The organism is Pseudomonas nunensis (assembly GCF_024296925.1).
Classification (GTDB): domain Bacteria; phylum Pseudomonadota; class Gammaproteobacteria; order Pseudomonadales; family Pseudomonadaceae; genus Aquipseudomonas; species Aquipseudomonas nunensis.
In genome coordinates, this window is sequence record NZ_CP101125.1 from 7,106,039 (window position 1) to 7,161,849 (window position 55,811).

At 60.5% G+C, this 55,811-nt stretch carries 52 protein-coding genes and 2 pseudogenes (2 of these 54 running past the window's edge); 30 read left to right on the plus strand and 24 right to left on the minus strand.

Annotated elements, in window-relative coordinates; translation table 11 throughout:
- The 3 genes in view from mpl to NK667_RS31460 are tightly spaced (each overlapping or abutting the next) and all read left to right on the plus strand, a layout consistent with a single transcriptional unit that may run on beyond the window.
- Window positions 1–1,189, plus strand: the 3' portion of a protein-coding gene (gene mpl / locus NK667_RS31450) for a UDP-N-acetylmuramate:L-alanyl-gamma-D-glutamyl-meso-diaminopimelate ligase (protein WP_054616731.1). Its footprint begins 161 nt before the window's first position; 1,189 of the gene's 1,350 nt are visible here — the last part of the coding sequence; its start codon lies off the left edge, out of view; its stop codon occupies window positions 1,187–1,189.
- Window positions 1,186–1,818, plus strand: coding sequence for a flavin prenyltransferase UbiX (gene ubiX, locus NK667_RS31455; protein WP_054052392.1), 633 nt, complete (start codon window positions 1,186–1,188; stop codon window positions 1,816–1,818). Before mpl ends, ubiX begins: the two co-directional genes overlap by 4 nt.
- On the plus strand, window positions 1,811–2,095 hold the full coding sequence (locus NK667_RS31460) for a YceK/YidQ family lipoprotein (protein WP_054052393.1): 285 nt from the start codon (window positions 1,811–1,813) through the stop codon (window positions 2,093–2,095). The genes ubiX and NK667_RS31460 overlap by 8 nt, the downstream gene beginning before the upstream one ends.
- Before the next feature lie 120 nt (window positions 2,096–2,215).
- Here NK667_RS31460 and NK667_RS31465 read toward each other — a convergent pair whose 3' ends face one another.
- The 3 genes from NK667_RS31465 to NK667_RS31475 form a co-directional block, all read right to left on the minus strand.
- Entirely contained in the window at window positions 2,216–2,857 is a 642-nt protein-coding gene (locus NK667_RS31465) for an oxidoreductase (protein WP_054616730.1), read from the minus strand.
- A 27-nt stretch (window positions 2,858–2,884) separates the two neighbouring features.
- Entirely contained in the window at window positions 2,885–4,603 is a 1,719-nt protein-coding gene (locus NK667_RS31470) for a C13 family peptidase (protein WP_054616729.1), read from the minus strand.
- A gap of 102 nt (window positions 4,604–4,705) precedes the next feature.
- Window positions 4,706–5,161, minus strand: a complete 456-nt coding sequence (locus NK667_RS31475) for a MaoC family dehydratase (protein ID WP_054052396.1) — start codon at window positions 5,159–5,161, stop codon at window positions 4,706–4,708.
- Between the two features lie 194 nt (window positions 5,162–5,355).
- Between NK667_RS31475 and NK667_RS31480 the strand changes: the two genes are divergently transcribed.
- From NK667_RS31480 to NK667_RS31490, 3 genes are read left to right on the plus strand one after another with little or no spacing between them, the layout of a single operon-like run.
- On the plus strand, window positions 5,356–5,718 hold the full coding sequence (locus tag NK667_RS31480; RefSeq protein ID WP_054616728.1) for a CidA/LrgA family protein: 363 nt from the start codon (window positions 5,356–5,358) through the stop codon (window positions 5,716–5,718).
- Complete coding sequence (locus tag NK667_RS31485; RefSeq protein ID WP_054052398.1) at window positions 5,715–6,431, plus strand: LrgB family protein; 717 nt, start codon at window positions 5,715–5,717, stop codon at window positions 6,429–6,431. Before NK667_RS31480 ends, NK667_RS31485 begins: the two co-directional genes overlap by 4 nt.
- A 10-nt stretch (window positions 6,432–6,441) precedes the next feature.
- Window positions 6,442–7,032, plus strand: coding sequence for an LON peptidase substrate-binding domain-containing protein (locus tag NK667_RS31490; protein WP_054616727.1), 591 nt, complete (start codon window positions 6,442–6,444; stop codon window positions 7,030–7,032).
- A 157-nt stretch (window positions 7,033–7,189) separates the two neighbouring features.
- On the opposite strand, the gene NK667_RS31495 is transcribed toward NK667_RS31490, so the two are convergent.
- A complete protein-coding gene (locus tag NK667_RS31495) occupies window positions 7,190–8,506 on the minus strand; it encodes a bifunctional DedA family/phosphatase PAP2 family protein (RefSeq protein WP_054616726.1) in 1,317 nt (438 codons plus the stop codon).
- Window positions 8,507–8,682: 176 nt separating this feature from the next.
- Entirely contained in the window at window positions 8,683–9,381 is a 699-nt protein-coding gene (locus NK667_RS31500; RefSeq protein ID WP_054052406.1) for a DNA-3-methyladenine glycosylase, read from the minus strand.
- A 176-nt stretch (window positions 9,382–9,557) separates the two neighbouring features.
- Between NK667_RS31500 and NK667_RS31505 the strand changes: the two genes are divergently transcribed.
- The 13 genes and pseudogenes from NK667_RS31505 (at window position 9,558) to NK667_RS31565 (ending at window position 22,137) form a co-directional block, all read left to right on the plus strand.
- Window positions 9,558–10,829 carry a glutamate-5-semialdehyde dehydrogenase gene (locus tag NK667_RS31505; protein WP_054616725.1) on the plus strand — a complete coding sequence of 424 codons (1,272 nt, stop codon included), beginning with the start codon at window positions 9,558–9,560 and terminating at the stop codon, window positions 10,827–10,829.
- Window position 10,830: 1 nt separating this feature from the next.
- A complete protein-coding gene (nadD, locus tag NK667_RS31510) occupies window positions 10,831–11,520 on the plus strand; it encodes a nicotinate-nucleotide adenylyltransferase (RefSeq protein WP_054052411.1) in 690 nt (229 codons plus the stop codon).
- A gap of 74 nt (window positions 11,521–11,594) precedes the next feature.
- On the plus strand, window positions 11,595–12,089 hold the full coding sequence (gene rsfS, locus NK667_RS31515) for a ribosome silencing factor (RefSeq protein ID WP_054052413.1): 495 nt from the start codon (window positions 11,595–11,597) through the stop codon (window positions 12,087–12,089).
- A 9-nt stretch (window positions 12,090–12,098) separates the two neighbouring features.
- Window positions 12,099–12,566, plus strand: coding sequence for a 23S rRNA (pseudouridine(1915)-N(3))-methyltransferase RlmH (rlmH, locus tag NK667_RS31520; protein WP_007937439.1), 468 nt, complete (start codon window positions 12,099–12,101; stop codon window positions 12,564–12,566).
- Between the two features lie 10 nt (window positions 12,567–12,576).
- Window positions 12,577–14,472 carry a penicillin-binding protein 2 gene (mrdA, locus tag NK667_RS31525; protein WP_054052415.1) on the plus strand — a complete coding sequence of 632 codons (1,896 nt, stop codon included), beginning with the start codon at window positions 12,577–12,579 and terminating at the stop codon, window positions 14,470–14,472.
- Between the two features lie 31 nt (window positions 14,473–14,503).
- Window positions 14,504–15,608, plus strand: a pseudogene (rodA, locus tag NK667_RS31530) (rod shape-determining protein RodA).
- Window positions 15,609–15,625: 17 nt separating this feature from the next.
- Complete coding sequence (gene mltB, locus NK667_RS31535; protein ID WP_054616724.1) at window positions 15,626–16,633, plus strand: lytic murein transglycosylase B; 1,008 nt, start codon at window positions 15,626–15,628, stop codon at window positions 16,631–16,633.
- Complete coding sequence (locus NK667_RS31540; RefSeq protein ID WP_054052422.1) at window positions 16,633–17,646, plus strand: septal ring lytic transglycosylase RlpA family protein; 1,014 nt, start codon at window positions 16,633–16,635, stop codon at window positions 17,644–17,646. The genes mltB and NK667_RS31540 overlap by 1 nt, the downstream gene beginning before the upstream one ends.
- A 181-nt stretch (window positions 17,647–17,827) precedes the next feature.
- Window positions 17,828–18,985, plus strand: a complete 1,158-nt coding sequence (locus tag NK667_RS31545; protein ID WP_054052424.1) for a D-alanyl-D-alanine carboxypeptidase family protein — start codon at window positions 17,828–17,830, stop codon at window positions 18,983–18,985.
- Window positions 18,986–19,065: 80 nt separating this feature from the next.
- Window positions 19,066–19,341 (plus strand): DUF493 domain-containing protein, encoded by a 276-nt coding sequence (locus tag NK667_RS31550; RefSeq protein ID WP_054052426.1) that lies wholly within the window; start codon window positions 19,066–19,068, stop codon window positions 19,339–19,341.
- Window positions 19,341–19,988: a lipoyl(octanoyl) transferase LipB gene (gene lipB / locus NK667_RS31555; protein ID WP_054052428.1), complete on the plus strand. Its 648-nt coding sequence runs from the start codon at window positions 19,341–19,343 to the stop codon at window positions 19,986–19,988. The genes NK667_RS31550 and lipB overlap by 1 nt, the downstream gene beginning before the upstream one ends.
- Window position 19,989: 1 nt before the next feature.
- The gene (gene lipA / locus NK667_RS31560; protein WP_054052430.1) at window positions 19,990–21,015 is read left to right on the plus strand and encodes a lipoyl synthase; all 1,026 of its coding nucleotides are present in this window, start codon (window positions 19,990–19,992) and stop codon (window positions 21,013–21,015) included.
- Between the two features lie 171 nt (window positions 21,016–21,186).
- A complete protein-coding gene (locus NK667_RS31565; RefSeq protein ID WP_054616723.1) occupies window positions 21,187–22,137 on the plus strand; it encodes a S66 peptidase family protein in 951 nt (316 codons plus the stop codon).
- A gap of 112 nt (window positions 22,138–22,249) precedes the next feature.
- Here NK667_RS31565 and NK667_RS31570 read toward each other — a convergent pair whose 3' ends face one another.
- From NK667_RS31570 to leuS, 5 genes are all read right to left on the minus strand, one after another.
- On the minus strand, window positions 22,250–23,572 hold the full coding sequence (locus NK667_RS31570; protein ID WP_054616722.1) for a lytic murein transglycosylase: 1,323 nt from the start codon (window positions 23,570–23,572) through the stop codon (window positions 22,250–22,252).
- Between the two features lie 61 nt (window positions 23,573–23,633).
- Window positions 23,634–23,798: an alternative ribosome rescue factor ArfA gene (arfA, locus tag NK667_RS31575; RefSeq protein WP_054052436.1), complete on the minus strand. Its 165-nt coding sequence runs from the start codon at window positions 23,796–23,798 to the stop codon at window positions 23,634–23,636.
- Between the two features lie 197 nt (window positions 23,799–23,995).
- A complete protein-coding gene (holA, locus tag NK667_RS31580; RefSeq protein ID WP_054616721.1) occupies window positions 23,996–25,033 on the minus strand; it encodes a DNA polymerase III subunit delta in 1,038 nt (345 codons plus the stop codon).
- Between the two features lie 39 nt (window positions 25,034–25,072).
- Complete coding sequence (locus NK667_RS31585; protein WP_054052441.1) at window positions 25,073–25,678, minus strand: LPS-assembly lipoprotein LptE; 606 nt, start codon at window positions 25,676–25,678, stop codon at window positions 25,073–25,075.
- Between the two features lie 87 nt (window positions 25,679–25,765).
- A complete protein-coding gene (leuS, locus tag NK667_RS31590) occupies window positions 25,766–28,372 on the minus strand; it encodes a leucine--tRNA ligase (protein WP_054616720.1) in 2,607 nt (868 codons plus the stop codon).
- 281 nt (window positions 28,373–28,653) lie between these two features.
- Between leuS and NK667_RS31595 the strand changes: the two genes are divergently transcribed.
- On the plus strand, window positions 28,654–28,974 hold the full coding sequence (locus tag NK667_RS31595; protein ID WP_054052445.1) for a hypothetical protein: 321 nt from the start codon (window positions 28,654–28,656) through the stop codon (window positions 28,972–28,974).
- 107 nt (window positions 28,975–29,081) lie between these two features.
- The gene (locus tag NK667_RS31600; protein ID WP_054052447.1) at window positions 29,082–29,843 is read left to right on the plus strand and encodes a YdcF family protein; all 762 of its coding nucleotides are present in this window, start codon (window positions 29,082–29,084) and stop codon (window positions 29,841–29,843) included.
- Window positions 29,844–29,952: 109 nt separating this feature from the next.
- On the opposite strand, the gene lnt is transcribed toward NK667_RS31600, so the two are convergent.
- The 5 genes and pseudogenes from lnt to miaB form a co-directional block, all read right to left on the minus strand.
- Window positions 29,953–31,476 carry an apolipoprotein N-acyltransferase gene (gene lnt / locus NK667_RS31605; RefSeq protein ID WP_054616719.1) on the minus strand — a complete coding sequence of 508 codons (1,524 nt, stop codon included), beginning with the start codon at window positions 31,474–31,476 and terminating at the stop codon, window positions 29,953–29,955.
- A 15-nt stretch (window positions 31,477–31,491) separates the two neighbouring features.
- A pseudogene (locus tag NK667_RS31610) lies at window positions 31,492–32,332 on the minus strand (HlyC/CorC family transporter).
- A 5-nt stretch (window positions 32,333–32,337) separates the two neighbouring features.
- Window positions 32,338–32,832, minus strand: a complete 495-nt coding sequence (ybeY, locus tag NK667_RS31615) for an rRNA maturation RNase YbeY (protein ID WP_054052451.1) — start codon at window positions 32,830–32,832, stop codon at window positions 32,338–32,340.
- Complete coding sequence (locus NK667_RS31620) at window positions 32,825–33,829, minus strand: PhoH family protein (RefSeq protein WP_054052453.1); 1,005 nt, start codon at window positions 33,827–33,829, stop codon at window positions 32,825–32,827. Before NK667_RS31620 ends, ybeY begins: the two co-directional genes overlap by 8 nt.
- 206 nt (window positions 33,830–34,035) lie before the next feature.
- Window positions 34,036–35,364 carry a tRNA (N6-isopentenyl adenosine(37)-C2)-methylthiotransferase MiaB gene (gene miaB, locus NK667_RS31625; RefSeq protein ID WP_161807683.1) on the minus strand — a complete coding sequence of 443 codons (1,329 nt, stop codon included), beginning with the start codon at window positions 35,362–35,364 and terminating at the stop codon, window positions 34,036–34,038.
- Window positions 35,365–35,498: 134 nt separating this feature from the next.
- On the opposite strand from miaB, the gene NK667_RS31630 reads away from it, so the two are divergent.
- On the plus strand, window positions 35,499–35,828 hold the full coding sequence (locus tag NK667_RS31630) for a DUF1820 family protein (RefSeq protein ID WP_045062075.1): 330 nt from the start codon (window positions 35,499–35,501) through the stop codon (window positions 35,826–35,828).
- A gap of 49 nt (window positions 35,829–35,877) precedes the next feature.
- On the opposite strand, the gene NK667_RS31635 is transcribed toward NK667_RS31630, so the two are convergent.
- The 5 genes from NK667_RS31635 to NK667_RS31655 all read right to left on the minus strand — a co-directional run bounded on the left by NK667_RS31635 (window position 35,878) and on the right by NK667_RS31655 (window position 40,788).
- Window positions 35,878–37,056 (minus strand): integrase core domain-containing protein, encoded by a 1,179-nt coding sequence (locus tag NK667_RS31635; protein WP_420852048.1) that lies wholly within the window; start codon window positions 37,054–37,056, stop codon window positions 35,878–35,880.
- Window positions 37,057–37,241: 185 nt separating this feature from the next.
- Window positions 37,242–37,796 carry a tetratricopeptide repeat protein gene (locus tag NK667_RS31640; protein ID WP_054052457.1) on the minus strand — a complete coding sequence of 185 codons (555 nt, stop codon included), beginning with the start codon at window positions 37,794–37,796 and terminating at the stop codon, window positions 37,242–37,244.
- Between the two features lie 224 nt (window positions 37,797–38,020).
- Window positions 38,021–39,304 carry a glutamate-1-semialdehyde 2,1-aminomutase gene (hemL, locus tag NK667_RS31645; RefSeq protein ID WP_054616718.1) on the minus strand — a complete coding sequence of 428 codons (1,284 nt, stop codon included), beginning with the start codon at window positions 39,302–39,304 and terminating at the stop codon, window positions 38,021–38,023.
- A 27-nt stretch (window positions 39,305–39,331) separates the two neighbouring features.
- Entirely contained in the window at window positions 39,332–39,958 is a 627-nt protein-coding gene (gene thiE / locus NK667_RS31650; RefSeq protein WP_054052461.1) for a thiamine phosphate synthase, read from the minus strand.
- 32 nt (window positions 39,959–39,990) lie between these two features.
- Window positions 39,991–40,788 carry a hydroxymethylpyrimidine/phosphomethylpyrimidine kinase gene (locus NK667_RS31655; RefSeq protein ID WP_054052463.1) on the minus strand — a complete coding sequence of 266 codons (798 nt, stop codon included), beginning with the start codon at window positions 40,786–40,788 and terminating at the stop codon, window positions 39,991–39,993.
- 459 nt (window positions 40,789–41,247) lie between these two features.
- Between NK667_RS31655 and NK667_RS31660 the strand changes: the two genes are divergently transcribed.
- From NK667_RS31660 to NK667_RS31675, 4 genes are all read left to right on the plus strand, one after another.
- Complete coding sequence (locus NK667_RS31660) at window positions 41,248–43,632, plus strand: hybrid sensor histidine kinase/response regulator (protein ID WP_054616716.1); 2,385 nt, start codon at window positions 41,248–41,250, stop codon at window positions 43,630–43,632.
- A gap of 72 nt (window positions 43,633–43,704) precedes the next feature.
- Entirely contained in the window at window positions 43,705–45,351 is a 1,647-nt protein-coding gene (locus NK667_RS31665; protein ID WP_054616715.1) for an acyl-CoA dehydrogenase family protein, read from the plus strand.
- Between the two features lie 174 nt (window positions 45,352–45,525).
- The gene (amn, locus tag NK667_RS31670) at window positions 45,526–47,025 is read left to right on the plus strand and encodes an AMP nucleosidase (RefSeq protein ID WP_163911548.1); all 1,500 of its coding nucleotides are present in this window, start codon (window positions 45,526–45,528) and stop codon (window positions 47,023–47,025) included.
- Window positions 47,026–47,094: 69 nt separating this feature from the next.
- Window positions 47,095–47,736 (plus strand): pseudouridine synthase, encoded by a 642-nt coding sequence (locus NK667_RS31675; protein WP_054052655.1) that lies wholly within the window; start codon window positions 47,095–47,097, stop codon window positions 47,734–47,736.
- Here NK667_RS31675 and NK667_RS31680 read toward each other — a convergent pair.
- Both NK667_RS31680 and NK667_RS31685 read right to left on the minus strand, forming a co-directional pair.
- The gene (locus NK667_RS31680; protein WP_054052468.1) at window positions 47,731–47,937 is read right to left on the minus strand and encodes a DUF2788 domain-containing protein; all 207 of its coding nucleotides are present in this window, start codon (window positions 47,935–47,937) and stop codon (window positions 47,731–47,733) included. The two genes, NK667_RS31675 and NK667_RS31680, sit on opposite strands and share 6 nt — an antisense overlap.
- A 214-nt stretch (window positions 47,938–48,151) precedes the next feature.
- The gene (locus NK667_RS31685; protein ID WP_054052470.1) at window positions 48,152–48,631 is read right to left on the minus strand and encodes an Lrp/AsnC family transcriptional regulator; all 480 of its coding nucleotides are present in this window, start codon (window positions 48,629–48,631) and stop codon (window positions 48,152–48,154) included.
- Window positions 48,632–49,046: 415 nt separating this feature from the next.
- Here NK667_RS31685 and NK667_RS31690 point away from each other — a divergent pair, with 415 nt between their 5' ends.
- Window positions 49,047–50,135 carry a DUF6515 family protein gene (locus tag NK667_RS31690; protein ID WP_054052472.1) on the plus strand — a complete coding sequence of 363 codons (1,089 nt, stop codon included), beginning with the start codon at window positions 49,047–49,049 and terminating at the stop codon, window positions 50,133–50,135.
- Here NK667_RS31690 and NK667_RS31695 read toward each other — a convergent pair.
- Complete coding sequence (locus tag NK667_RS31695; protein WP_054616713.1) at window positions 50,120–51,025, minus strand: cation diffusion facilitator family transporter; 906 nt, start codon at window positions 51,023–51,025, stop codon at window positions 50,120–50,122. The genes NK667_RS31690 and NK667_RS31695 overlap by 16 nt on opposite strands.
- Window positions 51,026–51,055: 30 nt before the next feature.
- Window positions 51,056–51,475, minus strand: coding sequence for a hypothetical protein (locus NK667_RS31700; protein WP_054052476.1), 420 nt, complete (start codon window positions 51,473–51,475; stop codon window positions 51,056–51,058).
- A 253-nt stretch (window positions 51,476–51,728) separates the two neighbouring features.
- Between NK667_RS31700 and NK667_RS31705 the strand changes: the two genes are divergently transcribed.
- The 3 genes from NK667_RS31705 to hrpB all read left to right on the plus strand — a co-directional run.
- The gene (locus NK667_RS31705) at window positions 51,729–52,730 is read left to right on the plus strand and encodes a hypothetical protein (RefSeq protein ID WP_152981116.1); all 1,002 of its coding nucleotides are present in this window, start codon (window positions 51,729–51,731) and stop codon (window positions 52,728–52,730) included.
- Entirely contained in the window at window positions 52,724–53,476 is a 753-nt protein-coding gene (locus NK667_RS31710; RefSeq protein ID WP_054616711.1) for a nucleotidyl transferase AbiEii/AbiGii toxin family protein, read from the plus strand. Before NK667_RS31705 ends, NK667_RS31710 begins: the two co-directional genes overlap by 7 nt.
- Window positions 53,477–53,544: 68 nt before the next feature.
- Window positions 53,545–55,811, plus strand: the 5' portion of a protein-coding gene (gene hrpB / locus NK667_RS31715) for an ATP-dependent helicase HrpB (RefSeq protein WP_054616710.1). Its footprint extends 253 nt past the window's final position; only the first 2,267 of its 2,520 coding nucleotides appear in the window; its start codon is at window positions 53,545–53,547; its stop codon lies off the right edge, out of view.

Here is a 55,811-nt window from a genome sequence, read left to right on the forward strand (position 1 = left end):
CCCGGCGCAGCTCGATCCGGCCCCGGACCTGGTGGTGATCGGCAATGCCATGTCCCGTGGCAATCCCGCCGTCGAATACGTCCTGAACAAAGGCCTGCCTTACGTTTCCGGCCCGCAATGGCTGGCGGATCACGTGTTGCGGGGTCGCTGGGTGCTGGCCGTCGCCGGCACTCACGGCAAGACCACCACCAGCAGCATGCTCGCCTGGGTGCTGGAACACGCGGGCATGAGCCCGGGTTTCCTGATCGGCGGCGTGCCGCAGAATTTCTCGGTGTCCGCTCGCCTGGGTGGCACACCGTTCTTCGTGATCGAAGCCGACGAATACGACAGCGCGTTTTTCGACAAGCGCTCCAAGTTCGTCCACTACGGCCCGCGCACGGCGATCCTGAACAATCTTGAGTTCGATCACGCCGATATCTTCCCCGATCTTCCAGCTATCGAGCGGCAATTTCACCATTTGGTGCGGACCATTCCGAGCGAAGGCCTGGTGATCCATCCGACCACCGAACCTGCTTTGCAGCGCGTGATCGGCATGGGTTGCTGGACCCCGGTGCAAACCACCGGTGCCGGCGGTCAGTGGCAGGTCAAGCTGTTGAGCGAAGACGGCTCGAAGTTTGAAGTGATGTTCGAAGGCGTCGCCCAAGGCGTGGTCGAGTGGGACATGACCGGTCAGCACAACGTTGCCAACGCCTTGGCCACCCTGGCGGCCGCGCGTCATGTCGGCGTAGTACCGTCGCTGGGTATTGCCGCGTTGAGCGCGTTCAAAAGCGTGAAGCGCCGGATGGAGAAAGTCGCGGAAGTGCGTGGCATCACCATCTACGACGACTTCGCCCACCACCCGACCGCCATCGCCACCACCCTCGATGGTTTGCGCAAAAAGATTGGCGACGCGCCGTTGATCGCGATCATCGAGCCGCGCTCCAACTCCATGAAGCTCGGCGCGCACCGTGATGGTCTGCCGGAAAGCGTGGTCGATGCCGATCAGGTGATCTGGTACGCGCCAGCCAACCTCGGCTGGGATCTGGCGGGCACGGCGGCGCTGTGCACCGTGCCGTCGATTGTCAGCGATTCCCTCGAAGGCATCATCGAGCGTGTGAAGAGCCAAGCCCAGCCCGGCACCCACGTGGTGATCATGAGCAACGGCGGCTTCGGCGGCCTGCACGGCAAACTCGCCGAGGCGCTGCAATGAACAACGGCCCGGAACGCATCACGCTGGCGATGACCGGCGCTTCGGGCGCCCAGTACGGTTTGCGCCTGCTGGATTGCCTGATTCGCGAAGACCGCGAGGTGCACTTCCTGATCTCCAAGGCCGCGCAACTGGTGATGGCCACCGAGACGGACGTGACGCTGCCGCCGAAACCGCAAACCATGCAGGCCTTTCTCACCGAATACACCGGGGCAGCCGCCGGGCAAATCAAGGTGTATGGCAAGGAAGACTGGATGTCGCCGGTTGCTTCGGGCTCCGGCGCGCCAGCGGCGATGGTGGTGGTGCCGTGTTCGACCGGGACCTTGTCGGCGATCGCGACCGGGGCCTGCAACAACCTGATCGAACGGGCCGCCGATGTGACGTTGAAGGAGCGCCGCCAGTTGATTCTGGTACCGCGTGAAGCGCCGTATTCGAGCATTCATCTGGAGCACATGCTCAAGTTGTCGAACATGGGCGTGACGATTCTGCCGGCCTCGCCGGGTTTCTATCACCAGCCACAGACCATCGACGACTTGATCGACTTCGTCGTCGCACGGATCCTCAATCTGCTGAACATTCCCCAGGACATGCTGCCGCGTTGGGGCGAGCATCATTTGAGCAGCGATGAATAAACTGCTGATGGTCCTGCTGGCGCTGCAACTGGCCGGTTGCGCCACGGCGCGCACCCTCGATGCCGCCAAACCCGGGGCGCCGGTGGTGTATTCGGGGACGCGCCTGGATTTGTATGCGATGAATGGCGGTTGCTGTGCCATGGATCGTTTTGGAGCGGAGGCCCCGAGCTATCCCGGTGTGGATCTGCCGGCTAGCGCGTTGCTCGATACGTTGTTATTGCCGTTGTCGGTGTTGACGGTGATTGGCGTGAGTTTTCAGGCGACGGGCGGGTTGTAAGAGCGATCGCGGTTCTTGTGGCGAGGGAGCTTGCTCCCGCTGGGCCGCGAAGCGGTCCCAAAAACAAGGGATTGCTGCGCAATCCAACGGGAGCAAGCTCCCTCGCCACAGGTCGGCGGGTTATTTACCTAACTTCCGCAACTCATCCGACTCAACCACCCGCACGCCATCTTGCTCTTCCAAAGCCAGTCGCCACATCGCCCGCGCCAGTTGGCAGGCTTCGATGCCGTGGTATTTGCCCGGGATCAAGCGCGACAGCGGCCCAGCAAACTGCTCGGCCATGCGCGGTTCGAGACGTTCGCCAAGCAACAACGAAGGTCGGCAAATGGTCAGTTGCGGCCAGTTCTGCGCGCGCAATGCGTATTCCATCTCGCCTTTGACCCGGTTGTAGAAAACCGAGGACCGGCGATCTGCCCCCAAGGCGCTGATCACGATCAAGTGCCGTGCGCCCATTTCCCGGGCACGTTTGGCGAACGCCACCACCATGTCCAGGTCTACAGCGCGAAACGCCTCCTCGGAGCCGGCCTGTTTGATCGTGGTGCCGAGGCAGCAGTAGGCGATGTCGACGCGACCGTTCAATTGCGGCAGGAATACGGCAGGGTCGCCGACGGGGTTTTCCAGATGGGGATGCTTGGCCAGTGGCCGGCGTGAAGGTGCCAATACCCGCGTAATCGTTGGCTCATTGAGCAGGCGATCAAGCAAATGTTCGCCGGTTAATCCGGTAGCTCCGGCAAGCAATACATGCTGAGGCGTCAAGTACATAGTGTTTCCCCCTTGATACTGTTCAGCTTAGTTGCTCTTGGCGTCCTTGCTGCTGATAGCAGCACTTTGTAATGCTTTTCGGGCTTGTTGCTTGCGCAACAGCTGCCAGTGGGAGAGCACGGTTTTCGGTGCCCAGATCTGCGGTTCAGACGCTTCGAAGTTATCCGCCAGCTCGCGCTCGGCCACGGTGGCCTTGGCCAGTTTGAAGGCCTGCTCCAAATCGTCGGTCTGGTTCAGCGCCTGGGCGAACAGCGCGTCGCCGAAGTAGGTGAAATTGGCTTCCTCCGAGCAACCGAACGACACCCGGTCCGCCCGCGAGGCGGTCATGATCAATGTGCGCTCGTCTTTCAGTGCTGGGATGAAACCACCGGAATAGCAGGAAGAGATGACAATAATCTTGTCGCGATTCTTCAGCGGAGCGAGCACCGCTGCCAATTCGTCGGCCGGCAGGTCAGCCAGTTCCATACGTGGCTGATCGAGCACCAGTTCGTGTTCGCTGGTGCCGTGGCTGGTCAGGTAGATAAACAGCAAGTCTTCCGGGCCACTGCGTTCGGCCAGGGTCTGGGCGGCGCGGCGCAGGTTTTCCCGGGTGGCCATCGGCCGGTCGGCGAGGTGGTCACGGTGGTTGACCAGGCGAATCTGCCCATAGGCGCCGAAACGGCTGGCGAGCATGTTGGCGACGTAGTCGGATTCGCGCAGGAACACGCTCTGCTTGCCGTCGCCGCCAAGGGTCAGGGTGTACAACTCGACCGCCGGGGTCGAGGCGGGGACATTGGCCAGCGCTTCGTCGAGCAAGCGGCCCTGGGCCAGCAAACCGGATTCCAGCGTGTCGGGCAGCAACTTGCCGTCGGCGTCGCGCACACGTTGGCCGTTGATCCAGGTGCCGCTCATCACGGTGCCATCGGTCAGCACCAGGGTGCCGCGACCCGAATAGCTGTCGCTGTCAAAGCCGCCGACGTAGAAACTGCCGTCGGCCAGGTTCAGGCGGCCTGGCCCGGTGAAGCGCCAGTCGCTGAACTGGCCGATGTAATGGCTGCCGTCGGCGCCGATCAATTCGCCCTTGCCGGTGAGCGCGCCTTCCTTGAACTGGCCGATCCACACATCGCCATCGGCGTTCTCGTAGCGGCCCTTGCCGTGGAGTTGGTTGTCCTTGAAGCCGCCGACGTAGATATCACCGTCGGCGCTGTTGAATGTGCCGTTGCCTTCCAGTTGCCCGTCGACGAAATGCCCGCTGAACTGATTGCCGCTGGCATCGCCGCGCTGGCCTTCGCCATTGGGTTTGCCGTGGGCGAACTGGCCTTGATAGGTGCTGCCGTCGTCGAGTTCGAGACGACCGAGCCCGGAATACTGATCGGACTTGAACTCACCACGGTAAGTCATGCCGTTTTCTTTGAGGGTGCCTTCGCCGTCGCGCCGACCGAGCTTGAAGCCACCGGTGTAACTGCTGCCGTTGGTGGTCAGCGTGCCCTGGCCGTCGAACAACCCTTGCTGGAACTGCCCGCGATAGACCTCGCCATTGCTGCCATGCCATTCCCCCTGGCCATGCCATTGGCCTTTGTCGAACTCCCCGGCGTACCAACTTCCGTTCGGGTAGTCGATGCGGCCCTGGCCCTGCAACAACCCGTTGACCAGATCCCCTCGATAGCGTCCGCCGTCCGGCAGGCGGGCGTCAGGGGACAACAGCGATTCACCATCGCCGCAAGCGGTGAGCATCAGGGTCAAAGCGAGGAGTGCAAGTGAGCGCATAGCGGGATCCGGGCAATTAGGCGACCGAGTATGCCGCAGCTATGCGTCGCATATATAGAGAAGGTCGCGAAACAGCGTGCGCTGCTTCGCATTCGGGATGGTTTACACGAAACAGAGGGACAGCGGTTCAGCGATGTACGCCGGTTTGTCCGAGCCTTCTATCTCAAGGGTGGCGGTGGCCTTGAGCAACCACTGGCCGGGTTTCTTCTCGGTGACGTCGGTCAGGTCGACCTTGAGCCGTACTTTCGAGTTGACCTTGACCGGCTGAATGAAACGCACGCTGTCGAGGCCGTAATTGACCACCATCTTCAAGCCTTCCGGCAGGATCAGGATGTCTTCCATCAGTTTTGGGATCAGCGACAGCGACAGGAAACCGTGGGCGATGGTGCTGCCAAATGGCGTTTGCGCGGCTTTGACCGGGTCGACGTGAATGAACTGATAATCCCCGGTGGCTTCGGCGAACAGGTTGATGCGCTCCTGATCGATGGTGAGCCATTCGGAACGTCCAAGTTCCTTGCCGACATAATCTTTGAGCTCTGCAACGGGAACATAGGGCATTGAGACTCTCCTTGGGTTCATCGGTTTTATAGTTTTGAGGTGGGGGGATTTGACCTCCCGGATTACCACTTTAGATCAACATGGCAAATTGCTCCGGTCAACTGACCATGCTTTTGGCGAATGCCGGTGTATAGCGTCGGCATGCTTATAATGCTCGGCCCCTTTTTGATGGGGAAAAGCGTGGGAGATGCTGGATGTTGTTACGTGGCCTGACCTGGCTGGTGCTGTTCCAATTGCTGGGCACAGCCATCAACCACCTGTTTTTGCCGGTGCTGCCGGGGCCGATTGTCGGCCTGCTGCTGTTACTGGTGTTTCTGATTTGTCGTGGCGAGGTCGGTGAGCCGCTGAACCTGGCCGCCAGCAGTTTGCTGCGCTACCTGCCATTGCTGCTGGTGCCGCCGGCGGTGGGCGTGATGGTTTACGCCAAGGATATTGCGGCGGACTTCTGGGCGATCACCGGGGCGCTGGTGCTGTCGCTGCTGTTATCCATGGCCTTCGCCGGGGTGTTGATGCAGCGTCTGGTCAAGCGCCACGCGCATCGTGGGGATCGCCCATGATCCTTGACTGGCAAGGCGCGCTGGATTCGGTGATCCATCATCCGCTGTTCGGCATCGGCATTACCCTCGGCGCCTATCAACTGGTGCTCGCGGCGTTCGAGAAAACCCGCTGGATCTTCCTGCAACCGGTGCTGGTGTCGATGGTGCTGGTGATTGGCGTGTTGGTGAGCTGCGGCCTGACCTACGCCGAGTATCGCAAGAGCACCGAGATCCTCAGTATCCTGCTGGGCCCCGCGACTGTTGCGTTGGCGGTGCCGCTGTACTTGAACCTGCGACGGATTCGACAGTTATTCTGGCCGATATTTACTACGCTGGTGATAGGCGGCGTGGTCGCCACGGGCATGGGCGTGTTGCTGGGCTGGTGGTTCGGTGCCGAACACATGATCCTGATGACCATGGCGCCGAAATCCGTAACTTCGCCGATTGCGATGTTGGTGGCCGAACAGATTGGTGGTGTCGCGGCGCTGGCAGCGGTGTTCGTGTTGATTACCGGCGTGATTGGTGCGATTTTCGGCCCGAGCCTGTTGACCCGTCTCGGTGTCCACAGCCCCGAGGCGCGCGGAATGGCGTTAGGGATGACCGCCCATGCGGTCGGCACTTCGGTGGCCTTGCAGGAAAGTGAAGAGTGCGGCGCCTTTGCGGCGCTGGCGATGAGTCTGATGGGCGTGGCGACGGCGGTGTTCCTGCCGTTGGCCGTGTCGATGGTGGTGTAAGGAAATGTCTATGAGCTTGCCGCTTTTCCCGCTGAACACGGTGCTGTTCCCCGGTTGCATCCTCGATTTGCAGATTTTCGAGGCGCGCTACCTGGACATGATCAGCCGCTGCATGAAACAAGGCAGCGGCTTCGGCGTGGTGTGCATCCTTGATGGCGAAGAAGTCGGCATCGCCCCGGCGGGTTATGCGCTGGTGGGCTGCGAAGCCCTGATCACCGACTTCAAACAGCAGGACAACGGCTTGCTGGGGATTCGGGTGCAGGGTGGGCGACGTTTCCACGTATTGCGCTCCGAAGTGCAGCGCGATCACCTGACCATTGCCGACGTCGAGTGGCTGGAAGACGAACCGGAACAACCGTTGCAGGATGAGGACGCCGACCTGGTCGCCTTGCTCAAAGCGCTGGCCGAACACCCGATGGTCGAAGCGCTGAACATGGGCACCGAAGCAACCGGGCAACAATCATTGGCCAATCAACTGGCCTACCTGCTGCCATTTGCCGAGGTCGACAAGATCGACCTGCTGCAACTCGACGATCCGCAGCAACGGCTGGATGCGATTCAGGCGTTGCTGGATGAGTTGCAAGGCGAACTGTTCGCCTGAGATCCCCCGTAGCAGCTGCCGAGCCCGCGAGGCTGCGTTTGAGGACGAAGTCCTCGCAAAACCTGAGTATGCGGTGTGTCTGATTGGCGACTGCTACGCAGCCGAACGCAGCCTCGCGGGCTCGGCAGCTGCTACAGGGCTGCGGTAAATCCGGTCTTCAATACGCGTAGCGCAACATCATGTGCGGCAGATGCCGCAACGCGAAAAAGGCAAACAACGCCAGCAACGACGGCAGCACCAGCCACCAGACCTTCGGCGGCATGGCGTTGAGCGGCGTCTGGCGTTGACTCAGCCACAGGCTCGCCGCACAGACACCCGCCGCCAGCATCGCGCCGGCCAGCACGTCCGTTGGCCAGTGCGCGCCCAAATACACCCGCGACAACGCAATCGCCAGCGCCGGCAGGCAACCCAATAGCAGCCAGGTCAGGCGCATGCGTGGCGGTTGTCCGCGCCCGGCAAGTACGGCGATGGCCAGGAACAGCGCGAAAGCCCCCGAGGCGTGACCGCTGGGCATGCTGTAACTGGTCAGCGGGTCGCTCAACACTTCCGGGCGCATCCGGGCGAAAAAATGCTTGGTCACGGTGTTGCCCAGCGCGGTAAACAGCAGCGCGCCGCCCGCGAAAATCGCCTGGCGCCATTGTCGGGTGAGTAACAGCAAACCGGTCAGCAGAGCGCTGAACATCAGCATGTTGCGGAATTCACCGATCAGCGTGAACGTCACGGCCACTTCATCGAGCATCGGGCTGCGGTGTTCCTGCACCAAAGTCATCACGCCCTGGTCGAGGGCGGTCAGGTGCGGATAGCCGATAAACAGCCCGATCAGAATCACCAGCCCCAGGCCGGCAATATAAGCGGTGGCGTGACGATGACGACGCATGCTGCTGGTGACGCTCAGGCCGATCATCAGCGCGATGCTGCCGGCGACAATCCCCGCTTCCGGCCAGAAGCCGTCCGGTAATGGCAGGCGAATCGCCGCTCCCGTGGCCCAGCCCGGCAGCAGGTAAGCGATGCTCCAGCCGGCGGCGGCCAACAGACTGACGGCGGCGAAGCGCGGGAAGGGCATGTCGAACATCCCGGCGACCATTGGCAGCATCGGTCGCAACGGGCCGATGAAACGTCCTACCAACAGGCTCGCGATCCCGTAGCGCTGGAAGTAGGACTCGGCCCCGGCAATCCATTCCGGGTGATGGCGCAAACCGGGCAGGCGGCGGATGTTCTGGTGGAAATGTCGCCCCAGGAAGTAGGAAACCACGTCACCCAGCAAACCACCGAGAAACCCCAGCAACAGCGTTTCGCCCAGCGACAACGCACCACTGCCGGCCAACACCGCCACGGCAAACAGCAAAACGGTGCCCGGCACGATCAACCCGGCAATCGCCAGGCATTCCACGCACGCCACTACGAACACCGCGGCGGCCAGCCACTGTGGATTGACCGTCAACCAGCCAGTGATGCTATCGAGCCATGGGCCCATACCTGCAACTCCATAGAAATGTTATCGGTCCCTGGGGACGCATCCAATCTGCAAAACACCACAAACTTATTGTGGGAGCGAGCCTGCTCGCGAAGGCGTTGGTTCAATCAACATTGATGTCGGCTGACACTCCCTCATTCGCGAGCAGGCTCGCTCCCACAGGGATCAGTTGTGATTCAGGACAACAAAAAATAATCGCGACCTTCGACCTGTCCCCGGCGCAGCGGGTTCCGCGTGCAGTACGGCGCATACGCCGCATCCACAAAGCGATACATCAAGTGTTCGTCACGCCCATGGGGAATCCCCAGGCGAGTGGTTTGGATAATGTGGGCGGGCGCCGGACCGACGTCTTGCACCAGCAGCACTTCATGATCAAAACGCTTGGCGTCCCAGACCGGCACCTTCAAACCCAGCGCTTTGCACAGCAGCGTCTGGCCGGCGCAGAGTTTTTGCGAGGGGCGAGGGCGGCCCTGGGCATCGGGATTGTTCAGCAGCATTTGCGCCAGGCTCGCCGGCCCGCTCAATTCATCGACCCACGGATAGGCGGATTTGATCAGCACCGCGTTGCCCGGTCCTTGGGCGCTGAAGTTAAGCGAATCACCGCCCCGGGCGTAATACATATAGATGTGTCCGCCATCCAGAAACAAAGCCTTACGCTTTTCTGTGTAGCCAAGGGACGCGTGGCTGCCTTTTTCTTCGCAGTAATAGGCTTCGGTCTCGATGATTCGGGCGCTGAGCCACAGGTCGCCGACCCGGTGACGGATGACTTTGCCCAGTAGTTCTCGGGCCAGAACTTGCGCGTCACGGTCGAAAAAAGCGTCCGGCAGCGCCGTGGGCAGGGCCGCAAGGGCGGCGCGAACAGTCAGGTTGGACATGATGAACGGCGTTTATCAGGGCTGAATGAGCGGTGATGATAACAATTTGCAGCTTAATCACGGCTGAACGTCGGCAAATTGCCCTCCATTTCGACCATCCGCCCGTCACCGCTGTTAGTCCTAGGACGCGACAGCTATAATCTGCCGCTTTCATCTTTGCCAAGACCCCATCAGACATGACTGAGTCCGTCCTCGACTACATGACCCGCCTGGGTCGCGCTGCCCGCCAGGCGTCGCGCATCATCGGCCGTGCCAGCACTGCGCAGAAAAACCGCGCCTTGCAGGCTGCGGCCAATGCGCTGGACGCTGCGCGCGCCGAGTTGACGGCTGCCAATGAGCTGGACCTGGCCGCTGGTCGGGCCAATGGTCTTGAGCCGGCCTTGCTGGAACGACTTGCGCTGACCCCGGCGCGCATCGACGGCATGATCGTCGGTCTGCGCCAGGTTGCGGCCCTACCGGACCCGGTCGGCGCGATCCGCGACATGAGCTTTCGCCCGTCGGGCATTCAGGTCGGCAAGATGCGCGTGCCGTTGGGCGTGATCGGGATCATCTACGAATCCCGCCCGAACGTGACCATCGATGCTGCCAGTCTGTGCTTGAAGTCGGGCAACGCGACCATCCTGCGTGGCGGTTCCGAAGCGATTCATTCCAACCGTGCCATTGCCGCCTGCATCCAGCGCGGTCTGGCCGAGGCCGATCTGCCGGCCGCCGTGGTGCAAGTGGTCGAAACCACCGACCGTGCCGCCGTCGGCGCGCTGATCACCATGCCTGAATACGTGGACGTCATCGTTCCTCGTGGCGGCCGTGGCCTGATTGAGCGAGTCAGCCGCGACGCTCGTGTGCCGGTGATCAAACACTTGGACGGCATTTGCCACGTCTACGTCAGCGAACACGCCGACCTGCCGAAAGCCCAGCGCATTGCCTTTAACGCCAAGACTTACCGTTATGGCATCTGCGGCGCGATGGAAACCTTGCTGGTGGATCAAAGCGTTGCCAAAGATTTCCTGCCATCGATGGCGGGCCAGTTCCGCGAGAAAGGCGTCGAACTGCGCGGTTGCGAGCGCACCCGGGCGATCATCGAGGCCGTTGCGGCCACCGAAGACGACTGGAGCACCGAATACCTGGCGCCGATCCTGTCGATCCGCGTGGTCGACGGACTGGACCAGGCCATCGAGCACATCAACCAGTACGGCTCCCATCACACCGATTCGATCGTCAGTGAAAACCTGGCCGATACCCGGCGTTTCGTCGCGGAAGTCGACTCGTCGTCGGTGATGATCAACACCCCAACCTGCTTCGCCGATGGCTTTGAATACGGATTGGGTGCCGAGATTGGCATTTCTACTGATAAGCTGCACGCCCGCGGCCCGGTGGGCCTCGAAGGTCTGACCTGCGAGAAGTACATCGTGGTCGGTGACGGCCAGTTGCGCGGACAGGAGTCGGTCTGACTTGGGCGACCTCGACCCGTCAGCCCCGGTCATTGCCGGCGAGGCTGGGCCTCGACGCATAGGCGTGCTGGGCGGAACGTTTGACCCGGTGCACATCGGCCATTTGCGCGGTGCACTGGAAGTGGCCGAGTCCTTGGGCCTCGATGAGCTGCGACTGACACCCAGTGCCAGGCCGCCCCATCGGGACACGCCGCAGGTCTCGGCGCAGGACCGTCTGGCGATGGTCGAGTGCGCGGTGGCCGGTGTGGCGCCGTTGGTGGTGGACGCCCGCGAATTGCAGCGGGACAAACCGTCCTACACTATCGATACCCTGGAATTGATGCGCGCCGAAATGGCCGCGGATACCCAGGTTTTTCTACTTTTGGGCTGGGACGCATTTTGCGGCCTGCCCACTTGGCACCGCTGGGAAGAGTTGCTCCAGCATTGCCACATCCTGGTGCTGCAACGCCCGGATGCCGACAGCGAACCGCCGGATGCCTTGCGCAATCTGTTGGCGGCACGCTCGGTGAGCGACCCGCTGGCCCTCAAAGGGCCGAGCGGACAGATTGCATTCGTCTGGCAGACACCGCTCGCGGTATCCGCCACCCAGATCCGTCAACTGCTGGCCAGCGGTAAGTCGGTACGTTTCCTGGTGCCCGACGCGGTCCTGGCCTACATCGATGCGCACGGTCTCTACCGTGCGTCGAACTGAAAAAAAGGGCACGTTTCAAGGCACGAAATGACGTGTATTGAAACGCCCGAACATACGAGCAAAACGAGTTTTATATGACGAACAAAGACGTAACTAAAGTAAAGCGCAAAGGCACGTTCAAGAGCGCTCCACTGCCTGAGCCGGTCCTGACCAACGAGCCCCTGAAGGGTGATGAGCTGGTCAAGGTTGCCGTAGCCGCCCTGGAAGACGTGAAGGGCCAGGACATCCAGGTCATCGACGTTCGCGAAAAGCAGAGCATCACTGACTACATGATCATCGCTACCGGTACTTCGAACCGCCAGATCGGCGCGATGCTGGACAAGGTCCGCGAAGCCGTCAAAGCCCTGGGCATCAAGCCGTTGGGTGAAGAAGGCAAGGGCGACAGCGACTGGGTCCTGCTGGATATGGACGACGTGATCGTGCACATGATGACCGCGTCTGCTCGTCAGTTTTACGACCTCGAGCGTCTGTGGTCCGGCGCTGAACAGAGCCGTGCCCTGAACGCGGCTCACCACAGCCCGGAAAACACCCACGAGCATTTCATCAAGCTCAACAAAGACCAGCAGTAAGGGACCGCTGTGCGACTGCGACTGATCGCCGTCGGTTCACGCATGCCCAAATGGGTGGAAGAAGGCTGGCATGAATATGCCAAGCGTCTTCCGTCCGAGCTGGCGCTGGAACTGGTGGAAATACCGCTCAATACCCGTGGCAAGAACGCCGACGTGGCGCGCTTCATCCGTCAGGAAGGCGAAGCCATGCTGGCCAAGGTCGGGCCGAACGAGCGGGTTGTCACCCTCGAAGTCCACGGCAAGCCCTGGAGCACCGAGCAACTGGCGGTCGAACTCGATCGCTGGCGGCTGGACTCGCGCACGGTGAATTTCATGGTCGGCGGCCCCGAAGGGCTGGCGCCGGAAGTGTGTGCCCGGGCTGATCAGCGTTGGTCGTTGTCGCCGTTGACGTTGCCGCACCCGCTGGTGCGGATTCTGATCGGCGAACAGTTGTATCGTGCCTGGACAGTCCTGTCCGGCCACCCTTACCACAAGTAGTTCTGCCCTCATGTCCCAGCCGATCCGCATCAAGGACCACGAAAAAGACGCCCGTCTGGTGCGTGGCCGCGTCGTGTTCGGGGCAATTGCGGTGGTGGCGCTGATCTGCGTGCTGATCGCGCGGCTGTATTTCCTTCAGGTCATCCAGTACGAGTACCACTCGACCCTGTCGGAAAACAACCGCGTCCATGTGCAGCCGATTCCGCCGACCCGTGGGCTGATCTTCGACCGTAATGGCGTGGTGGTGGCCGATAACCGGCCCAGCTTCAGCCTGAGCATGACCCGCGAGCGTTCCGGCGACTGGCAGCAAGTGCTCGACGTGATCGTCCAGGTGCTGGAACTGACGCCTGAGGACCGAGGGATCTTCGAGAAACGCATGAAGCAGGGGCGTCGGCCATTCGAGCCGGTGCCGATTCTGTTCGAGTTGACCGAAGAGCAGATCGCCCGGATCGCGGTGAATCAGTTCCGGCTGCCGGGTGTGGAAGTGGTTGCGCAGTTGGTGCGGCATTACCCGCAGGGCGCGCACTTTGCGCATTCCGTGGGTTATATGGGCCGGATCAACGAGAAAGAGCTCAAGACGCTGGACCCGGTCGGTTACAGCGGTACTCATCAAATTGGCAAGACCGGTATCGAGCGCTTCTACGAGCCCGAGTTGCACGGCCAGGTGGGTTACGAAGAAGTCGAGACCAACGCTCGGGGCCGCGTCTTGCGCGTGCTCAAGCGCACCGATCCGATTCCCGGCAAGGACATCGTCCTGAGCCTGGACATCAAATTGCAAGAAGCTGCCGAGTTGGCACTCGGTGGTCGCCGTGGTGCGGTCGTCGCGCTGGACCCGAACACCGGCGAAGTCCTGGCCATGGTCAGCCAGCCGAGTTTCGATCCAAACCTGTTCGTCACCGGCATCAGCTTCAAGGCCTACGCCGAGTTGCGCGATTCCATCGACCGGCCATTGTTCAACCGCGTGCTGCGCGGTCTGTACCCGCCGGGCTCGACGATCAAGCCAGCGGTGGCGATTGCCGGCCTGGATTCGGGTGTGGTCACGGCTTCGACCCGGGTCTTCGACCCCGGTTACTACATGCTGCCCAACTACGATCACAAATACCGTAACTGGAACCGTACCGGCGACGGCTACGTGGACCTGGACACGGCGATCATGCGTTCCAACGACACCTACTTCTATGACCTGGCGCACAAGCTGGGCATCGACCGGTTGTCCTCGTACCTGGGCAAGTTCGGCATCGGCCAGAAGGTCTCGCTGGACATGTTCGAAGAATCCCCTGGCTTGATGCCGTCCCGTGAATGGAAGCGCGCGACCCGGCGTCAGGCCTGGTTCCCTGGCGAAACCCTGATTCTGGGGATCGGTCAGGGCTACATGCAATCGACGCCGCTGCAACTGGCGCAAGCCACGGCGCTGGTGGCCAACAAGGGTGTGTGGAACCGTCCGCACCTGGCCAAGACGGTCGAAGGCGAAAAGCCCAAGGATGAGAATCCGATGCCGGACATCATCCTGCGCGACCCGTCGGACTGGACCAAGGTCAACCATGGCATGCAGCAAGTAATGCACGGTGCCCGCGGTACGGCGCGCAAAGCTGCCATCGGTTCGCAATACCGGATTGCCGGTAAAAGTGGTACGGCCCAGGTGGTCGCGATCAAGCAGGGCGAGAAGTACGACCGCTCCAAGGTGCAGGAACGCCACCGCGACCACGCCTTGTTCGTCGGCTTCGCGCCCGCCGATAACCCGAAAATCGTGGTGTCGGTGATGGTCGAGAACGGCGAGTCCGGTTCCGGCGTCGCGGCACCTGTTGTGCGTCAAGTCATGGATGCCTGGCTCCTGGACCAGGATGGACGACTCAAACCTGAGTACGCCGGCCCTATCAGCGCGGAGGCTACGGCCCGTGAAGAGTAATTTCGATCGCATCCTCTCCAGTGAGGACGTGATGCGTCGCCGTGCGACGCTGCTGCAACGCATGCACATTGATGGCCCATTGTTGATCCTGCTGCTGACCCTCGCCGCCGGCAGCCTGTTCGTGCTTTATTCGGCCAGCGGCAAGAGCTGGGATCTGCTGGCCAAGCAAGCCACTTCATTCGGCATCGGCCTGGTGTCGATGATCGTCATCGCCCAGTTCGAACCGCGTTTCATGGCCCGTTGGGTACCAATCGGTTATGTGCTGGGCGTGTTGTTGCTGGTAGTGGTGGACGTCATGGGCCACAACGCCATGGGCGCTACGCGCTGGATCAACATTCCCGGGGTGATCCGCTTCCAGCCCTCGGAATTCATGAAGATCCTGATGCCGGCGACCATCGCCTGGTATTTGTCCAAACGCACGTTGCCGCCGCAAGCTCAAGCATGTGGGCGTCAGCCTGTTCCTGATCGGCTTGCCGTTTATTCTGATTGTGCGCCAGCCGGACCTCGGCACTTCGCTGCTGATCCTCGCGGGCGGCGCGTTCGTGCTGTTCATGGGGGGCCTGCGCTGGCGCTGGATCCTCAGCGTGATCGCCGCGGCGGTGCCGGTGGCGGTGGCGATGTGGTTCTTTATCATGCACGACTACCAGAAGCAGCGAATCCTCACGTTCCTCGACCCGGAAAGCGATCCGTTGGGCACTGGCTGGAACATTATTCAGTCCAAGGCTGCCATCGGTTCCGGCGGCGTATTCGGCAAAGGCTGGCTGCTGGGCACTCAGTCGCACCTGGACTTCCTCCCGGAAAGCCACACTGACTTCATTATTGCGGTACTGGGCGAAGAATTCGGTTTGGTGGGCATCTGCGCACTGCTGCTGATCTACCTGTTGCTGATCGGTCGCGGGCTGGTGATTACCGCCCAGGCCCAGACTTTGTTCGGCAAATTGCTCGCGGGCAGCCTGACTATGACGTTTTTTGTTTACGTTTTCGTCAACATCGGTATGGTCAGTGGCCTGTTGCCGGTTGTGGGGGTGCCGTTGCCGTTCATTAGCTACGGAGGAACTTCGCTGGTGACGCTGCTGTCAGCGTTTGGGGTTTTGATGTCGATCCATACCCATCGTAAGTGGATCGCACAGGTTTGAATAAGGTGAAGATTTCAATGCAAGTAATGCATGGCTGGGCGACTCGATACGCGCCGTGGGTCGGCCTGGTAGGCATCCTTGGTACCGCGGAAACGCGGGCCGGCGATTACGAAGGCTCACCCCAGGTGGCCGAATTCGTCGGTGAAATGACCCGCGACTACGGTTTTGCCGGTGAACAGCTGATGGGCGTGTTCCGCGAAGCCGAGCGCAAACAGGCGATCCTCGACGCGATCTCCAAACCTGCTGAGCGAGTCAAGCAGTGGAATGAATATCGCCCGATGTTCATCACCGACGCGCGTATTGCCCGTGGTGTGGACTTCTGGCGTCAGCACGAGGCAGTACTCGCCCGTGCCGAGCAGGAATATGGCGTACCCGCCCAGGTGATTGTGTCGATCATCGGCGTTGAAACCTTTTTCGGCCGCAATACCGGCAATTACCGGGTGATCGACGCGTTGTCGACCCTGGGTTTCGACTATCCTCCCCGTGCCGAGTTTTTCCGCAAGGAATTGCGTGAGTTCCTGCTGCTGGCTCGGGAAGAGCAGGTCGATCCACTGACCCTCAAAGGCTCCTACGCCGGCGCCATGGGCTTGCCGCAGTTCATGCCGAGCAGTTTTCGCGCGTATGCGGTGGATTTCGACGGTGATGGCCACATTAATATCTGGAACAACCCGGACGATGCCATCGGCAGCGTCGCAAGTTATTTCAAGCGTCACGGCTGGGTCGCCGGCGAACCTGTGGTCAGCCGCGCCGATGTGCGTGGCGATCAGGTGGATGACGGCCTGACCACTGGCATTGAGCCGACGAAAACCGTCGGGGAGTTGCGGGCGTTGGGGTGGTCAAGTCATGATGCGCTGCGCGATGATATGCCGGTTACGGCTTTCCGCCTGGAAGGTGACAATGGCCCCGAGTACTGGATGGGCCTGAAGAATTTTTACGCGATCACGCGTTATAACCGCAGCGTGATGTACGCCATGGCCGTACATCAACTGTCTGAACAGCTGGTCCAAGCACGGGGCGTCAAGTAATGCGGGCATTGCCTATGAATAAACCCCTGAAGCTGATGGCATTCGCCGCGTTGGCGGTGCTGGTCGCCAGCTGCTCGACCAGTCGCGCGCCGACGCAAAAAACCTCCAACACCGCCGTGCGCGCTACGCCGGGGCTGGACATCAACCGCGCCCACAAAGATGGCGCGCCGTGGTGGGACGTGGATGTTTCGCGCATCCCGGACGCCACGCCGACCCTGCACAGCGGTCCTTATAAAGCCAACCCGTACACCGTGCTGGGCAAGACCTATTTCCCGCTGCAAGAGTCCAAGACCTACGTCGCCTCGGGCACGGCGTCCTGGTACGGCACCAAGTTCCACGGCCAGAACACCGCCAACGGCGAAGTCTATGACCTGTACGGCATGAGTGCCGCGCACAAGACCTTACCGCTGCCAAGTTACGTTCGGGTGACCAACCTGGACAACAACAAGAGCGTGGTTTTGCGCGTCAACGACCGTGGGCCGTTCTACTCGGACCGCATCATCGATTTGTCCTATGCGGCCGCCAAGAAACTGGGCTACGCCGAAATCGGCACCGCGCGGGTCAAGGTCGAAGGGATCGATCCACAACAGTGGTGGGCCGCGAAAGGCCGTCCGGCGCCTTTGATGCTCAATGAGCCTCAAGTAGCGCAGAATGCCGCGCCGACGATTACCGCTTCGGCGGGGACGGTCGAGCAATGGACGCCACCGCCGCAGCAACACGCCGCGGACACCGTGCCTGTGCCGATCAGTGCAAAAAAAAACGCTTCTGTACCAGCCTCTGGCCAGTATCTGCAGGTGGGCGCGTTCGCCAACCCGGACGCTGCAGAACTCCTGAGATCGAAGCTCAGCGGGATGGTGAGCGCTCCGGTGTTCATCAGCTCGATAGTGCGCAACCAACAGACATTGCATCGGGTACGCCTGGGGCCGATGGGTTCTCCGGGTGAAATCCAGCAAGTGCAGAACAGTGTGCGAATGGCCAATCTCGGTTCGCCGAGCCTGGTCACCGCCGAGTAACACGCAGTACTTGATTGAAGGTTCGCTTGCAGTTTGGGGGGCGAATCTGGTTGTTGGCTCGTTAAGAATAAAAGCCCGGCAAGGGTTCTGAGTGAGCAACTGAACACGCGATGGCCCGTTAGAAAGCCATCTGATTAAGTTTTGCCCTAGGGCAGTTTCCATTAGCGATTTCGAGAGACGGATGAACATCACCACCTTTGCCAAACGCCTGTGCCTGTTAGTCCCGCTGTTCATCACGCCTGCCGCTTTTGCGGTAGAAATGATGCCGTCGCCACCGCAACTGGCCGCCAAATCCTACGTGCTCATGGACGCCAGCAGCGGCAACGTGCTGGTCGAGAACAACGGTGACCAGCGCCTGCCGCCCGCCAGCCTGACCAAACTGATGACCGCGTACATTGCGACGCTGGAAATCCGTCGTGGCCAGATCGGCGAAAACGACCCGGTGACCGTCAGCGAAAACGCCTGGCGTACCGGCGGTTCGCGGATGTTCATCAAGGTTGGCTCGCAGGTGACTGTCAGCGATCTGCTGCACGGCATCATCATTCAGTCGGGTAACGACGCCAGTGTTGCGCTCTCCGAGCACATCGCCGGTAGCGAAGACGCGTTCGCCGACATGATGAACAAGACGGCCGGCGACCTGGGCATGACCAACAGCCACTTCATGAACCCGACCGGCCTGCCGAACCCTGAGCACTACTCGTCGGCTCACGACATGTCGTTGCTGGCTCGCGCAATCATTCACGAAGACCCGGCTCACTACGCGATCTACTCGCAGAAAGAGTTCTTCTGGAACGGCATCAAGCAGCCTAACCGCAACCTGCTGCTGTGGCGCGACAAGACCGTTGACGGTCTGAAAACCGGTCACACCGACGAAGCCGGCTACTGCATGGTGTCTTCGGCCGTACGTGATGGCATGCGCCTGATCGCCGTGGTGTTCGGCACCAACAGCGAAGTGGCTCGCGCCTCCGAAACCCAGAAACTGCTGACCTACGGTTTTCGCTTCTTCGAAACCCAGACCTTCTATCAGAAAGGCGCCGAGCTGGCTCAGGCTCCTGTCTGGAAAGGCACCACCAATCAAGTCAAGGCCGGCCTGGCTGAAGACTTGACCATGACCCTGCCAAAAGGCCAGCTGAAAAAGCTCGCCGCCAGCATGACCATGAACCCGCAACTGGTTGCGCCAATCGCCAAGGGCGACGTGATCGGTAAAGTCGAAGTGAAACTGGACGACAAGGTAGTGCACAGCGCTAACCTGATCGCTCTGGACGCGGTCGACGAGGGTGGTATCTTCCGTCGCATGTGGGATAGCATCCGTCTATTCTTCTACGGCTTGTTCAACTGAATTAGTGTGGACCTGCATGGCTCCGTCCCAACCCGGAACGGAGCCATGTCCGTTGCCACGGCTTACGAGGCCGTTACGCCATGACAGACACTGAAGTAAAGGCGCCAAAGATCGAATTTCCCGCCAATGATTACCCGATCAAAGTGATCGGCGACACCATTGTCGACATCAAGCAAAAGATCATCGACATCGTCAAGAAACACGCGACGATCAACGATGAGAAGGTGGACGAACGCCAGAGCAGCAACGGCAAGTACACCACTATCCAGCTGCACATCATCGCCACCGGTCAAGACCAGCTGTACGACATCAATAGCGAGTTGCGGGCTACCGGTTTCGTGCACATGGTGCTGTGATGCCGGGCACGCTGGGCTTTCGTGAGCTCGGCCAGATGGCTTACGAGCCGGTCTGGCATGCCATGCAGCGCTTCACTAACGAACGCGGCAGCGATGCCGCGGACGAGATCTGGCTGGTGGAGCACCCTCCGGTGTTTACCCAGGGCCAGGCCGGCAAAGCCGAGCACCTGTTGCTGCCGGGAGATATTCCGGTAGTGCAGGTCGATCGCGGCGGTCAGGTGACTTACCATGGTCCCGGCCAATTGGTGGCCTACCTGTTGCTGGATGTGCGCAAACTGGGTTTCGGCGTGCGTGACTTGGTCACCCGCATGGAACACTGCCTGATCGAGTTGCTGGCCAGCTATGGCGTAACTGCCGCAGCCAAGCCAGACGCGCCAGGTGTCTACGTCGATGGGGCGAAAATCGCGTCCCTGGGCCTGCGGATCCGCCACGGTTGTTCCTTTCATGGCCTGGCGCTGAACGTGGACATGAACCTGGAACCGTTTCGACGGATTAATCCCTGCGGCTACGCCGGGCTGGCGATGACCCAGCTGAGCGATCACGCAGGATCGATTGAATTTGCCGAGGTAAGTGCCCGGCTGCGCACGCAGCTCGTCAAACACCTCGACTATGCTGAGCAGACGACCCTTACGGGCGGAATCGACTGATATGACTACTGATGCAGTGCAAACCATGATCCCGACGCTGGATGTTACCGAGCGTCCGGCCCCGCGTGCGAAGGTTGAAGCCGGCGTCAAGCTGCGCGGCGCCGAGAAGGTTGCACGCATCCCGGTAAAGATCATTCCGACCACCGAACTGCCGAAGAAACCTGACTGGATCCGCGTGCGCATCCCGGTTTCCCCGGAAGTCGACCGCATCAAGGCCCTGCTGCGCAAACACAAGCTGCACAGCGTCTGCGAAGAAGCGTCCTGCCCGAACCTGGGCGAGTGCTTCTCCGGCGGCACCGCGACCTTCATGATCATGGGCGACATCTGCACCCGTCGTTGCCCGTTCTGCGACGTCGGCCACGGTCGTCCGAAACCACTGGACGTCAACGAGCCGGAAAGCCTGGCCATCGCCATCGCCGACCTCAAGCTCAAGTACGTGGTGATCACGTCTGTTGACCGCGACGACCTGCGTGACGGCGGTGCCCAGCACTTTGCCGACTGCATCCGCGAGATCCGCAAGCTGTCGCCGAACGTGCAGCTCGAAACCCTGGTCCCGGATTACCGTGGCCGTATGGACGTGGCGCTGGAAATCACTGCCGCCGAGCCACCGGATGTGTTCAACCACAACCTGGAAACCGTGCCGCGCCTGTACAAGGCTGCGCGTCCGGGTTCGGACTACCAGTGGTCGCTGACCCTGCTGCAACGCTTCAAGCAGATGATGCCGCACATTCCGACCAAATCCGGCCTGATGCTGGGCCTGGGCGAAACCGACGAAGAAGTCATCGAAGTCATGAAGCGCATGCGCGAACACGATATCGACATGCTGACCCTCGGCCAGTACCTGCAACCGTCCCGCAGCCACTTGCCGGTGCAACGTTTCGTGCACCCGGACGTGTTCGCCTGGTTCGCCGAGGAAGGCTACAAGATGGGCTTCAAGAACGTCGCGTCCGGCCCGTTGGTGCGTTCGTCGTACCATGCCGATGAGCAGGCGAAGCTGGTCAAGGCCGAGCTGATCTCGGCCCTGTAATAGCTGATGAAAGACAAAACGCCCGCACGGCTTTACAGCCTGCGGGCGTTTTTCTGCCTGCCTACATACCCGGCGGTCTTTTCCCGCAACGCGCGGCGCGATTGACCCCCTTCTGTTTATGCCCGTTCCTGACTACTGTGTGCTGAAGATTTCATGCAGGGAGATTCATGGATGACCGTTCGACCGACTCACACCCTTTTTCCTTACACCCCTGTGCCGGCCTTGCCGTCGGAGGGCGTGATCGGCGTGATTGCGCCTGCCGGCCCCGCACCGCTGGACACCGACAAGGCCGTGCAATGGATGCGCGCCCGAGGTTATTCGCTACGGGTGTTCCCCGGCGTTTATGAGAAAGACGGCTACCTCGCCGGCAGCGACGAAGTGCGCCTCAATGACCTGCACGGGGCATTCGCGGACCCTGAAGTGGCCGCGATCATTTGCCTGCGCGGCGGCTACGGCACGCCGCGCTTGCTCGATCGTATCGACTTCGACTTGTTGCGTGCGAACGCCAAGCCCTTTATCGGCTACAGCGACATCACGGCGCTGCATCTGGCCATCGGTCGCTACGCAGGCTTCGTGACCTTTCATGGTCCGCTGCTCAACGCCGACCTGCTGGGCGATAAGCAGAGGCCCACCGAGTCATCGTTCTTCAACATGCTGCGCGGGCAGGTGAAGGCGGGCAGCGTGTTGTCGCACCCGGTGGCCTATCCGTTAAATACCATCGAGCCTGGTGTCGCTCACGGGCGCTTGCTGGGGGGCAACCTGTCGATGATCGCCGCGACCATGGGCACGCCGTACGAAATCGATGCCGAGGGGGTGATCCTGTTTATCGAGGACATCAACGAGCCGTTGTATCGCATTGACCGGTTGCTGACCCATCTGCGCCTGGCTGGCACGCTGGGCAAGCTGCGCGGGGTTCTGGTGGGGGATGTGGCAGGGGTGGACGCCGCGGCGCTGGCGCGGCTGCTCAAGCAAACCTTCGAACCGTTGCGGATTCCGGTGCTGGCCGGGTGGCGCAGCGGGCATTGCGATCCGAACCTGACGCTGCCGATGGGGGCGCTGGTCAAGCTGGATGCGGGGAATAAGGTGTTGGTGTTGGAGCAGGATGTGGTGGTCAAGGTTTAGAGGTTTATTGCCTGGCAGTCAGTCTTCGCGAGCAAGCCCGCTCCCACAGGGGAATGCATTCCAAATGTGGGAGCGGGCTTGCTCGCGAAGGGGGCACCAGCCATACGGCTATCTATCGGTTGCGCAAACCTTCGAGCAACTTATGCGTCGGATACCCATCCGCCGGCCAGCCAAACGACTGTTGTGCGCTACGGATCGCCTTGCGGGTATTGGCGCCGATGATGCCGTCGGCAGTACCCGCGTCGTAGTTCTGGGCGCTCAACAGGTTCTGCAACTCGATCCGCTCGCTACGGCTCAGCGGTAAATCATCTTTTGGCCAGGAGCCGTTGATCAGACCTGCGCCGTTGAAGCGTTCGGACAACAGGCTCACTGCCAAGGCGTAGGACGACGAGTTGTTGTACTTGAGGATCGCGCGGAAGTTGTCGAGGACCAGGAACGCCGGGCCACGATAACCGGCTGGCAGCAGCAGGGCGGCCGACAGGTGTTCAGCGCCTGCCGGAACCTGGGCACCATTGGGCAACGAAACGCCCAGTTGCTGCCATTCGGCGACGCTCTTGCGAATCGTGCCATCGGCCAGAACGTAGTTGAAACTCCCCGGCAACTGCACTTCGAAGCCCCACGGCTGGCCTTTCTGCCAGCCGGAGCTTTGCAGGTAGTGCGCGGTCGAGGCCAGGGCATCGGCGGGACTGCCCCAGATATCGCGGCGACCGTCGCCATCGAAATCCACGGCGTGGGTGTTGTAGGTGGTCGGGATGAACTGGGTCTGGCCCATGGCCCCGGCCCAGGAACCGAGCATTTTCTCTGGCGTGATATCGCCCTGTTGCAGGATCTGCAGGGCGGCGATCAGTTGCGCATGGGCAAAGCCCGGGCGTCGGCCTTCATAGGCCAGGGTGGCCAGGGAGTTGATCACCGACTTGGTGCCCTGGAATTGCCCGAAGTTACTCTCCATGCCCCACACCGCGACCAGTGCCTGGCGATCGACGCCGTAGCGCTGCTCGATGCTTTGCAGGATGTCGGCGTACTGGCTGACCAGCGCCTGACCTTTGCGTACCCGCAGCGGCGACAGCGCACCGTCGAGGTATTCCCACACCGGGCGGGAAAACTCCGGTTGGCTACGGTCGGCGCGGATCACGCTGTCATCGAAGCTGACATTGGCGAAGGCACGGTCGAACAGGTCGGCGCGAATGCCGGCAGCCAGGGCGTCCTTGCGGAAACCGGCCTGCCATTCAGCGAAGGTCTGGGTTGGCTGGATGTCCAGATTTTCACCGGTCGGCACCACGGGCGGGATTACCGCAGGCGCAGTTGCGACGGGGAGGGTTTGCAGCGGTTGGGCGTCGGCGGCGGTCGGTTTTTCCGCGCAGGCGACAAGCAGTATGAGGCTGGAGGCAGCAATCAATTGGCGAAGGTGCCAACGACGGGAAAGACAAAGGGGCATGCACAGGTCCAGGGAATACGAATCAGGTGCAGACCTTAACATGGAGAAGGGGTGTTCTGCTTTAAGCGGCCAGAAAGTAAGAAGCCTCCCAGCTATTAGACTGGAAGGCTTCGCGGCGGTAGCTGCCTTTGCCCTTGCCGGCTCGTTCCGTACGGCTGCGGAACAGTGGCTGGGCGATGATGGATTTGGCCTTGTTGGGGCCATGCTTGGATGGCTTTTTGCTCATGATGATTTCTCGCAGGTAGGTGGGTTTTGCGGGGGAAATAATCTGCTGAAGTTGGGGGGCTGTCTATAGGGAAATGGGTGTGAGTTTTGTAGGAAGAAAGATCAAAAGATCGCAGCCTCGTTTCACTCGACAGCTCCTACAGGGACGCATTCCAAGGTAGGAGCTGTCGAGTGAAACGAGGCTGCGATCTCTTGATCTTATTCGGCCGGCAACGACAATCTCTGCCCGGCCATCAACAACGACAACCGACTCAAGCTCATCCACGGCGAACCCGCCGCCTGGCCCTTGATCTGCGCATCAATACGCTGTGCTTCCAGCAACAACTGCGCCCAGCGTTGCGCCGAGTAGCGTTGCAGCGCTTTGCTCATCAGCGGTTTGCGTTTGTCCCAGACCGGCGGTCGGGCCGAGCTGAAAGCTTTGTCCAGCGGCACGCCCTGGCTGTATTGCAGCGACAGGTTGGCCAGCAGGCGCAGCTCACGGGCCAGGGCCCAGAGAATCACCGGCGGTTCGACGCCCTCGCCACGCAAGCCTTCGAGCATACGCACGGCATGCGCGGCTTCGCCGTTGAGAATCGCATCGGTCAGGCCGAACACATCAAAACGCGCACTGTCGGCCACGGCTGCCTGTACGGTTTCGACGGTAATCTGGCCACCTTCGGCCATCAGCTTGAGCTTTTCGATTTCCTGGGCGGCGGCCAACAGGTTGCCCTCGACCCGCGCGGCGATCAATTCGACGGCGTCCTGGCTGGCGGACAGCCCGGCCTGGGACAACCGTTGACGGATCCAGCTCGGCAACTGGTTGGCATCCACCGGCCAGATCTGCACGAACTGAGTCTGCGCACCTTCGACCAGCGCCTTGCCCCACTTGGTCTTCTGCGCAGCACCATCGAGCTTGGGCAGGCTGATCAGCAACACCGTATCTTCGGCCGGCCGTGAGCAATATTCGATGAACGCAGCGGCGCCTTTGTCACCGGGTTTGCCGGAGGGCAAACGCAGTTCCAGAAGACGCTTTTCAGCGAACAACGACATACTGGCACCGGCCTGCAGCAGCGTTCCCCAGTCGAAACTGGCGTCGGCGGCGAAGACCTGACGTTCATCAAAACCTTGCTGGCGGGCAGCAGAACGAATCGCGTCGGCGGCTTCCTGGCACAGCAGTGGGTCATCGCCACTGATGATGTAGACCGGCGCGAGGGCACCTTGCAGGTGTTTGGCGAGTTGGGCGGGGGCGAGTTTCATAAGAGAGGGCAAACGGGGCGCCTGAGCGCCCCGTAAGTCTTACTGCTGCGGGATTTCGACAGGCGACTGGCGCGGGGTTTCCGCTTCAGCCTTCTGCGCCGCGTTCAGTGCATCGGCTTCAGCCTTGGCACGGGCATTCGCAGTCTGTTGCAACTGATCCAGCTGAGTCGGCGTGATCTGTTGCAAACGCAGAATCATGCGTTGAACCAATTCGCGACGGGTCTCTACGCGGGCTGTTGCAGCTTCCTGGTCGGAACCCACCAAGTTGTTGCCGTCGTGGATGAAGATCTTCTCCACTTCGAGCTTGTCGCTTTTGAGGGTCAAATTGTTCTCGCCACGGATGTCGTAGTTCAGCACCGTGGTCACTTGGTATTCACCCGTGCGACCGGCACCGGCGTAGCTGAGGATGCGCTGGCTTTCCTGCTCATCCGTCAGAATCAGCTTGTACGGCGCACCGGTGTAGACCTTGACGCCACTGCTTTGCAGTACCTGACGCAATTGCGTCACGGTTTCGCCATAGGCGTTGCGGGCGCTCACGTCGAGTTCCTTGATCGCCAGTTCAGTGGTGCCGGTACCGCGCAGCTGGAAACCGCAGGCGCTCAACAGGACTGCGAGGCCCATCACCAGCAGATTGCGTTTGATCATCTTGTTGCTCCCCTTGAAACCATGTGGGCCGACCGTGCGGCCCGAAAGGTTTGACTCGGCGCCAGGCTTACCTGGCGCCTGTTCCAATTAGCTGGCGACGATATTGACCAGTTTCCCGGGCACTACGATCACTTTACGAATAGTCAGGCCATCGACGAAGCGCAGCACGTTCTCGTTCGCCCGTGCGGCGGCTTCGACTTCTTCGCGGGTGGCGCTGGCCGGCATTTCAATGTGGCCGCGCAGTTTGCCATTCACTTGAATGACCAACTGAAGGCTGTCTTGCACCAGGGCGCTCTCGTCCAGCACCGGCCAGCCTGCGTCGATCACCGGGTCGGCGTGACCCAGTTGATTCCACAGCTCGTGGCTGATGTGCGGAGTGATCGGCGCCAGCAGCAGGACCACGGTTTCCAGGCCTTCGTGAATCAGCGCGCGATCCTGGTCGGTGCCTTGCGGGGCTTTTTCCAGCACGTTCATCAGCGTCATCACCTGGGCGATGGCGGTGTTGAATTTGTGGTTCTGGCCGACGTCATGGCTGGCCTGCTTGATGGCCTGGTGGATCGAACGGCGAATGGCTTTCTGCCCGTCGTTCAGGCTCGCGACGTCCAGTTTGCCCGGCAGGCCCTGAGTGACGTGGGCCTGGGCCAGACGCCAGACGCGCTTGAGGAAACGGTGCGAACCTTCAACGCCGGAGTCGGACCATTCCGCGCTCATGTCGGGTGGCGAGGCGAACATCATGAACAGCCGGCAGGTGTCTGCGCCGAACTGGTCAATCATCGACTGTGGGTCAACGCCGTTGTTCTTCGACTTGGCCATCTTCTCGGTGCCGCCGATTTCCACCGGCAGGCCGTCGGCGATCAGCTTGGCGCTGATGACCTTGGCTTTACTGTCGCGCTCGAGTTCCACGTCCGCCGGGTTGAACCAGGTGTAGGCACCGTTGGCTTCGCGACGATAGTAAGTCTCGGCGATCACCATGCCTTGGGTCAGCAGGTTCTTGAACGGCTCGTTGGAGCTCACCAGGCCTTCGTCACGCATCAGCTTGTGGAAGAAGCGCGCGTACAGCAGGTGAAGAATTGCGTGTTCGATGCCGCCGATGTACTGATCCACCGGCAACCAGTGGTCGGCCGCGGATTTTTCCACCAGGCCGCCAGCATAGTGCGGCGAGGCGTAACGGGCGTAGTACCACGAGGACTCGACGAAGGTGTCCATGGTGTCGGTTTCACGCTTGGCAGGCTGGCCGCATTTCGGGCAGTTGCACTCGTAGAACTCGGGCATGCGTGCCAATGGCGAACCGGCGCCATCCGGCACCACGTCTTCCGGCAGCACGACCGGCAGTTGATCTTCCGGGACCGGCACATCACCGCAGGTGTCGCAGTGGATGATCGGGATCGGGCAGCCCCAGTAGCGCTGGCGGCTGATGCCCCAGTCGCGCAGGCGGAACTGGGTGCGCGAGGCACCGAGGTTTTTCTTGATCAGCGCGACTTCCATGGCATCGAAAGCGCCTTCGAAGTCGAGGCCGTCGAACTCGCCGGAGTTGATCAGCGTGCCGTGCTCGCCGTAGGCGTCTTGCCATGGCGATGGGTTAGTGTCGCCGGAGCTGGTGCGCACCACCGATTTGATCGGCAGGTTGTACTTGGTGGCGAACTCGAAATCACGTTCGTCGTGAGCCGGAACCGCCATCACTGCGCCGTCGCCGTAATGCATCAGCACATAGTTGGCGACCCACACCGGGAGTTTCTCACCGGTCAGCGGGTGCTCGACGAACAGCGACGTCGGCAGGCCTTTTTTCTCTTGGGTGGCGACGTCGGCTTCAGCGACGCTGCCGCCTTTGCATTCAGCGATGAACGCTTGCAGCTCAGGGTTGTTCTGCGCGGCCAGGGCGGCCAAGTGGTGCTCGGCGGCCACGGCAACGTAAGTCGCGCCCATCAAGGTGTCCGGACGGGTGGTGAAGACTTTCAGTACGCCGCTTTCGCCGATGGAATCGACGTTGTACGGGAACTGCACTTCCATGCCCCGGGACTTGCCGATCCAGTTGCGCTGCATGGTCTTGACCTGTTCAGGCCAGCCCGGCAGATCGTCGAGGCTCGACAGCAGCTCATCCGCGTAAGCAGTGATCTTGAAGTAGTACATCGGGATTTCGCGCTTTTCGATCAGCGCGCCGGAACGCCAGCCGCGACCGTCGATCACTTGCTCGTTAGCCAGGACGGTCTGGTCGACCGGGTCCCAGTTCACGGTGCCGTTCTTGCGGTAGATCACGCCTTTTTCGAACAGGCGAGTGAACAGCCATTGTTCCCAGCGGTAGTAATCAGGCTTGCAGGTGGTCACCTCGCGGGACCAGTCCACCGCCAGGCCCAGGCTGCGCAGCTGGGTTTTCATGTAGGCGATGTTTTCGTAGGTCCACTTGGCGGGCGCTACGTTGTTCTTCATCGCGGCGTTTTCCGCCGGCATGCCGAAGGCATCCCAACCCATGGGTTGCAGGACGTTCTTGCCTTGCATGCGCTGGTAGCGGGAGATCACGTCGCCGATGGTGTAGTTGCGCACGTGCCCCATGTGTAGCTTGCCGCTGGGGTAAGGGAACATCGACAGGCAGTAGAAAGTCTCCTTGCCTGGCTGTTCACTGACTTCAAAGGACTTTTGCTCGTCCCAGAACGACTGGGCGGCGGCTTCGATTTCACGGGGCTGATATTGTTCGTGCATGGCTACTTTTGAACTGAATAGGGGTGGCCTAATCCTCTTCAATGCAACGCCGGACGGTGATCACGCCAAATCGGCGGTTCGGTGTCCAGGCGAGCTGGAAGTGGAGTTACAGGAAGCGCCGTAGCATACATGACCGCACTCTATCGAGGGAAACCCTGATTACAGGCACAAGGCCCCTTCAAACCTGCCGCGAGGGCCGTTGGTCGCAGGGTTCAGCCGGTTTGTTCATGGAAGCTAAGCTCCTAAATGGGGAGTGAGTCTTATCTTCAATGAGGTGAGGGATGGTTGAGTCACAACGCAAAGTTACAAAACCGGAGCTGTATGAGCGACTGATCGATCGTCTGGGGATGGCCCTGGATGCGGCAAAAACCGCCGATCGGTTGCGTGATGAACGTCCCCTGGAGCTGGAGTTGCGTGGTTTGAGCCCCGCAGAGTTTGCATTGGTCAAGGCGTATCTGGATCGCAGTGAACGTGAAACCCACGGATGCTTGTCTGAAGCAGTGAAGCAACTCGACGCACCACGTTCGGCCAAGATCATCTGGCTCAAGGACAAAACACCCGGCAGGGACGCGGTAAAGGTCCGGTCTCTGCAATTCAAGTAAGGGCAATTGAAGCCATGCCACATGGTTTTTTTAAAGCATAGTCCTTCCGCATTAGTTGTCGCATCGCGTCAACCCACTTAGGCTTCGGGCATCTCTGGAGATGCTCGATGCCTTTTCGTTATTTCGTGAAACAACTTCTACTGCCTCCCGGCATCCTTTTGCTGCTGCTGGCGCTTGCCTGGTGGTTGCGCCGCTCACGGCCGCGACTGGCCGGATTGTGCTTTGCATTGGGGCTTGGCGGTTTCTGGCTGATGAGTTTGCCGGTGGTGGTGCAATGGAGCGCCAAGGCTTTGGAGCGTGAGCCAGCGCTGGCGCTGGATGAGTGGGCAACCCTGGGCCAGCGTGCGGATGCGATCGTGGTGCTGGGATCGGGCCGCGAGCGGGGCGATTCGGCGTGGGGCGCGGACCAGCCGACCGGCGTAGGCCTGGAACGCCAGCGCTATGCCGCGCGATTGGCCAAGGCGTCTGGCCTGCCGATCCTTACGAGCGGCGGCCTGCACTACGACACACCGCCGACGGAAGCCAAGTTGATGGCAGATTCATTGCTCGATGATTTCGGCGTGACCGTGCGTTGGCAGGAAGGGCGCAGCCGCACGACTTGGGAGAATGCGCAGTTCAGTGCCCAAGTGCTGCTTCCGGAAGGGGTGAAGCGCGTGGTGGTGGTGACTCAGGCCTGGCATATGCCGCGAGCGGTCTGGAGTTTCAGGCAGGCGGGTTTTGAAGTGGTGCCCGCGCCGGTTGGGTTTCTGGGCGTGGACAATGCCCGGCCGCTGGGCGGCTGGATGCCGGAGTTCAAGTCGATCTGGCAGAGCGGGCAGTTGCTGAACGAGGCGGTGGGGCAGGTGGGGTATTCGGTGTTTTACCGCTGAAGATCAAAAGATCGCAGCCTCGTTTTACTCGACAGCTCCTACAGGGGATTGCGTGCTCTGTAGGAGCTGTCGAGTAAAACGAGGCTGCGATCTTTTGCTGGCGCTGCGATTAAACGGTTTTCGCCATCCGGCTCGCGATCAACGCCCAACCAAACAACAGCACACACACAATGATCAGCGGCCACGAACGCCATTCAAGGTACGGCGTCAGGTTGTGCATCGGCACCACTTCGCCGTACAGAATCCCGCGTTCGAACTGCGGAATCTGCGTCGTGATCTGCCCGAACGGGTTGATCAAACCGGTCACGCCGTTGTTGGTGGCGCGGATCATCCAGCGGCCGGCCTCCAGCGCGCGCATCTGCGCCATCTGCAAATGTTGCAGCGGGCCGATGGATTTGCCGAACCAGGTGTCGTTGCTGATGGTCAGCAGCAGATCGCTGCGGGCGGCCAGGCTGGCGGCGAATTCCGGGTAGACCACTTCATAGCAAATGAACGGTGCGATCTGATAACCCTTGGCTTGCAGCATGGCCTGATCGGCCGGGCCACGAGCAAAGTCCGACATCGGCAGATCGAAGAACGCGATCAACCCGCGCAACACATCCTGCAACGGAACGTACTCGCCGAACGGCACGAGTTTCTGCTTGAGGTAAGTGCCGTCGCCTTCACCGACCACGGTGATTCCGTTGAAGAAACGGCGCTCGTGCCGCACTTCCTGGCGAATCGGCACGCCGGTAATCAGCGCAGTCTTACGTTCTGCGGCGAAGTTTCCCATCATGCTCAGGTAGCCCTCGGCGGACTCCTTGAGCACCGGCACTGCGGTTTCCGGCCAGATCAGCAGGTCGACGCGCTTGGAGCTGAAGCTCATGTCGCGGTACAGCGCCAACTGCGCGTTGAGCTGCGCCGGGTCCCACTTCATGCTTTGTTCGATGTTGCCCTGGATGGCGGCGACGCTCAGCGCCGGGCCGGCAGGGCTGGTCCAGGCATGCTCCTTGAGCGCGATGCCCGCCACCCATGGACCGGCCAGCAATACCACGCCAGCGGCAATGAACCCTTTGCGGCCTGTGCGAATCAGTCGTGGAGCGTTCCAGATCAGCGCTGCTGTCAGGGCCAGGACGAAGGAAATCAGCCACATCCCGCCGACCGGTGCGAGCCCGGCCAATGGGCCGTTGAGCTGGCTGTAACCGGAATAGAGCCACGGGAAACCGGTGAGGAACCAGCCACGAAACGCTTCCTGACCCACCCACAGCGCCGCAAACGCCAAGGCATCGGCCAGCGGTGCTTCGTTACGACGCAACCAGCGCGCCCAGATCCAGGCGGGCAGGGCGAAGAACCAGGCAATCGCGGCGGTGAAGATCAGCATCAGGAAACCGGCCAGCAGCACCGAAGCGCCGCCGAAGTTGTGAATGCTGTAGTAGATCCAGCTGGTGCCGGCGCCGAACAGGCCGAAGCCGAAACACCAGCCACGGCCCAAGGCCTGACGAGGACTCAGTTCACGCAGACCGGCATAGAAGAAACCGACCGCCAGCAATGCCAGCGGCCAGATATCGTACGGCGCCAACGCCAGGGTGGTGATTGCACCGGCCAGCACGGCCAGCAGATTACCGGGCCAGCCGGGACGGGTCAGACGGTGCATTTCAATCCTTAGGAATTACCGGGCAATTGGAGTCAGGCGCAGCAAGTGAATCCGACGGCTGTCGGCGTTCAGAATGCGAAAACGATACGGGCCGATTTCAGTGATTTCGTTGCGTTTTGGCAAGTGCCCGAACGCGCTCATCACCAGGCCGCCTACCGTGTCGAACTCGTCGTCGGAGAATTCGCTGTCGAAGAACTCGTTGAAGTTCTCGATCGGCGTCAGCGCCTTGATCAGGAAGTCACCGCTAGGCAGTGGCTTGATGTAGCTGTCTTCTTCGACGTCATGCTCGTCTTCGATGTCGCCGACGATTTGTTCCAGCACGTCTTCGATGGTCACCAGACCGGCCACGCCGCCGTATTCGTCGATGACGATGGCCATGTGGTTGTGGTTGGCGCGGAACTCACGCAGCAGCACATTCAGTCGCTTGGACTCCGGCACGAAGGTGGCCGGGCGCAGCAGATCCTTGATGTTGAAGCTGTCGCCGTTCTCCTTGAGGATCAACGGCAGCAAGTCCTTGGCCAGCAACACGCCCATCACGTCATCGTGGCTTTCGCCGATCACCGGGTAGCGGGAGTGGGCCGAGTCGACCACGGCAGGCAGGAACTCGCGAGGTGTCTGGGTCGCCTTGATGCTGACCATTTGCGAGCGCGGGACCATGATGTCCCGTACTTGCAGGTCGGCAACCTGGATGGCGCCTTCGACGATGGCCAGCGCTTCGCTGTCCAGCAACTTGTTTTGGTGTGCGTCGCGCAGCAGCTTCCAGCAGCTCCTGGCGGTTCTTCGGCTCGTGGGCAAAAGCCTGGGTGAGCTTACCCAGCCATGACTTCTGCCCGTTGCTCGATCGATCTTCGCTCATAGCGATTACTCTGAATCCTTTGTTGTAACGATAGGGGATGTTTCGGTTTCGTCGTCCGCATAAGGGTCGGGATAGCCCAACTCGGCAAGCAACGTTCGTTCCAGTGCTTCCATTTCCTCGGCTTCCTCGTCATCTATATGGTCGTAACCAAGCAGATGCAAGCAGCCGTGAATGACCAGATGCGCCCAGTGGGCCTTTAGTTCCTTTCCTTGTTCCGCGGCTTCGCGCTCGACCACCGCCACGCAGATCACCAGATCGCCCAGCAATGGAATATCGAGAAACTCATCGGGAACATCGGCCGGGAACGACAAAACATTGGTGGCGTAGTCTTTCTGCCGCCAGGTGAAGTTCAGTTCGCGGGCTTCTTCTTCGTCGACCAAGCGAATGGTCATTTCGGAATCAGCGGTGCGCTGGCGCAGGGCCAGTTCGCACCATTGGCGGAACTCGGCTTCGCTTGGCGCAGATGCTTCAGTGGCCAGTTGCAGATCAAGCTCAAGCATCGTGGCGTTTATCCTTGGGCGCTTCATCGGCGACGCGATTTTCGAAGCGCTCGTAGGCTTCGACAATGCGTTGCACCAGAGGATGGCGCACGACGTCCTTGGGCATGAAATGGGTGAAGCTGATGCCCGGCACGTCTTTCAGGACTTCGATCACATGGTGCAGCCCGGATTTCGTGCCTTTCGGCAGGTCGACCTGGGTGATGTCACCGGTGATCACGGCAGTGGAGCCAAAGCCGATCCGGGTCAGGAACATCTTCATCTGCTCGACAGTGGTGTTCTGGCTTTCGTCGAGGATGATGAAGCTGTTGTTCAGCGTGCGACCGCGCATGTAGGCCAGCGGCGCGACTTCGATGACCTGGCGCTCGATCAGCTTGGCCACGTATTCGAAGCCGAGCATTTCGTAGAGCGCGTCATACAGCGGGCGCAGGTACGGGTCGATCTTTTGCGACAGGTCGCCGGGCAGGAAACCGAGCTTTTCGCCCGCTTCAACCGCCGGGCGCACCAGCAGGATGCGACGAATCTGCTCGCGTTCCAGCGCATCTACCGCGCAGGCAACAGCCAGATAGGTCTTGCCGGTACCGGCCGGGCCGATACCGAAATTGATGTCGTTACCGAGGATTTCCTTCACATAGCGCAACTGATTCAAGCCGCGAGGGCGAATCATGCCTTTCTTGGTGCGCAGTGCGACGGAGGGTTCGGCGGGGGAGACGTTGTCCAGCTCTTCGACGGCCGATTCCTGCAGGAACAGGTGAACCGTATCCGGCGACAGCTCCGTACCTTTGGTTTCCCGGTACAGACGGCGAATCAGATTTTCCGCGGAAGTGGTGTGCTTGGGTTCGCCGATCAGTTCGAACTGGTTTCCGCGATTGCGGATCTCGATGGTCAGGCGCTGTTCGATCAAGCGCAGATGCTCGTCGAATTGCCCGCACAGATTGGCGAAGCGGCGAGCCTCAAAGGGCTCGAGGATGAAACGATGTGGTTCGATGGGTGCGTTCAAGGTCGTATTTAGCCGCCCTGGGGCAATTAAGATGAAATCAAGGATAACGCCAGAGGGCTGGGTGCGAAAGCTCTTAAATAACCCAAGGCAAAACACCATCCCTTGTGGGAGCGGGCTTGCTCGCGAAGGCGGTGTGTCAGCCACATTGATGTTGACTGACACGGCCTCTTCGCGAGCAAGCCCGCTCCCACAGGGGGAACATGGTGTTATTGGATCAGCGAGCCCCGCAACGAGTGCGGCTGTGCGGCATCGATGTGCACGTCGGCGAACTGGCCAATCAGGGTTGGATTGTCGCAGCGGAAGTTGACGATACGATTATTCTCGGTCCGGCCTTGCAGCTCGCCAGGGTCTTTCTTCGAATAATCGGTGACCAAAATACGCTGGGTCGAACCGACCATTTGTCGGCTGATCTCGAAACCCTGCTGATTCAAGCGATGTTGCAGCGCGTTCAGGCGTTCTTTCTTCAGCTCTTCCGGCGTCTCGTCCGCCAGGTCAGCCGCCGGAGTGCCCGGGCGTTGGCTATAAACGAACGAGTAGGAGAAGTCGAAACCGACGTCTTCGATCAGCTTCATGGTCTGTTCGAAGTCTTTCTCGGTTTCGCCCGGGAAGCCGACGATGAAGTCTGAGCTGATGCAGATCCCGGGCACGGCGGCGCGCAGCTTGCGCAGTTTGGATTTGTATTCCAGCGCGGTGTGGTTGCGCTTCATCGCCGAAAGAATGCGGTCCGAGCCCGACTGCACCGGCAAGTGCAGGTGTTTCACCAGCTCTGGTACTTCGGCGTGGGCCTGGATCAGGCTGTCGGAAAATTCCAGCGGGTGCGACGTGGTGTAGCGAATCCGGTCGATGCCATCGACGGCGGCGACCACGCGGATCAGCTCGGCGAGGTCCGCCAGGCGCCCGTCGTGGGTGGTGCCGCGATAACCGTTGACGTTCTGCCCCAGCAGGGTCACTTCACGCACGCCGTTTTCGGCGAGGTGAATGATCTCGGCGAGTACGTCATCGAACGGTCGGCTGACTTCTTCACCGCGGGTGTAGGGCACGACGCAGAACGTGCAGTACTTGCTGCAGCCTTCCATCACCGACACATAGGCGCTCGGCCCGTCGATGCGCGGCTCGGGCAAGTGGTCGAACTTTTCGATTTCCGGGAACGAGACGTCCACTTGCGGCAACTTGGTGGCGCGGGCGGCGTCGATCATTTCCGGCAAACGGTGCAGGGTCTGCGGGCCGAACACCACGTCCACGTACGGCGCGCGATCGCGGATGGCGGCGCCTTCCTGGCTGGCCACGCAACCGCCGACGGCGATCACCATGTCTGGATTGGCGAGTTTCAGTTCGCGCCAGCGGCCGAGCTGGGAATACACCCGGTCCTGGGCGCGCTCGCGGATGGAGCAGGTGTTGAGCAGGATCACGTCGGCATCTTCAGCGCGAGCGGTGACTTCCAGGGCCTGGTGTTCACCCAGCAGATCGACCATGCGCGAGCTGTCGTACTCGTTCATCTGGCAACCGTGGGTTTCGATGTAAAGCTTCTTGGCCATGGACAGAGTCATCACGTGATTCAAAGAACCGCGCATTATAGGGAACATGTCCCAAGGTTCCTACCGTTGTGCGTCCGGCGGCTATGCTATAGTTCGCGCCCTCATTTTTATCCCCAATGTGTTGCCCGCCCACCATGACCAAACGTGAAGCCCCAATCTACAAGGTGATTTTCCTCAACCAGGGCCAGGTGTACGAAATGTATGCCAAGCAGATCTATCAAAGTGATCTGTGGGGCTTCCTGGAAGTGGAAGAATTCGTCTTTGGCGAGCGCACGCAAGTGGTCGTCGATCCGAGCGAAGAGAAACTCAAGGCTCAGTTCGAGGGCGTGGTGCGCAGTTTTGTGCCGATGCATTCGATTGTGCGCATCGACGAAGTCGAGCGCCTGGGCACGCCGAAAATCAGCGAAGCCCGTGGCGCGGTCGGCAATGTGATGCCGTTTCCGATGCCGATGCCAGATAAGTAAGACGCAAGACCGAGTTGCCCCATTCGCGATGTAGAAACGGACACATCCTTTACGATTGAAACCGGGGACGTCCTTTACGTTTCTGCTGGCTTGAAAGGCGGGTTTCGCCGCTTTTCAGCCTGCCTAAAAGGTAGTTACAAAGGTAAATATCCCACACATCATCGTCCACTTCCTTGAGCCCTAACGCCTCACCTGCCAGGGATTCACTGACGAAAATCATCTTACCTTTCCATTTCATCGACCCATTCTGCCTGACCATGCGGATCGTCATGTCCGAAGCGTAAACGGCCTCGGGCACGTGTCCGTCGTACTGCCGTTGAGATGGCTCGTAGAGGGCCGCAGGAACTTTCATCTCTAAAGCCTTGTGTGGTCTTACGAAATTGAACTCCTGTCGAAACTGTTCGAATGCCAACTGTTGCTCCACCAGATTACGTTCCGGTGCGTGAAGCAATGCAGCCTTGAGCGTTCGGTGCATGCGTTCATGACGGCCATTCTGGTCAGGGCGCCCCGGCTGGATTCTCTCCGGATAGATCCCTAGTCGTATCCACCACGCCGCCAGACTGGATATGCGTGAAATACCGGTGGAGGCAAAGGGGGAGCCATTATCTGTGCGGATTACGTCAGGCAAACCGAACTCTCGAAATGCCCAGTCAAATCCTTCGCGGGCACCGGCAACGCTACTCTGAGCCCTGCACAGCAATAAAAATCGGCTGACATGATCGGTAATGGTCAGTGGGTAACAACGTTGGCCGTTCTGGAGTGCGAAGTCTCCTTTGAAGTCCGCAGCACATGTCTGATTAGGCGCAGTGGCATCGCGCAGCGGATTTTTCCCTGCTGGCGGACGATTGAGAAAGCGGCGTTTCTGCACCAGGCCTGCTCGTTTAAGCCACTCGCCTGCCGTGCTGACAGCTGGCCAAGACAACTCTGGGTGATCGATCCTGAGGTTATGCACCAGCTTCTCAGGCCCCCAACTGTGGTGCTCGCGCTTGTACGCGATTAGCAACTCAAGCACCTCGTCGCTGATTTTGAAGGGGCTCGTATGCGGGCGCCGTGACAACTCCTTTAACCCATCAACGCCATGTGCCTCGTAGCGTGCAAGCCATTTGTCCAACGTAGGCCGGCTGAGCCCGTAGTGACGGGCCAGCTCGATTTTTGAGTAGCTGCCTTGCAGCCAGTCGCCTATGAGTTTGATTCGTTGATCCATCGGGGACTCTCGATTCCAGGGCATGGTCAGGCACCTCCTGACCGTATTTCACACCTGTAAAGGATGTCTCCGGTTTAAAACGTAAAGGATGTCTCCGGTTTCTACCCGAGCAAGCCCGCTCCCACAGTAGACCGAGTCCTTAAGTTGGAACGCGGTTAAAGGTGGGAGCGGGCTTGCTCGCGAAGGGGTCAGTCAGAACACAGCAGAAATCAGGGAAGAGGCGAAAACGGCGTACGCCCATCCGCGCTTTGCAATTCCATCAGGTATTTACGGAAGATTTGCCCCAGCACTTGGGTAGCAACTTCCAGATCTTCGCGAGGCATTTTCTCGGCGACTTCGTCGGCGGTGTCCAACGCATCTTCTGCGCCGTTGACCGCGGCCATTTTCAGCACGATATACGCCTGAACGTTATTGGCCGGCACGCCTTCGCCGTGGAAGAACATGGTGCCGAGTTTGAATTGCGCCTGGGCATGGCCTTGCAGAGAGGCTTTTTCGAAGAACGCCAGGGCTTTATTGAGGTCACGCGGCGTGTTTTTACCGTCGTAGTAGAACTCACCCAACTCGTATTGCGCTTGCGCATCCCCTTCATCCGACGCTTTCTGGCAGGCGGCAAGCGCTTGCGTCAGATCTTGCGGCTGAGTATTGAGGGTGCAGCGACCCATCGCTGGGATCAACAACGAGTTGCCGCCTGCTTGTGCGTGCGCGAGCAGGGGCTGAAGGAGCAACAGGCAGCCCAATGCAAGGGTGCGGCCGGTGCGGTTCATGGGAATCGACTTACCTCTGAAGGGCGCGCGGACCCATCGAGGGATCCAATAAGCGCGCATTATGAAATAAGCAGGGCCAACCTTACAAAGTCTTTACTCGTTTTTCTGCTGCGCGGGGAATATATCGCCCACTTTGCGGGAGATTATTGGCACAAGGGTGGGAAAAGACGCAGGAATGTAGGTAAAAGCTGACGCTGGCAATCGCCAACGTCAGCGGCACAGCATTATTTCAGTGCGGCGAATGCTCGCTCGGCAGCGTCCAGGGTCAGTTTCAACTCGGTTTCGCCGTGGGCGATCGAGGTGAACCCGGCTTCGAAAGCGCTTGGCGCCAGGTACACGCCACCTTCCAGCATCAAGTGGAAGAAGCGTTTAAACAGATTGGCGTCGCTGGACATCACGTCATCGAAAGTCACGATGTCGTCGGCGCCACTGAAGTACAGGCCGAACATGCCGCCCGCCTGAGTGGTCACGAATGGAATGCCCGCCGCATCGGCGCGCTGTTGCAGGCCGTCGAGCAGTCGGCTGGTGTAGTCGCTCAGTTCTGCGTGGAAGCCCGGACGGCTGATCAGGCGCAAGGTAGTCAGGCCAGCGGCCATGGCCAGCGGGTTACCCGACAACGTACCTGCCTGGTACACCGGACCCAATGGCGCGATGTGCGACATGATTTCGCGCTTGCCACCGAAGCAGCCCACCGGCATACCGCCACCGATGATTTTGCCGAAGGTGCTCAAGTCTGGCGTCACGCCGAAATGCGCCTGGGCGCCGCCGAGTGCCACGCGGAAACCGGTCATCACTTCGTCGAAGATCAGCACCACGCCGTGCTTGTCGCAGAGTGTGCGCAGGCCTTCGAGGAAACCCGGTGCCGGCGGAACGCAGTTCATATTGCCGGCCACCGGCTCGACGATGATGCACGCCACGTCCTGGCCGACTTCGCCGAGCATGGTTTCCACGGCGTCGATGTCGTTGAACGGCAGGGTCAGGGTGTGTTTGGCGAAGTCAGCCGGTACGCCTGCCGAACTCGGTACGCCTTGGGTCAACAGGCCGGAGCCGGCCTTGACCAGCAGGCTGTCGGAGTGACCGTGGTAGCAGCCTTCGAACTTGATGATCGCATCGCGGCCGGTGAAACCACGGGCCAGGCGAATCGCACTCATGGTCGCTTCGGTGCCGGAGCTGACCATGCGCACCATTTCCATCGACGGCACGATCGAGCAGACCAGGTCGGCCATCTCGGTTTCCATCGCGGTCGGGGCGCCGTAGGACAAGCCGTGTTCCAGCTGTTTACGCACTGCGTCCAGCACGTCCGGGTGGCTGTGGCCGAGGATCATCGGGCCCCAGGAACCGACGTAATCGACATAACGCTTGTCGTCTTCGTCGGTGACGTAGGCGCCTTCCGCATGCTTGAAGAACAGCGGCGTGCCGCCAACGCTCTTGAACGCGCGAACCGGCGAGTTCACGCCACCGGGGATGTGTTTTTGGGCATCGGCAAACAGGGTTTCGGAACGAGACATGATCGGGCTCTCAAATCGGATTTTAAGCTACTTAATAGAAAGCAGTTCGTTGAAGGCGCGGGCGCGGCGGGTCACTTCTGCGGTGCTCTCGGCGCCAAACAGGCCATGCACGACAGCCAGCAGGTCGACCCCATGGGCCACCAGCGGCGCGGCGTTTTCCAACGTGATGCCGCCAATCGCGCAGATCGGCAGGTGCAGTTTGCTGCGGGCCTGGTCGAGCAGGTCGAGGCTGCACGTCGGGGCGCCAGGTTTGGTGTTGGAGTTGAAGAAGCGGCCGAAGGCGACGTAACTGGCGCCTTCCTTGGCGGCTTGTTCGGCGAGTTCGAGTTGCGCGTGGCAAGTCGAACCGATGATCGCCTGGCGACCCAGCAGCGCGCGGGCCGGGGTCAGCGGGCCGTCGGTCTGGCCCAGATGCACGCCGACGTTCAGGCGCGCGGCCAGTTCGGCGTCGTCGTTGATGATCAACTGAGTCTTGTAGCGGTCACACAAATCGCGCAGGGCTTCGGCCTCGCGCAAACGCCGGGCCTCGTCGCTGCTCTTGTCGCGGTATTGCAGCAGCGTGACGCCGCCTTCCAGCGCCGCCTCCACGTACGAAAGAAATTTACCGGCCAGTAACTGGCTATCGGTAATGGCATACAGGCCACGTAGTTTCATCGGGCAAGCCTCTGCGCATTACGCATCAAGAGTTACGAACAAAAATCCAGTGGCAGGCGGCGCGGCACGAATTGGCCTTTGCCCAACTGCTCGGCATCCCGCAGGGTACGCCACGTGTAGTTAAGCGCGGTCTGCACGGCGCTGGCGAGGTTTTCACCCTGGGCCAGACGACCGGCCAAGGCGCTGGCCAGTGTGCAACCGGAACCGTGATAACTGCCGGGCAAACGCTGGCAAGTGAAGGTTTCGCGGCGACCGTCGCGGCTGTACAGGCGATTGTGGATTTCGTGTTCGTCGCCATGGCCGCCGGTGATCAGCAGGTGTTTGACGAAGGGCAGGAGTTTTTCAGCGCACTCGTCCGCCGTGCCGTCGGGCAGTTCGGCGAGGATGCGCGCTTCGGGAAGATTAGGGGTGGCAATGATCGACAGCGGCAGCAGGCGTTCGCGCATGGCGTAGCCGACTTCGTCCTTGCCCAGGCGTCCACCGCCACCGGCACGCAGCACCGGGTCGCAGACCACCGGCAAATGCGGGTGCGCCGAGAGCAGTTCGACAACGGTGTCGACCATCTCCAGGGAACCGAGCATGCCCAGTTTGACGGCCGCGACTTCGGAGTCGTTGAGCACGGCATTGGCCTGGGCCAACACCCACTCACGATCGAGGACGCGGAAGTCAGTGACGTTGACCGTGTCTTGCACAGTCAGGGCAGTGACGGCCGGGGCCGCATGACAACCCTGAGCGAGCAGGGCTTCGATATCTGCCTGCAAGCCGGCGCCACCACTTGGGTCGTGGCCGGAGAGACAGAGGACAACGGGGCGAGAGCTGTAGATATTCATGGTGCGCGAGCTTACCACCAGTCGACCAGCGAGTCATGACAGCCCACGTAGCAGCTGCCGAAGCTGACGTTCGGCCCTCGTACCCGCTGCTGAATGTGACGCCCGGCCCCGTAGCAGCTGTCGAGCAGCGCGAGGCTGCGTTCGGCGGCGAAGCCGTCGTGAAATCAGGCGACGCGGTGTTTCAGCGAGACCGAGTGATCAGGTTTGACGACGGCTTCGCCGCCGAACGCAGCCTCGCGGGCTCGGCAGCTGCTACGGGCAAACGGCTCTATCTCAGGGTATGGCGCTGGAACGCCCGTGCTAGAGCCTCTGTAGGAAAAATTTCAATGGTGCTCAATGGCCATCAACGGCTATGCTAGAGTGGATCCAAACCAATAACAGGTAATACCGGTTTTACGTCTACTCAAAAGGAAAGGGGGGGCTTCCTGACTAAACCGGACAGGCCACGCTGGGGCTTAAATGCGCTATTTGCTGATGTTGCTGTTGTGCTTGCCCCTCCTGGCGAGCGCCGTTGAATTTGACGAGTTCACCCAGAGCCTTCCCCTGGGTCGAACCATGCAGGTGTACGAGGACGCGGGCGGTCAGGCGAGCATCGCCGATGTGCGCGCGCAAGCCGTCGCCGGAAACTTCAAGACGCACGATAAAGCCACCCTCAACGCCGGTTATTCGCGTTCGGTGTTCTGGCTGAAAATCGACCTGCACTACCGCCCGACCAATCCGCAGGCGCAGCGGACCTGGTTGCTGGAACTGGCCTATCCGCCCCTCGATCACCTCGATCTGTATTTGCCCGATGCTGGCGGCGACTATCAACTGATCCGTCGCACCGGTGATGCCCTGCCGTTTGCCAGCCGCGAATTTCGCCAGAACAACTACCTGTTCAATCTGGACTTCAAGCCCGATCAGGCGCAAACCGTTTACTTGCGCCTGCAAAGCCAAGGCTCGATCCAGGCGCCGGTGACTTTGTGGTCAAGCACCGCTTACCTTGAAGAACAGCCCGTGCGTCTTTATGTACTGGGCCTGATCTACGGCGTGTTGCTGGGGATGGTGGTCTACAACCTGTTCATCTACCTCAGCGTGCGCGACACCAGTTACCTCTATTACATCTTCTATATCGCCTCGTTCGGCCTGTATCAGCTGTCGGTGAACGGCGCGGCAGTGGAGTATTTCTGGCCGGACAACCCTTGGTGGGCCAACGCCGCGACGCCATTCTTCATCGGTTGTGCCGGGCTGTTCGGCAGTCAGTTCGCCCGTAGCTTCCTGCAAACCGCGCAACACAGTCGCTGGCTCGATCGCGTGCTGTTGGCGTTGATTGCGTTTGGCGCGGTGGTGGTCGGGTTGTCGCTGATGACCAGTTACGCCCTGGCCCTGCGCCTGGCAACCACGCTGGCGTTGATTTTCACCGTGGTGATTTTTGCCGCCGGGATCTTCGCCTGGGCACGCGGTTTACGTGTGGCACGCTATTTCATCATCGCCTGGTCGGCGTTTTTGCTCGGCGGCGTCGTCAATACGCTGATGGTGCTGGGTTACTTGCCGAACGTGTTCTTGACCATGTACGCCAGCCAGATCGGCTCGGCGATCGAAGTGGCGCTGCTGTCCCTGGCGCTGGCCGATCGCATCAACGCCATGCGTGAGCAACAGGCGCAAACCCTGTTCGATGCCGGTCAGAAACTTGAAGTGTTGAACCAGCAATTGGCCCGCAGTAACAAGCTCAAGGACGAGTTCCTCGCGACCCTGACCCACGAACTGCGCACGCCGATGAATGGGGTGATCGGTTCGCTTGAATTGATGCAGACCGTCGAGATGGACCCCGAGCTGGAGCAATACCAGCAAACTGCCGCCGGATCGGCGCGGGACATGATGCGCATGGTCAACGGCATCCTCACCCTGACCGAATTGCAGGCCGGCAAGCTCAAGGCTTACCCGGACACCTTCAGCTTGCGCGGCGTGGTCGAGGCGTTGCGCGTGCAGTTCGATAGTAATGCGTCGAGCAAGTCCCTGGACCTCAAGGTCGAAGTGACGCCGGGGTTGCCTGATCGCCTGATCGGTGACAGCAGCAAACTGGCGCAATGCCTGGAATGCCTGCTGGACAATGCGATCAAGTTCACCCGGGTCGGCGGCGTGGCGCTGCGGGTGACCGGCAAGACTGTGGAAGAGGGGCGACTGGCCCTGTCCTTTGCGGTGATCGACACCGGTATTGGTTTTACCGACTTGGGGGAGGCGACGATGTATCAGCGCTTCTTCCAGCTCGACGGCTCGATGACCCGCGAATACGGCGGTCTGGGCGTTGGCCTGGCGATTTGTCGGCAACTGGTTGAATTGCTCGGCGGACGCCTGACCCACCGCTCCGAACCGGGGCGCGGCAGTCGTTTCCAACTGGATGTTGAGGTTCATTTGCCGGTGGTGGAAGCGGTGCCTGCGCCCTCGATGACCCGCGACACCTCGCGTCTGCGTCTGCCGCAGGACTGCACCGTGCTGCTGGTCGATGACAACAGCATCAACCAATTGGTGATGCGCGGCATGTTGCTCAAACTCGGATTCCGGGTGCGCACGGCCGACAGTGGCGCGACCGCACTTGATCTTTTGCAGCGTGACGTCTTCGATGCGGTGGTGCTCGATTGTCAGTTGCCGGCTCAGGACGGCGCGTCCCTGTGCTGCCAGATCCGTGGCTTGCCGGGCTGTGCGGAGGTGCCGGTGTTCATGGTTGCGCAGAGTATTGATCGGGAGCATTGCCCGACGGGGGCGCTGATTGATTACCTGAGCAAACCGGTTAAATTCGAGGATTTGCAGGCGGCGCTTTATCGTCGGGTGCTTTGTCCGAAACAAGGTGAAAGCGCCGACATTTAGGCGGGTATGACACTTTGTTCAGCCAAGGGCCGGTGCTTAACTGAGTTCCTGGCTGACCAAAGGAGCCCCGTCATGAACCTGCATCAGTTCGCCGAAACCCACGAAGTCACCAACCAGCCTCCGTCGCTGGACGGCACCAATCTTTACCGTATCGACCTGCCATTACAGGAGTGGTCGCGACGTTTTGGTGCCGGTTGGGCCGAGTCGCGGATCGATGCCTACGGCGCGCTGGCCGGCGGGCCGCTGATGGAAGCCGGGTTCCTGGCCAATCAAAACAAACCGGTATTCGTCAGCCATGACCGTTATGGCCATCGCATCGACCTGGTGGAATTTCATCCGGCGTATCACGAATTGATGCGGGCTGCGGTCGAGCACGGTTTGACCTCATTGCCGTGGGCGCATCCGCAGTCCGGCGCGCATGTTGCCCGGGCCTCCATGACTTACTTGCACAGCCAGGCCGAGGCCGGCAGCGGTTGCCCGCTGACCATGACCTTCGCCAGCGTCCCGGCAATGCGCCTGCAACCGAATCTGGCCGAGCAATGGCTGCCGAAAATCCTCGCCACCGAATACGACCCGCGCAACGTCGGCATGGCCCACAAGGCCGGCGTCACCATAGGCATGGCCATGACCGAGAAACAGGGCGGCACCGACGTGCGAGCCAACACCACCAAGGCATATCCGGTCGGCGCCAGCGGGCCGGGCCAGGCGTATGAACTGGTGGGGCACAAGTGGTTCTGTTCGGCGCCGATGTGCGATGCGTTCCTGACCTTGGCCCAGACCGACAAGGGCCTGACCTGTTTCCTGCTGCCGCGCCATCGCCCGGACGACTCGCGCAATCAGTTCTACATCCAGCGTCTGAAAAACAAACTCGGCAATTGCTCCAACGCTTCCAGCGAAGTGGAGTTTCGTGGCGCGCTGGCGTGGATGATCGGTGAAGAAGGTCGGGGCGTGCCGACCATCATCGAGATGGTCGCCATGACCCGGTTCGATTGCATGGTCGGTTCCAGTTCGCTGATGCGCCAGGCCCTGACCCAGGCCAGCCATCACTGCGCCCATCGCACGGTGGGCGGCAAGTTGCTCAGCGAACAACCGTTGATGCAGAACGTGCTGGCCGACCTGGCCCTGGAAAGCGAAGCCGCCCTGGCGCTGAGCCTGCGCATGGGCAAGGCGCTGGATCATCTGGATGACAGCCATGAAGCCAAATTTGCCCGGCTGGTGACGGCGGTGGGCAAATACTGGATCTGCAAGCGCGCGCCAGGAATGATCAACGAAGCCGCCGAATGCATGGGCGGCGCCGGGTATGTCGAAGAAAGCATCCTGCCGCGTCTGTACCGCGAAGCGCCGGTGAACTCGACGTGGGAAGGTTCCGGCAACGTGCAATGCCTCGATGTGCTGCGGGCCTTGTCGAAAGAGCCGGGCGTGCTGGATGTGCTGTTCAGCGAGTTGGGCGATGGGCATGGCGACAAGCGTCTGGCGGCGCACATCACGCAATTGCAGGCGGCGTTCAAGGACACCAGCGACATTCAATACCGCGCCCGGCAGTTGACCGAGGATATTGCGCTGGGGCTTCAGGCGAAGTTGTTGCTGGAGGCTGGCAACTCGGCGGTCAGTGATGCCTTTATCGCCAGCCGCCTCGGCTCGGCGGGGCGAGTGTATGGCGCGTTGCCGCGAGGGTTGGATGTTGAGGCGATCGTCGCTCGGTCAACTCCGCATCTGTAATCACCACCAAACCCCTGTGGGAGCGGGCTTGCTCGCGAATAGGGTGTGTCAGTCGACATCAATGTGGCTGACCCACCGCCTTCGCGAGCAAGCCCGCTCCCACAAGGGATCTGTGGTGATCATGGCATCAGGGTCAGCATTCCACTGTTCCCGTCCGACGACGATGCAGGCAAGATGAAGGTCTGCAAGTCAGAACACAGGAAGCTGATCGTGACCGAAGCGTTTATTGTTGTTCAAACCGCCGAACAAGCCGTAGACCGGCTCGCCGCCCTGCATGAGCAGGCTACTTCTGCGCTGAATCAGGCGCTCAAGCGTTACCTCAAGGATCGTATCGAACCGGACGCCGAGCAGCGTGCGATGTTTCGTTATCCCGAATTGCGCCTGACCTACCTCTGCCAAGGCGAAGTCCCACAGACCACCCGTGCCTACGCCAAAGTGCAGTTGCCCGGGACCTACAGCGTCACCGTCACCCATCCGGCAGCCTTTCGTAAATACCTGCTGGAACAGTTGGTGCCATTGATGCACGACTTCACCGTCACGGTGGAAGTCGGCGTGAGCAAGCAGAACATTCCGTATCCGTACGTGGTCGAGCAAGGTGATGAACTGGCCGGTTCCGGCGTCACCGCCGCCACGCTGGCGCGGGTGTTCCCGAGTACCGACCTGTCCGCCGCCACCGATGGCATTGCCGATGGCTTGTACGACTGGGAAAACACCGATCCGCTGCCCCTTGCCCTGTTCGATGCGGCGCGGGTGGATTTCTCCCTGCGTCGATTGGTGCATTACACCGGCAGCGACTGGCGGCATGTGCAGCCGTGGATCTTGCTGACCAACTACCACCGTTACGTCGACCAGTTCATCGTGCATGGACTGGAGCAGTTGCGCAGCGATCCGCGTTTTGTGCGCATGGTCTTGCCGGGCAACGTGATCATCGAAAAGAGCATGGATCACGGCGAAGCCTCGGCGATTGCCGCTGGCGTGGTCTGGCACCGTTACCAGATGCCGGCCTATCACCTGATCGCCAGCGATGGCCACGGCGTGACCCTGGTGAACATCGGCGTCGGTCCGTCCAACGCCAAGAACATCACCGATCACTTGGCCGTGCTGCGTCCGCATTGCTGGCTGATGATCGGTCACTGCGGCGGCTTGCGTCAGTCCCAGACCATTGGCGACTACGTATTGGCTCACGCTTACATGCGTCGTGACGGGATTCTCGACCGGGTGGTGCCGCCGAACATTCCGATCCCGGCCCTGGCCGAAGTGCAGATGGCGTTGCAGCAAGCGGCGGCCAACATCACCGGCGAGAAGGGCGACGAACTGAAGAAGCGCCTGCGCACCGGCACCGTGCTGACCTACGACGACCGTAACTGGGAATTGCGATGGGCCCAGGAACGACCGTTGATCAACCTGTCCCGCGCCGTGGCGGTGGACATGGAAAGCGGCACCATTGCTGCCCAGGGTTATCGCTTGCGGGTGCCATACGGCACGTTGCTGTGTGTTTCGGATAAACCGCTGCACAGCGAAATCAAGCTGCCGGGTTCGGCCAACGCCTTCTATGAGCGTGCGGTCAGCCAGCACTTGAAGATCGGTATCGAGGCGGTGGACCTGTTGCGCACCGAACTCAATTCGTTGCACTCGCGCAAACTGCGCAGCTTCGACGAGCCGCCGTTCCGCTAACAGTCATGGTCATTTAGCGGTCAGGGCACTAGCATTAGCAGCCCTGACCGTTAGATGTTCTCTTTCCTCATGTCTCGTCCCCAACGTCCCGTTTCCCGCCGCCCTGGCGCGAAACCTGCGCCATCCTCATCAGCCCCGCGCCGTGTCGCCAAAGCGCCACCGGCCGAGCCGAAACTGATTCTGTTCAACAAACCGTTCGATGTGCTGACGCAATTCAGCGACGGCGAAGGGCGGGCGACGCTCAAGGATTACATCGAGATTCCCGGGATCTACCCGGCCGGACGTCTGGACCGCGACAGCGAAGGCTTGCTGCTGCTGACCAACGACGGACAACTGCAAGCGCGGATCGCCGACCCGAAACACAAACTGGCCAAGACCTATTGGGTGCAAGTGGAAGGCGAGCCGAGCGCCGAGCAGTTGCAGCGCTTGCGCGATGGCGTCGAGCTGAACGACGGCATGACCTTGCCCGCCGAGGCGCGGCAGCTTGAAGAGCCGGAACTGTGGCCGCGCAACCCGCCGGTGCGCTTTCGTAAAAGTGTGCCGACTACCTGGCTGGAACTGGTGATTCGCGAAGGTCGTAACCGTCAGGTGCGGCGCATGACGGCGGCAGTCGGCTTGCCGACCTTGCGTCTGGTGCGGGTGCGGATCGGCGACTGGACGATCGAAGGCCTCGATCAGGGCCAGTGGAAGGAAGTGCCAGCGCGGTTATGAATGGTTTTCGATGTACGCGATGACCACGCTTTTGATGATGAACGCGAAGATCCCCAGGCCCAGCACGAAGAACAGAATCATGGTGCCGAACTTGCCAGCCTTGGATTTCTTCGCCAGATCCCAGACGATGAAACCCATGAAAATGATCAGGATGCTGACCAGGCCAGTCATCATCCACTCTTCAAAAACTGCAGGATCCATCGAATATCTCCAGCGCGGGTGGGGCTAAAAGGGCGGGGCGAGTATACGCCTATGGGAAATGACCGGGCATTGACCTGCGGCAGTGTGTCGCGGTCATTCGTCGCCTGTGCCGGCCTCTTCGCGGGCAAGCCTCGCTCCTACGGGTTGTCGTCGAGCCACGATTTCATGAACGACATCAAACCCGTAGGAGCGAGGCTTGCCCGCGAAGGCGTCCTCAGCCACGCAGATGCGTCAACGGCAACTCAGTGCTGTTCAACACCTGATTCAACACAAAACTCGACCGCACACTGGTAACGCCCTCAATCCGGGTCAAATGCCCCAGCAGAAGTTTCTGGTAGTGATCCATGTCCGGCACCACCACCTTGAGCTGATAATCCGCATCCATCCCCGTCACCAGGCTGCATTCCAGCACTTGCGGCAAGGTTCGGATCGCCGCTTCGAAGTTTTCGAAACGCTCGGGTGTGTGGCGGTCCATGCCGATCAATACATAGGCCGTGAGGCTCAGGCCGAGCATTTTGCGGTCGAGCAGGGCCACCTGACGCGAGATGTAGCCGTCGTCTTCCAGCTGTTTGACGCGGCGCGAGCAGGGTGAAGGTGACAGGCCGATGCGTTCGGCCAGCTCCTGATTGGAGATGCGCGCGTCACGCTGCAATTCCGCCAAAATGCTCAGGTCGTAACGGTCGAGTTTGCTCATCAATCAGTCCTTTGTCGTAACTATTGCGGCGGATTATCTATCCAGGGTTAAAAATTGCGCAAGTGATGTTTATTTCAGCAATCTTCGCAATCCTCTGCCAGCGCCCCAGGCCTATTCTTATTACCAGAATCACTGCTCGGACACACAGTCCAAAGCGACTCGCCCAATCAGGCCTGTCGCGGCCGCCACCCCCATCGGGGATGTGCCGGCCCCCGAGCTACACACTGTCCAGAAGACGGCGTGAGGTGAGCCGACGTCATAAGCGTCGAGCACGGACGAAGTTCTCAAAGGGAGGCCGACGGGTCTCCCTTTTTTATTGCCTGCGAAATAAGTTGCGTGACTGATAACCTGTTGCAGAACCGGCCTGTGCTTTTCCAGTCTTACGTACAGGCCCTAACCCGCAGTGAGGAAAAGCATGAAGTCGCGCATCTGGCGTTTGGCCGGTGTTGGTTTGCTGTGTGTAAGTGTCACTGCGCAATCGCTGGCCGATGAGCCGCAGAACCGGGGACCCGAAGGTGTACCGCACGGGCGCGATCATGAACGCAATGATCAGGGCCATGGCGGCAACAACCAGCCACGCCCGCAGAATAACCCTCAACAGAATAATCAGCCGCGGCCGCAGAACAATCCGCAGCAGAATCAGCCGCGCCAGCAGAACAACGAAATCATTCGTGGCGACAACAGTCGCCAGTTCGAGCACAACGGCCAGAATCAGAATGGCCAGTGGCAGAACCGTCAGCCTCACGATGCCAACACTCAGGTTCGACCTGCGCCGCCACCGCCGCAACTACCTGCCAACAGTCTGCCGATCCAGGGCCGGCCCGACACCGTGCGCCAGACCCAGCAACCTCGGTACGGTAACTATCAGGACATCCCGCGACGCAACGATAACAACCAGCACTGGCAGGGCAACAACCAGGGCCCGCGTCCCGATGACCATCGCTGGGAAGGTCGCCCGAACGGGCATGGCAACGGCTGGGGTCCCGGTCCGCAGTACCGTCCCGGGCAAATGGTCGATCGCTTCCCGGACCGTAACTTCCGCGTGCCGTATCGCGGCCAGGACTACTTCTACTCCGGCGGCTACTGGTATCGCCCGCAAGGTCCGCGCTACGTAGTGGTGCAGCCACCGCGTGGGATTCGCGTGCACTACATGCCCGATTACGCGCGTGAAGTGTGGATCGGCGGGGCGCTGCTGTTCCTCGCGGCCGGTTCTTACTACGCCTACGAAGAAAGCACCCAGGATTATGTGGTGGTCGAGCCGCCAGTCGGCGCTCCGCAACCGCAACCGACCAGCAATGGCATTGACGTGACGGCGTATCCGGCCAACGGCCAGTCGCCGCAGCAAGTTGCCCAGGACGGTTACGAGTGCTCGCAATACGCGGTGCAGCAGAGTGGCTTCAATCCGCAAACCGCGACCTACCAGCCAGATCCGTCAGTCGTGCAAGCCTACCGTCAGGCCCAGGGCAACTGCTTGAGCAGTCGCGGTTATCAAGTGACTTTCTGAGCCTTGGCCGCTAACACCACTTCCTGCGGGTCGGCGTGCACCAGCACTTCGGCTCGCGGGTAAGCGGCGTGAATCGCATCGGCGGCCTGATCGCTGATGCCATGGGCGACTGACAGGGTCAGCTCCCCCGGCAATTCCAGGTGCAACTGCACAAACCAATGGTTGCCGGAAATCCGCGTGCGCAAATCATGCGCGCCCAATACTCCCGGCACACCGCACGCCAGTTCCAGCATGTGCTGGCTCACGTCCGGCGGCAGCTCTTCATCCATCAGCACCGCAAAACTTTCCCGGGCGATCTGCACCGCGCTCCAGAGGATGTAAGCCGCAATCCCCAGACCGAACCAGGCATCCAGTGAGTGCCAGCCGAACCCGGCCAGTATCAGCGCCACCAGAATGCTGCCGTTGAGCATCATGTCGGAGCGGTAATGCAGGGAGTCGGCGCGCACCGCATTGGAGCCGGTTTCCTTGATCACCCGATGTTGCAGCATCAGCAGCGCCAAGGTCAGCGCGAGGGAGAAAATGATCACCCCGATGCTGATCCACGGCGCCCCCACCGGTTCCGGATGCTTCAACCGATCAAACGCCTGTAAGGCAATCAGCACCGCACTGCCACCGATGAACAACGCCTGAGCCATGCCCGACAGCGACTCAGCCTTGCCGTGGCCGTAACGATGATCGTCATCTGCCGGACGCAAGGCGTAATGCACCGCCAGCAAGTTGAGCAATGAAGTGATGCCGTCGAGGGCCGAGTCGGTCAACCCGGCGAGCATGCTCACCGAACCGCTCAGCCACCAGGCGATGGCTTTGGCGACGATCAACGTGCAGGCCACCGCCACGGAGGCGCGGGTCGCCAGCTTCAGCAGGCGAGCGTGTTCGAGGCTGGTGGTCATAGGTGCGGCAGTTCCTTTGAGTGCACGGAGTTACGCGGCAGGTTGCAGGCCGAACATGGCCAGTTGCTGGCTGCTGCCCTTGTGCTGGATCAGGCGTGGGTCATCCAGCGGGAAGCTGCGGCCCAGCTCGGTTTCCAGAATAGTCTGCAACTTGCGGTTATCGACCTGGCCGTCCGGGCCGATCGCTTCCTTGAGTTTTTCCGGCGCGACCTGGGCAGTCTTGCCCGGCTCGAAATAAATCGCGCCGGTGGCGAAGTCGACGGCAAACGCGATCAGGCCAGGGACGATGTAGAACAGCAGGCCCACGGCATCGAGCACCGCAATGGCCGGATCAACCTTGCCGTCGATCTGGCCGCGACGGTCCGGGTAGAAAATCGAACCGCAGGCGGTCACCTGGGTCAGCAGGGTGGCGACCAGAACACCGCCAATCAGGCGAAAGGGAACACGCATAGGAAATCTCCTGGGTCATTTGAAAACGAATGGGCGTCTATATGAATTAGGACTGTGATTAACGCCAGACAGTTCGCCGTTATACCCGGCCCTCTGTTTGGGAGCCAGCATGATTTCTTTGCCGATTGATGAAGTTGTATCCGCCCTGCGTGAAGCCTTGGCGACACGCATTGATTCCTTTTCGGGTAACGCGAAAATTGCACGGTAACATCTGCACTGTTACTGTGCGGAAAACATGTTACCGGGCGCCGAAATGAAAACCAGCCGACAAGAGATTCAAAATTACTTCGAGTCAATTTTCGGGGCCCGGCCCGAGATCAAACATTGGGCGAAGTCCAAGGGATTACCTTTCTATCTGCTGGATGAATACGCCTTCCATACCGTGACGCTTTTTGGTCGTGAGATCCTTGTCCTGCTTGCTCACGAGCCTTTTGAAAATGCGGCGAAGATTCGCAAGCACATCGATATTCTGAAAAAAACCGTAGATCACCCGATTCTCTATGCGACCGGCGCCCTTAAATCATTTGAGCGTAAGCGTCTTATCGAGTCCGGCGTTGAGTTCGTTGTGCCCGGCAATCAGCTCTTTGCTCCACAGCTTGGACTGGATCTACGTGAGTTCTATCGCAGCAGGCCGCCCGAAAAAAGCGTCATGAGCCCTGCGAGCCAGGCGTTGCTGATCGCTGCCATCATCCGTGGCTGGGATGAGAGATATGTGTTTCGAGGTGTAGACCTGGCGGGTCTGGACCAGTACTCCAAAATGACCACGTCGAGGGCGATGAAAGAATTTCAATCGTTCGGATTGATCGAGCCCGCCGTCAATGAAAAGTCACCACGCTGGCGATTTGTCGCGTCTGCGAAAACCATCTGGGACAAAGCCCTGCCCGCGTTGCAGAGCCCGGTAAAACGTGCGGTTTTTTCTGACTGGCCTCCCTTGATACAGCGAGCGGCCGGGCTGTCGGCGCTCAGCAAATCGTCCTTGCTGGAGGAGCCGCCGATACCCGTTATCGCGTTCACCAAAGAAGAGTGGGACCTGGAACTTCGGCGCTCGGGTCGCATAGAAGTCGGTCAGTTCGATCACGCACTTTTTGAGGTTGAAATCTGGAGTTACTCACCTGATCACATTCGCGGCGAAACCTGTGTTTCAGTGTCGAGCGAGAGCGTTGATCCCCTCTCTCTCTTTCTCAGCCTGAGGGATAGCGCTGATGACAGAGTCCAGATCAGCCTTGATGAAATGATGGAGAAGATCGAATGGTAAAAGGGTTGGATACCTTTCGCGCAGCCTTCGCCGGCTACGTCGATCGATATGTACTCATTGGCGGGGTTGCGGCCAGCCTGACACTTGAAGAAGCCGGTATCACGTTCCGGGCGACACGGGATCTGGACATCGTCCTTATCATTGAGGCTTTGGATGATGTGTTCGGGTCTGAATTCTGGGAGTTCGTAAGGCGTGGAGGTTATGCGGAGCGTCAGGCACTTGATGGGCCGACAAGGCGCTACAGATTCGGTAACCCCACCAATGACAGCTACCCCGTACTTCTGGAATTGTTCTCTCGGGCTCCTGAAGGGTTACAACTGCCAGAAGGCGCTCATCTGACGCCACTACCTGTAGACGGGGATATTTCCGACCTGTCTGCAATTTTGCTCGACGACGCCTATTACGCATTCATCGTGGCGGGTCGCAATAACACGGAGGATCTTTCCTATATCGGTGTCGATCGACTGATCCCGCTTAAAGCACAGGCGTGGATTAACCTCAGTCGCCCGGAGTGCGAAGAGCCGAATGCTGTCCGCAAGAGCAGTAAACATTTAAAGGACATCATTATTCTGTCTGGCCTTCTTACAGCTGATACCCGATTCAATCTTCCTGAAAGCATCGCGCAAGACTTGCGGCAGTTTCTGAATGTCATGCCTTCGCTAGACGTCGATATGAAAGCCATCGGGCTACGTGGAATAACGATGGTTGAAGTTGCGGGGCGTATAGGAGCCGCATTCAATATTTAGTTTCTCGGCTCCGGGCTGCGTGGGCCGGGGCTTCGTCGCTATACTGCCCGGCTTGCCTGGGAGCCAGCATGATTTTTTTGCCGATTGATGAAGTTTTACCCGCCCTGCGTGAAGCCTTGGCGACACGCCACGAAGCCGTGCTCGAAGCACCGCCCGGCGCCGGTAAAACTACCCGCGTGCCGCTGGCTTTGCTCCACGAGCCGTGGCTGGCCGGGCAAACGATTCTGATGCTCGAACCTCGTCGCCTGGCGGCGCGGGCAGCGGCGGAGCGTTTGGCCAGTGAGCTGGGCGAGAAGGTCGGGGAAACCGTCGGCTATCGCATTCGCCTGGACAGCAAAGTCGGACCCAACACCCGCATCGAAGTGGTCACCGAAGGCATTCTCACCCGGCGCTTGCAGGATGATCCGGCGCTGGACGGCGTGGGGTTGCTGATCTTTGACGAATTCCACGAACGCAGCCTCGACGCCGATCTGGCGTTGGCCCTGAGCCTGAATGGCCGGGAGCTGTTTCGCGACGATCAGCCACTGAAAATCCTGTTGATGTCGGCCACCCTGGAAGGCAAGCGCCTGGCCGGGTTGCTGGATGACGCGCCGATCCTGCGCAGTGAAGGGCGCATGTACCCGGTGGCGATGCGCTGGGGGCGGCCGTTCCAGCCCGGTGAGTTTATTGAGCCGCGGGTGGTGCAAATCATCCTCGAAGCTCTGAATGATGAGACGGGCAGTGTGCTGGTGTTCCTGCCGGGGCAGGCAGAAATCCGTCGCGTGTATCAACAGTTGGTTGATGCGCTGGGCCAGAGCACGCAGGTTTTGCTTTGCCCCTTGCACGGCGAACTCGATCTGGCCGCCCAGCGCGCCGCGATCGATCCGGCGCCTGTCGGTAAACGCAAAGTGGTGCTGGCCACCAACATCGCCGAAACCAGCCTGACCATCGACGGCGTGCGGGTGGTGATCGACGCCGGGTTGGCGCGGGTCCCACGTTTTGACCCCGGCAGCGGCATGACTCGCCTCGACACCCAACGCATCTCCCGCGCCAGCGCCACGCAACGCGCAGGCCGGGCCGGGCGACTGGAGCCGGGTGTGTGTTATCGGTTGTGGTCGCAGGATCAGCACGAACAACTGGCGGCGTACGCCAGTGCGGAAATCCTTTCGGCGGACCTCGCCGGGCTGGCGTTGCAGCTTGGGCGCTGGGGTGTGACACCGGGCCAACTGGTGTGGCTCGACGTGCCGCCCGCCGCCGCTTATGCACAGGCTCAGGATTTGCTCGAACGCCTCGGCGCTCTGGACGGCGAAGCGCTGACCCGTCACGGCCTGGCCATGGCCGAACTGCCGGCGCATCCACGCATCGCGCATTTGCTGTTGCGCGGTCAGGCATTAGGGCTGGCGGACATGGCTTGCAACGTCGCGGCACTGCTGGGCGAGCGAGACATTTTGCGCGGCGCCGGCGCCGATCTGCACACTCGATTGGTCCTGTTGTCCGGCGAAGAGCGCGCCGCTCGCGGTGCCCAGGGCGGTGTGCAACGGGCGCGTCAATTGGCGCGGCAGTTTCGCGGCTACTTGCGCGGCAAAGCCTCGGAGCCGGTCAGCGATCCGGATCATCCGCGCTGGCTCGGCGCGCTGCTGGCGTTGGCCTATCCGGATCGGGTCGCGCAACAGCGCCGGGCCGGTGGCGCGGAATATCGTCTGGCCAACGGTCGGGCGGCGTTGTTTACCGAAGCCGACAGTTTGATGAAGCAACCCTGGCTGGTGATCGCCGATCTCGGCAGTCGCCAGGGCCAACGCGAAGAACGGATTTACCTGGCGGCGGATTTCGATCCGGCGCTGTTCGATTCAGTCTTGGCCGAGCAGGTGCGCAACGTCGATCAACTGGATTGGGACGAGCGCGAAGGCGTGTTGCGGGCCGAGCGGCAGCGCAAGGTGGGCGAACTGATCCTCAGCCGCGAACCCTTGACCGGGCTCGACGAAACCGCGCGCAGCCAGGCGCTGGTGAATCTGGTGCGGCGCAAAGGCCTGGAGCTGCTGCCGTGGACCCCGGAGCTGCGTCAGTGGCAGGCGCGGGTGGCGTTGTTGCGCCAGTTGGACCTGGGCGCCAAAGGTGAAAGTGAATGGCCGGATGTCAGCGACGCCGCGCTGCTTGAAAACCTCGAACACTGGTTGATGCCGTACCTGGGCAAAGTCTCGCGACTCAGCCACTTCGCCAATCTGGACCTGTCGAGCATCGTGCATAACCAGTTGCCGTGGCCATTGCCGCAACGGCTCGATGAACTGGCGCCGCACCATTTGAGCGTGCCGTCCGGGTCATCGATTCGGCTGGATTACAGCGAGCAACCGCCGATTCT

What these genes read in the sequence shown, in the direction of transcription:
- NK667_RS31470 (WP_054616729.1), bottom strand. Translation starts at nt 4,603, where the DNA reads ATGCGCTCACTTGCACTCCTCGCTTTGACCCTGATGCTCACCGCTTGC.
- NK667_RS31485 (WP_054052398.1), top strand. Translation starts at nt 5,715, where the DNA reads ATGATCCTTGACTGGCAAGGCGCGCTGGATTCGGTGATCCATCATCCG.
- hemL (WP_054616718.1), bottom strand. Translation starts at nt 39,304, where the DNA reads ATGTCTCGTTCCGAAACCCTGTTTGCCGATGCCCAAAAACACATCCCC.
- lipA (WP_054052430.1), top strand. Translation starts at nt 19,990, where the DNA reads ATGACTACTGATGCAGTGCAAACCATGATCCCGACGCTGGATGTTACC.
- rsfS (WP_054052413.1), top strand. Translation starts at nt 11,595, where the DNA reads ATGACGAACAAAGACGTAACTAAAGTAAAGCGCAAAGGCACGTTCAAG.
- NK667_RS31680 (WP_054052468.1), bottom strand. Translation starts at nt 47,937, where the DNA reads ATGGATCCTGCAGTTTTTGAAGAGTGGATGATGACTGGCCTGGTCAGC.
- NK667_RS31700 (WP_054052476.1), bottom strand. Translation starts at nt 51,475, where the DNA reads ATGCGTGTTCCCTTTCGCCTGATTGGCGGTGTTCTGGTCGCCACCCTG.
- NK667_RS31675 (WP_054052655.1), top strand. Translation starts at nt 47,095, where the DNA reads ATGTCTCGTCCCCAACGTCCCGTTTCCCGCCGCCCTGGCGCGAAACCT.
- thiE (WP_054052461.1), bottom strand. Translation starts at nt 39,958, where the DNA reads ATGAAACTACGTGGCCTGTATGCCATTACCGATAGCCAGTTACTGGCC.
- lipB (WP_054052428.1), top strand. Translation starts at nt 19,341, where the DNA reads ATGCCGGGCACGCTGGGCTTTCGTGAGCTCGGCCAGATGGCTTACGAG.
- NK667_RS31495 (WP_054616726.1), bottom strand. Translation starts at nt 8,506, where the DNA reads ATGGGCCCATGGCTCGATAGCATCACTGGCTGGTTGACGGTCAATCCA.
- miaB (WP_161807683.1), bottom strand. Translation starts at nt 35,364, where the DNA reads ATGGCCAAGAAGCTTTACATCGAAACCCACGGTTGCCAGATGAACGAG.
- NK667_RS31660 (WP_054616716.1), top strand. Translation starts at nt 41,248, where the DNA reads ATGCGCTATTTGCTGATGTTGCTGTTGTGCTTGCCCCTCCTGGCGAGC.
- NK667_RS31565 (WP_054616723.1), top strand. Translation starts at nt 21,187, where the DNA reads ATGACCGTTCGACCGACTCACACCCTTTTTCCTTACACCCCTGTGCCG.
- NK667_RS31550 (WP_054052426.1), top strand. Translation starts at nt 19,066, where the DNA reads ATGACAGACACTGAAGTAAAGGCGCCAAAGATCGAATTTCCCGCCAAT.
- NK667_RS31460 (WP_054052393.1), top strand. Translation starts at nt 1,811, where the DNA reads ATGAATAAACTGCTGATGGTCCTGCTGGCGCTGCAACTGGCCGGTTGC.
- ybeY (WP_054052451.1), bottom strand. Translation starts at nt 32,832, where the DNA reads ATGCTTGAGCTTGATCTGCAACTGGCCACTGAAGCATCTGCGCCAAGC.
- NK667_RS31640 (WP_054052457.1), bottom strand. Translation starts at nt 37,796, where the DNA reads ATGAACCGCACCGGCCGCACCCTTGCATTGGGCTGCCTGTTGCTCCTT.
- NK667_RS31540 (WP_054052422.1), top strand. Translation starts at nt 16,633, where the DNA reads ATGCGGGCATTGCCTATGAATAAACCCCTGAAGCTGATGGCATTCGCC.
- lnt (WP_054616719.1), bottom strand. Translation starts at nt 31,476, where the DNA reads ATGCACCGTCTGACCCGTCCCGGCTGGCCCGGTAATCTGCTGGCCGTG.
- NK667_RS31630 (WP_045062075.1), top strand. Translation starts at nt 35,499, where the DNA reads ATGACCAAACGTGAAGCCCCAATCTACAAGGTGATTTTCCTCAACCAG.
- NK667_RS31545 (WP_054052424.1), top strand. Translation starts at nt 17,828, where the DNA reads ATGAACATCACCACCTTTGCCAAACGCCTGTGCCTGTTAGTCCCGCTG.
- NK667_RS31665 (WP_054616715.1), top strand. Translation starts at nt 43,705, where the DNA reads ATGAACCTGCATCAGTTCGCCGAAACCCACGAAGTCACCAACCAGCCT.
- NK667_RS31635 (WP_420852048.1), bottom strand. Translation starts at nt 37,056, where the DNA reads ATGCCCTGGAATCGAGAGTCCCCGATGGATCAACGAATCAAACTCATA.
- amn (WP_163911548.1), top strand. Translation starts at nt 45,526, where the DNA reads ATGAAGGTCTGCAAGTCAGAACACAGGAAGCTGATCGTGACCGAAGCG.
- NK667_RS31480 (WP_054616728.1), top strand. Translation starts at nt 5,356, where the DNA reads ATGTTGTTACGTGGCCTGACCTGGCTGGTGCTGTTCCAATTGCTGGGC.
- NK667_RS31655 (WP_054052463.1), bottom strand. Translation starts at nt 40,788, where the DNA reads ATGAATATCTACAGCTCTCGCCCCGTTGTCCTCTGTCTCTCCGGCCAC.
- NK667_RS31695 (WP_054616713.1), bottom strand. Translation starts at nt 51,025, where the DNA reads ATGACCACCAGCCTCGAACACGCTCGCCTGCTGAAGCTGGCGACCCGC.
- NK667_RS31710 (WP_054616711.1), top strand. Translation starts at nt 52,724, where the DNA reads ATGGTAAAAGGGTTGGATACCTTTCGCGCAGCCTTCGCCGGCTACGTC.
- NK667_RS31505 (WP_054616725.1), top strand. Translation starts at nt 9,558, where the DNA reads ATGACTGAGTCCGTCCTCGACTACATGACCCGCCTGGGTCGCGCTGCC.
- NK667_RS31595 (WP_054052445.1), top strand. Translation starts at nt 28,654, where the DNA reads ATGGTTGAGTCACAACGCAAAGTTACAAAACCGGAGCTGTATGAGCGA.
- NK667_RS31600 (WP_054052447.1), top strand. Translation starts at nt 29,082, where the DNA reads ATGCCTTTTCGTTATTTCGTGAAACAACTTCTACTGCCTCCCGGCATC.
- holA (WP_054616721.1), bottom strand. Translation starts at nt 25,033, where the DNA reads ATGAAACTCGCCCCCGCCCAACTCGCCAAACACCTGCAAGGTGCCCTC.
- NK667_RS31465 (WP_054616730.1), bottom strand. Translation starts at nt 2,857, where the DNA reads ATGTACTTGACGCCTCAGCATGTATTGCTTGCCGGAGCTACCGGATTA.
- NK667_RS31685 (WP_054052470.1), bottom strand. Translation starts at nt 48,631, where the DNA reads ATGAGCAAACTCGACCGTTACGACCTGAGCATTTTGGCGGAATTGCAG.
- NK667_RS31705 (WP_152981116.1), top strand. Translation starts at nt 51,729, where the DNA reads ATGAAAACCAGCCGACAAGAGATTCAAAATTACTTCGAGTCAATTTTC.
- arfA (WP_054052436.1), bottom strand. Translation starts at nt 23,798, where the DNA reads ATGAGCAAAAAGCCATCCAAGCATGGCCCCAACAAGGCCAAATCCATC.
- NK667_RS31490 (WP_054616727.1), top strand. Translation starts at nt 6,442, where the DNA reads ATGAGCTTGCCGCTTTTCCCGCTGAACACGGTGCTGTTCCCCGGTTGC.
- NK667_RS31690 (WP_054052472.1), top strand. Translation starts at nt 49,047, where the DNA reads ATGAAGTCGCGCATCTGGCGTTTGGCCGGTGTTGGTTTGCTGTGTGTA.
- NK667_RS31585 (WP_054052441.1), bottom strand. Translation starts at nt 25,678, where the DNA reads ATGATCAAACGCAATCTGCTGGTGATGGGCCTCGCAGTCCTGTTGAGC.
- ubiX (WP_054052392.1), top strand. Translation starts at nt 1,186, where the DNA reads ATGAACAACGGCCCGGAACGCATCACGCTGGCGATGACCGGCGCTTCG.
- leuS (WP_054616720.1), bottom strand. Translation starts at nt 28,372, where the DNA reads ATGCACGAACAATATCAGCCCCGTGAAATCGAAGCCGCCGCCCAGTCG.
- NK667_RS31475 (WP_054052396.1), bottom strand. Translation starts at nt 5,161, where the DNA reads ATGCCCTATGTTCCCGTTGCAGAGCTCAAAGATTATGTCGGCAAGGAA.
- mrdA (WP_054052415.1), top strand. Translation starts at nt 12,577, where the DNA reads ATGTCCCAGCCGATCCGCATCAAGGACCACGAAAAAGACGCCCGTCTG.
- NK667_RS31570 (WP_054616722.1), bottom strand. Translation starts at nt 23,572, where the DNA reads ATGCCCCTTTGTCTTTCCCGTCGTTGGCACCTTCGCCAATTGATTGCT.
- NK667_RS31500 (WP_054052406.1), bottom strand. Translation starts at nt 9,381, where the DNA reads ATGTCCAACCTGACTGTTCGCGCCGCCCTTGCGGCCCTGCCCACGGCG.
- mltB (WP_054616724.1), top strand. Translation starts at nt 15,626, where the DNA reads ATGCAAGTAATGCATGGCTGGGCGACTCGATACGCGCCGTGGGTCGGC.